Below are 57671 nucleotides of genomic sequence, written 5' to 3' on the forward strand. Positions count from 1 at the left end.
ATAGAGGAAATGAAAAGAGAAAAAATAGCCGGGTAAAAAGTCAGTTTTGCTGACTTTTTTTATTTTTGTAGGAAAGGAGTTTCTAAAAATATACATTATTTATTAACAAGAGCTGATAGATATTTAATGTGTAAATATGATAAATACCATTAAAGTGGTACATTTATATGAAAGAGAAATAGAATTTGAAGATCATATGGAATTTTTATGAATATTACTGTAAGAAAATAATTTTTTAAAAATTTTCAATAATAATACTTTACAAATTTTAAAAAATTAGTAGAATAAGAAGTAGTAAGAATCGTCTGATAAATATATAGAGAAAAACAGAATTATCAGAAAATTCTTGAATAGCTATCGTTTAGAATTAGGGAGGGTACAGAAAATGAAAAAGAAACAAATGAAAAAACTAACAGCAGTTGTAGCACCGGTTTTAGCAATGAGCATGGCGTTAACAGCATGTTCTACATCAGGTGGAGATAAGAAGACAAGCACAAATTCTAGCTCTGGTGGAGATAGTAAGTCAGGGGAAAAATTAGCAACGAAACAAGTGCTGAATCGAACAGTAACACAAGAAATTCCAACTATGGATTCTTCTAAATCAACTGATACAGTATCTTCACAAATGCTTGGTAATACGATGGAGGGTTTATATCGTCTTGATAAAGACAATAAGCCGATTCCAGCAGCGGCAGAATCTAGTACGAAAAGTGAAGATGGTAAAAAATATACGTTCAAACTACGTAAAGATGCAAAATGGTCAAATGGAGATCCAGTAACTGCAAAGGATTTCGTATATGCTTGGCAACGTCTGTTAGATCCAAAAACGGCTGCTGAGTATGCATTTATTGCATTCCCGATTAAAAATGCAGAAGTAGTAAATAAAGGAGAAAAACCTGTAACTGAATTAGGTGTGAAGGCGGTAGATGATCTTACACTTGAAGTTGAGTTAGAGCAAGCGGTACCGTACTTCTTAAATTTAGTAGCATTCCCATCATATTATCCATTAAACGAAAAGTTCGTTAAAGAAAAGGGCGAGAAGTTCGGTTTAGAGGCTGATACAACTGTCTATAACGGACCGTTCGTTCTTAAAGATTGGAAGCATGAACAAGGATGGCAATTAAAGAAAAATGATCAATATTGGGATAAAAAGACTGTAAAACTTGAAGAAGTTAACTTTAGTGTTGTTAAAGAGGCTGCAACTTTAGTCAATCTATATGATAGCGGTCAAGTTGACTTTGCTTTATTAAATGGAGAGTTCGTTGATAAATATAGAAGCAAGAAAGATGAATTTGGCACATATTCACAAGTGAGTACGTATTTCATTCGTATGAACCAAAAACGTGATGGACAAGACACTCCATTAAAGAGCAAAAAATTACGTGAAGCAATTGCGCTATCAATTGATAAAAAGAATTTAGCAAATGTAATTTTAAATGATGGATCAAAAGAAGCTGACTTCTTAGTACCAAAAGGATTAGCAACGGGACCAGACGGTAAAGATTTCCAAGAAACATTTAAAAACGGTTTGAAACCAAATTCTAAAAAAGCTGCTGCAGCTTGGGAAGAAGCGAAAAAAGAACTTGGAAAAGATCAAGTTACAATCGAATTCTTAAACTACGATACTGGTAATGCGAAAAAAGTTGGCGAATATATTAAAGATCAGATTGAGAAAAACTTAAAAGGTGTAACAGTTAATATTAAACTTCAACCATTTAAGCAAAAACTAAAATTAGAAACTGAACAACAATATGATATTTCGTATGGCGGATGGAATCCGGATTATGCAGATCCAATGACGTTCTTAGATATGTTTGAGACTGGACATTCACATAACCAAATGAGCTTCTCTGACCCTAAATATGACGGCATGGTGAAAAAAGCTGGGACGGAATTAATGAGTGATGCGAAAAAACGTTGGGAAGAGTTAGGAAAAGCTGAAAAAACATTACTTGAAGAAGATGTAGCGATTGTACCTTTATACCAACGTGGAGATTCTTATGTTTTACAACCAAATGTAAAAGGTGTAGTAAAACACAATATCAGTCCAGAATTCAGCTTTAAGTGGGCATATGTAACTGAAAAATAATAGAGTTGAAAAAGCATTTAAAAGTGGCTTAGCTACTTTTAAATGCTTTTTTTGTGAGCTTAAAATACTAATTTTTAGTATGGTTAAATAGAGGAGAATAAGGTGTATAGTATGTACATATAGTAGATAGAAGATAAATCCTACTAAATAAAAAACAGAATATTTAAAATAAACCTATTTGCAATTACGGAAAAAAGAGTAGAATGACATTAGTTGTAATCTTCTAAAAAAAAGTCTTTAGTAAGGGTTCTCTCAAGGGTTGGTAATGTACATATAATTAGGGAGGGTACAAAAATGAAGAGAAAAAAATGAAAAAGTTAACGGCAGTTGTAATACCAGTTTTAGCGATGAGTGTTGCATTGACAGCATGTTCTGGATCAGGTGGGGAAAAGAAAACGACTACTACATCAAATAGTGGGGAAGAAAAAAATCTGATATTAAATATGCAGCGAAACAAGTATTAAATCGTACGGAAAACCAAGAAATTCCGACGATGGATACTTCTAAATCTACTGATACATTAGGTGCGCAAATTTTAGGGAACACGATGGAAGGCCTATATCGCCTTGATAAAGATAATAAGCCAATTCCTGCTGCGGCAGAGTCTAGTACGAAAAGCGAGGATGGCAAAAAATATACATTTAAACTACGTAAAGATGCAAAATGGTCAAACGGTGATCCTGTAACAGCGAAAGATTTCGTATATGGATGGCAACGCTTACTTGATAAAAATACAGCGGCAGAATATGCGTTTATCGCTTTCTATATTAAAAATGCAGAAGCAATTAATAAAGGTGAAAAACCTCTAACAGATTTAGGAGCAAAAGCGGTAGATGATTATACACTAGAAGTAGAATTAGAAAAGCCAGTACCGTATTTCTTGAATTTAATGGCATTCCCATCGTACTATCCTTTAAATGAAAAGTTCGTAAAAGAAAAAGGAGATAAGTTCGGTTTAGAAGCAGATACAACGTTGTATAACGGACCGTTCGTTATGTCTTCATGGAAACATGAACAAGGTTGGCAGCTAAAGAAAAATGATAAGTACTGGGATAAAAAGACTGTGAAATTAGAAGAAATTAACTATAGTGTAGTAAAAGAGGTTGCAACGAAAGTAAACTTATATGATACAGGATCAATTGATTTTACATTACTATCAGGAGAGTTTGTAGATAAATATAAATCGAATAAAGATGAGTACGGTGAGTATGCGGAATCAAGTACATTCTTCTTACGTTTAAATCAAAAACGTAACGGACAAGATACGCCTTTAAAGAGCAAAAAACTTCGTGAAGCAATTGCATTATCAGTTGATAAAAAAGGCTTAGCGAACGTTATTTTAAATAACGGTTCAAAAGCAACAGATCAATTAGTACCAAAAGGGCTTGCGACAGGTCCTTTTGGTAAAGATTACCAAGGTGCATTTAAAAATGGTCTAAAATATGATCCGAAAAAAGGTGCAGCAGCTTGGGAAGCAGCGGAAAAAGAACTTGTAAAAGATCAAGTTACAATTGAATTGCTAAGCTATGATGATGGAACTGCGAAAAAGATTGCTGACTATGTAAAAGATCAAATTGAGAAAAATTTAAAAGGTGTAACAATTAATACAAAAATTCAGCCGTTCAAACAAAAATTAAAATTAGAAACTGCGCAAGATTATGAAATTTCTTATGCAGGTTGGAGTCCAGACTATGCGGATCCAATGACATTTATTGATATGTTTGAATCGAAGAGCCCGTACAACCAAATGAGTTATTCAAATCCAAAATACGATGAAATGGTAGGAAAAGCAGGTAGTGAATTAATGAGTGATGCGAAAAAACGCTGGGAAACGTTAGGGAAAGCTGAGAAATTATTCCTTGAAGAAGATGCAGGGTTAGTTCCTTTATATCAAACAGGAAGATCGTACGTAATGAAACCGAATGTAAAAGGAATTGTGAAACATAACATCAGTTCAGAATATAGCTTTAAGTGGGCGTATGTAACTGAGGATGGCGGAAAAAATAAAGTGAAATGCTTTTTAGTATGTATAAGGGAATAAATCTCGTTAGCCTATTGAGAATCGGATAGGTAATAAAGAAGGTTCTATCCGAGGAAATTAGAGAGGTCAGTAAGTAGTAAGAAAGATGAATGATAGTAAGAGACCTCATGCTAATAAGAAAAATATAGAACGTAGTAATAGAGTGGAATAAGGGAATGGATGTTTACATATAGTAGACGGGGGATAATTCATATAGTAGTTAAAACAACAAGTTACTATCATAAAAAAATAAATTTTTAGAAAATTTACAAAAATACTTTACAAAACTAGAAAAAACAGTAGAATATTAATTAATAAGAATTTTCTGATAACGAAAGTTAGTAGGGAATCTCTAAATGTTAATAGCGTACATATAATTGGGGAGGGTACAAAAATGAAGAGAAAAAAGATGAAAAAATTAACAGCGGTAGTAGCACCAGTTTTAGTAATGAGTATGGCATTAACAGCTTGCTCTGGATCTGGGGAAAAAGATAAAGCAAGCACAACACCAAAAAGCAGTGAAAAAGAAGGCGGAAAGCTAGCGGCGAAGCAAGTGCTTAATTTAACAGAGTCTCAAGAGATTCCATCTATGGACTCTGCTAAAGCGACAGACCAAGTATCGTTTCTCGCTTTAAACAACGTAATGGAAGGTTTGTATAGACTTGATAAAGATAATAAAGCAACACCAGGGGTTGCTGAATCATATAAAAAGAGTGATGACGGTAAAAAATATACATTTAAATTGAATAAAAATGCAAAATGGTCAAATGGAGAGCCTGTAACAGCAAAAGATTTCGTATTCTCTTGGAAACGTGCGGTAGATAAAAATACAGCAGCGGAATATGCATACATTATGTTTGATTTAAAAAATGCACAAGCGATTAATGAAGGAAAAGCTGAGCTAGATACGTTAGGAGTAAAAGCTGTAGATGACTATACGTTAGAAGTAGAATTAGAAAATCCAGTTCCTTACTTTGTAGAATTAACTTCATTTGGAACATTTTATCCATTAAACGAGAAGTTTGTAAAAGAAAAAGGAGAAAAGTACGGTTTAGAAGCAGATACAACGTTATACAACGGACCATTTACATTAACAGACTGGAAACATGAAGAAGGTTGGAAGTTAAAGAAAAATGCACAATACTGGGATAATAAAACAGTTAAGTTGGAAGAAATTAACTTTAATGTGGTAAAAGATAGCGGTACACGTGTCAATTTATATGAAAGTGGACAAATTGATCGCTCAGGACTTACATCTGAATTTGTTGACAAATATAAATCAAGCCCCGATTTCTTTACACAAAAAACACCGTCAACGTACTTCTTACGCTTAAACCAAAAACGTGGTGGGCAAGATACAGTGCTAAAGAGCAAAGATTTACGTTTAGCGATTGCAAAAGCGTATGATAAAAAAGGCTTAACGAATGTAATTTTAAATGATGGTTCTACACCTGCAGATTACTTAGTACCAAAAGAATTTGCTAAGAGCCCAGATGGAAAAGACTTCCGTAAAGAAAATGGAGATATTTTAAAAACAGATGTGAAAAAGGCAAAAGAGCATTGGGAAAAAGCGAAAAAAGAACTTGGAAAAGATGCAATTACAGTAGAACTATTAAACTATGATGGTGATGGTGCGAAAAAAGTAGGAGAGTTCTTAAAAGGAGAACTTGAGAAAAACTTACCAGGCTTAACAGTGAATTTGAAAAACCAGCCATTTAAACAAAAGTTAAAATTAGAATCAGATCTAGATTATGATTTATCTTACGCTGGTTGGGGCCCTGACTACTTAGATCCAATGACGTTCATTGATATGTTCGTTACAAATGGGCCTCATAACCAAACAGGATATTCAAATCCTAAATATGATGAAATTGTAGAAAAAGGTAAAGGTGAGCTATTAACGAAAACGAAAGAGCGTTGGGATAGCTTACTGAAAGCTGAGAAAATGTTACTTGAAGATGCAGCAATTGCACCATTATATCAACGTGGTGATGCAATTGTTCAAAGAGCAAAAGTAAAAGGAATTGTTCACCACCCAGTTGGTGGAGATTACAGCTACAAATGGGCATATATCGGTGAGGAAAAATAAGCTGAGGGGGCGCGTGATGCGCCCTTTTTTTATGCACTTTTCATTCTTCCTTGAATATATAAAATAAAAAAGGGAGAATCCCATGGAACGAAATACTTACATCGATTTCTTAGCTTATTACGGAATAGGAAGTGCTCATCCTGGTGGTTTTACGTTAACAAAACAATTGCTAGCACAACTGCCTCTTAGACAAGGAGCGGATGTCCTTGAGATAGGTTGTGGTACGGGGAAAACAGCGGCTTACATGACAAAAGAATTCGGTTATAAAGTAACAGCGGTTGAAAAGAATGAAATTATGATTCAAAAAGCGAAAGATAGATGGTTGTTTGAAAGATTGAATGTACAATTGATTCAAGGTGATGCAGAGCGATTACCTTGTTTAAATGATTCATTTGAGTTTGTGCTTGGGGAATCGATACTCGCTTTTACAGATAAAGAAAGGGTTATATCAGAGTGCTATCGTGTATTACAGAAGGATGGTAAGCTTGTTGTCATTGAAATGATTATTAATACACATATTGAGAAGAGTGAGGAAGAAAAAATTGCCCAATTATATGGCATGAAAGAATTATTAACTGAGAATGAGTGGGTACAACTATTTCAGAAAGCAAATTTCAAAAGAATTACAATTGCTGGCGGTGGTACAATTGCAGAAACGATATCTAGCTATATAGAAGAGCCGGAATGGAATGTATCAACATATATTCCGAATGAGTTATATGAGGCATGGGTACAGCATGAAAATGTACGGCTTATGTACCAACATATTTTAGGGCATCGTATTTTTATATGTGAAAAATAAAGAAAAAGAGTTGGCTAAAGGTAGTCAACTCTTTACTATGTTAAATGAAAAATAATGCAGCTAAAGTAATTCCGAAGATGAAACCAAATCCAAGTTCAACGCCCCAGCCACAACCGCCACCACAGCCGCCGCCACCACAATTACCGCAACCACGACCGCCACATCCACAGCTACTGAATCCACCACTGCAACCAAATCCGCAACTATCACACCTGCTAATGCCGCCGCAAAGATCACAACCACCGTTTGCATATGCGTCATAGTATCCGAATCCTGTATCAAAAGATGAGCGCTGTTGCATTGGTTCGATCCATACAGATTCATTTGTCACATCGATTATTTTGCCTAAATGAATGCGACCATCGCGATCTTCAATTCGAACAACTTTACCGAAATAACGTCGGCACGTATCATAACATCTTTGTCTATGCATGTTCTGTCCTCCTTCCCCCTTACAGTAATACGATATGTAAGGGGGACAAGTGCGGCTTGTACGAATGACCTACCTATCATAATTGTTATATGAAAGGGGAAATATAGAGAAAGGATATAGTAAGGAGGGAAAGGCAATGAAATCTACAGATCAGTTTCAAACATACGAAGTACCGTGGAAAGAATTTATAGAAGCATTGCGAGATGAAATGAAGAAACAAGTAGGAGCGGATATTATTGATACAGTAGTTTGCAATTTAGAGGATGGATTTGAAGTGTATACATATATACAGGGGGATTTAGAGTTTGAATATAAAGAAGCGCTTGAAAGAAAATACGGAAGTGATGCTAAGACTCCTAATTTGTTAACAATTATGCTATTAGCCAGCATTTATAATACGAGTGAAGCGAATATACGCTTACATGCAGATAACAAAGATAATCCAATTGTTGAAGTATATGTGAAGCAATGAAACACGCTGTGAAAGGCGTGTTTTTTATTTGTATGATAAAATGTTAGAAAATTGAGAAAGAAGGTGGAGGATTGGGAATTAAACATCTTAATTTAACAGTTACAGATGTAACAGCATCTAGAGAGTTTTTAGAGAGGTATTTTGGTTTAATTTGTAGTGGAACAAGGGGGAATGCCTTTGCAGTTATGCGTGATAATGATGGATTTATACTAACTTTAATGAAGGGAAAAGAAGTTCAGTATCCAAAAACATTTCATGTAGGATTTCCACAAGGAAGTGAAGAACAAGTAGATAAGATAAATCAAAGATTGAAGAAAGATGGATTTTTGGTGGAGCCTCCTAAGCATGCCCATGCATATACATTTTACGTTGAAGCACCTGGTGGATTTACAATTGAAGTAATGTGCTAATTAAAAAATCAAACTTTTTGTTGTGTGTTTTTAATATGAAAAGTAGGAAAAGTCTGTTTTAAGTATGAAGCTTAGACAGGCTTTTTTGCTTATATAATTGGATAGAAAATGCTATAAAGAATATTACCAAGTGTATATATATGTTTACATAATAAAGTTATGGTGGGTTAGTTGTCCTAAAATACAAGTCATATATCTTGTTTCCTCTCATAAATTTAAACATAGGAATTTGTCTACAAAGGTGGCGAAGCCTCATCATGAAAATTCGAATTTGTGCCACATTCATGTTGTTTCTATTTATATGGTTACATCCTTATTGGACTTTTGCAAAAGGAGAGGAGGCAAAGGAAAGGGTCGTTTCACTTGTATATGATGATTCGGGCAGCATGAGAAATAACGATCGCTGGAAATATGCCAATTACGCTTTGCAAAGTTTAGTTGCGCTATTAGATGAAAAAGATACATTTTCTTATGTTCCAATGAGCAAGCCGAATAATCCGTTAAACATTTCGTTAACGAAGGATAAAAGGCAAACAGAAATTGAAGGAATTGGAGCGTGGAAAACGTATTTAAATACTCCTTTTAGCGCAGTAGAGACGGCGATGCAATCTATAAAAAAGGAAGCAGATATAGATGGAAAACGTGAATTTTGGCTTATTGTATTAACTGACGGGGCATTTAATGATCTAGAAAAAGATAAAGTTGGCGGAAAAGAACAAATTACAAAGAAACTAACAGACTTTAAGAAAGAAATGGATGTAAAAAAGATATCTCTACATCCTATCTTAATTACGATGGAAGAGGATTTAGGGCAGCAAGAAAAAGAACAATTAAATACGTTTAAAGAAATATGGAAGAAAGAGATAAACGGAGTTACGATGCCGTCAAGCGGAGAGGATGGCATTGTAAAAAGTGTAAATCAAGTGGCAGCATTAGTTGCGAATCGTGATCCATTCTCCTCCGTTGAATCGATTGTAAAAACGAAAGTAGTAGGAAAGAAAGTAGAGATTACAACGCCGTTCCCATTAAAGCGTATGACGCTTGTACGACAATCGCCTTCGCTGTCTAATTATCAGGTCACACAAATTTCGAAACCATTACAGTTACAGTCTTCTTTTTCCATACATGCACCCGGAGAAGCGAAATTATTCGGAAATATAGTTCATATAAGCACGGAAAATCAGGAAGTCATTAAACCAGGAACATATACGATAGAAGTGGATCGGGATATTGAGAAAGAAGGATTGCAAGTACTTGTTGAACCAGCGCTTAACTATACGGTTTCTACTTATGACAAAGATGATAATAGTCAAAAAAATGTTGAACAAATGTACGAAGGTGTTACTGCTGTTATTGAAGCAAAGCCTACTGAGTTACCAATTCAGTCTTCTTACTTTCAAGCAGAAGTAGAAATAGACGGAAAACAATATCCGATGAAGTGGAACGATAAGAGGCATGTGTTTTATTACGAAACGAAGATTGGTAAAGGGTTAGTACGTGGAAAAGTTCATATGAATATAAAGGGATTTTACAGACAGACGAAAGAATTCAAAATTGAAACAACAGAAAAGCCAAAATTATCACTTCAAACTGTTACGAAAGATTATGAAGAAAAAGTAACGAATTTAGAGAATAGTAAACCGTTTATTTTACAACCAAAGTTAGATGGTAAGCCGATGACAGAAGGGGCTGTAAAGAAACTATTAAAATCTACTGGTGTCACATCTAAACAATCAATCAACTATGAAATAAAACAACGTGGTAATCAAATTTACGTTTATCCTCGTCCTTATTACTCCGACACATTCAATTTCACAGATACTGGCACCGTAGAAGCTACCATCGTTATACAAGATGCGAAATTACAAGAAGTAAAGAAGCAAATATCACTCCATATTCAAAGTGCGCCGTTTTATGAAAAGTATGCGCTTATTTTTAAGTTTGTCATTCCTATCACTTTATTGCTGCTAGTAGTAGGCATAATCGTTTTAGGATGGATTGTTCGTCCAAGATTTCACCGGAAAGCGCTATTGTATTACGAATGGGATCAAGAAGTAGCGAAAGATTGGTTATATCAATCTGAACCAGAATTACTTCGAAATAAATGGTGGAAACATTATTTTGGTATCCCATTTCGAGCAGAAAGAAAAACTGTGCAATCCGTTACGTTTATAGCCAAGAAAGGTTCGAAATCTGTCTTTGTAGCGAAAGAGTCACAAGTAGTAGGAATGATTATTGATGGGATGTTTATAACAGAGGAAGAAGTAGGAATGGAGCATAAGACACTATATCCAAATGAACTTTTATTAATTGATAGAGGATATGGTAAGGAGATTTACAAATATGAATGTGAATAGTAGGTAGGGATAAGAGGGGAGTCTTAGCTTTCTTTCCCTTTCTTTTTAAACAAGCAAGAATAGGAAGGTGGTTCACATGACATTACAAGTTCCAACGATATTAATTGGATTAGGTGGAATCGGTAGTACTGTGACGCATCAAATATATGAAAAACTGCCTGAAGAGCGCCGAAAAAAGGTAGCGATGCACGTATTTGATACAGATGTGAATACATTGAGTAAATTTGATCATATTCGAAAGTTTAAGACACAAACGAGTTCAAGTAAAACGCCTAGAGAGTATATTGCAGGAGATCCAACGATTCCAGAGTGGTTTCCAATGGATCCAACTATACTTGATAAACCATTAACAGAAGGAGCAGGACAGTTACGCGTCATTTCACGTTTAGCGTTACGTGCTGCGATGAAAGAAGATAAATTGACGTCCTTTTGGCAAGAAATTGAGAAGATTTTTCCGGTTACAAGTGATCAAACGGAATATGGTGTGCGAGTTATTATTGTAACATCACTAGCAGGTGGAACAGGTTCGGGGATGTTTCTGCAAATTGCATTATATTTACGTGAAATGCTTCGGAAAAAACTGCAGCATCATAACATTTTAATACGCGGTGCATTTTTAATGCCTGATGTGTTAGTGAAGACGAGAACGGTTAGTGCGAAAGAATTTGAAACGGTGCAAGCAAATGGTTATGCGTCTTTAAAAGAATTGCATGCCATTACGCTCGGTTCAACTGGAGAATTATCAAAACGCGGTGGTGTAACGATTGAATTAGAATACCGTCCGGATCAAGTAGATGAGGATGGAAGAACGAATCATACGATTAAACAACATCATTTACCGTACAATTATTGTTTCTTATATGATTACGAAAACTTACATGGACACCATTTACACAATTTATCGGATTATATGGAGCAGATGGCAAATACGATTTATTTACAGTTATTTAGTCCGATGTCCACAAGTCATTTTGCACAGGAAGATAATCAAATTCAGCAATTGGCAGAATCAAGCGGGAAAGGACGATATTGCGGGGCAGGAACAGCAAAGCTCATTTATCCATATGAACATGTGTTAAAATATTGTGCTTTAAAATGGGCTGTGCAAGGTTTAGACGAATCGTGGCTTCATTTGGATCAACTCTTTCAAGAAAAGAAGCAAAGGTACGACCAAGATGTAAAACGTGGGATGCAGCGTGAAAAGCCGGAGAGAGGTAAAAGTTATTTAGAGGACTTGGAACATCTTGCTACCCGTCCAGAGCAAGCTCATATTTTCTATAGACAAATGTACAATGAAACGCGTGAAGGAGCAGAGGGTGGTAAGCTCGGAGTTGCGAAATCAAAACTGTTTTTAGAAGCTGTAGAAAGTTATGTACAACGCACGGTGCAAAAAGATGAGGAATTAAATCGTCTGCAACATGAGTGTAAAATTTCAGCTGCGAAGCTGAAAATGATGGAACAAATGAAAGGTGAAGTGGCAAGAGTGGATCATGCGGTGCGTTTATATGCGTATGCGATTCCGAGCCGTGTACATGAACATGTAACGACACTTTTATATGACATGATTGAATCAGACCGCTTTTCACCAAGTGGTTCTGAAGGGCAGTCCTATCAATTAAATACATGGTTTTTAAAGAAAACAGATCCAGTTCACCCAGTAGCAGCACGTTTTATGTTATATGAAATTCGAAAGCAGTTAGTAGAAAAAATGAATCGACTACATGAAAATAATGAACAAAAGCGTAATGTAATTCAAAACTACGATAAAAAATTTAATGTGGGTAATATCGATGGAACGGTAACGGCTGTACGCCGAGTAGAAATTGCTCAACAACAAGGCTGGTTTGGAAAAATGATTAATAATCAGCAACGTTTATTCAAAAGAGAATTTGAAGACATCGTAACGCAATATGTACACAAATTAAATGAATATCGAAAAGAAATGCTATTAGAACTTGTGTATCAATCGCTATATCAAACAGTTAATAAAATGATTCAATATTGGGAAAGGTTTTTTGATAATTTACATGAAACACGTGAAAATTTATTGTTTGAAATCCAAAAGCGCAGTAAGGAATTTGAAGGGAAAACAAACCCGACGAATGTATATGTATTAGCTGAGGAACAGCTGCAAGAAAAGATATGGCAAGATATGCAGCAACATTTAAATTTAGGTGTACTACCGAAAGATATATCAGCGGAAATTTATATGAGTTTGTACGGGGAATATTGTCGTGATGCGAAAACAGAAGAGATTCAGTCGAAAAAGGTAGAGGATTTCTACCGAGAACATATACTGAGCTATTGTTATGACGAACTGCAAGTACGCTATCGTGATAAATTAGAATTGAATATTATTGAAGCATTGCGAAAAGAAGCAGATTATAAGAAACGTGATCGCAATGAATACGTGCGTGAAAAAATTGAAGACCTGTTCCATTTAGCAAGTCCGTTCATTCCGAAAGTTGCTCATCATAGGGAATTACAATATTGGGGTATACATCCTTCTTTAAAGAAAGAGCTGCAAGAGGAATTAATTCAAGAAATGTTTAAAGAAAAAGATACAGTACATGAAGCCTTTTCGCCATTTGAAGTGATCTGTTATCGAGCACATTACGGCTTATCGCTGCAAGACTTTCCTAAATTATCATCAGGACATATTTCAAACGGATTTATGAATGATAAAGGTGACTATTTCCAATCGTATTATCGCCGTGTAAACAAATTAAATAGTAAAAAATCTAGTTTAACGCCGCATTTAGATAAGTATTGGCACTTACCAGCCTTTATGCCAGATTTAAACGCGACTCAAACAAAATTAGATTATGATAAATGTAATCGTGCATTACTATACGCATATATGTATCGCTGGATTAGTTTAGTTGCTGTTGATGGACAGTTTGTGTATCAATATAACGGTGTGGGACGTAGCTTTTTAATTCAGTCGATGGGGAAAAATATTTCAAGCGAAAGTTATAAATTACACAGAGCATTGCTTCATAATCCGTTTATTTATGAAAACATCTTGTCACGATTTGAAGAAGAGCAAGAAAAGGCGATGATACAAGGTGGACATTTATATACACATCCGTTCGTATTAGGAGCCCAAGATGTAAGATGGCTTAGAAAAGAACATGTCCACAATCTTTTAGACATGATTTTAATGTATGACCGTGAAGCGAAGTATGATCCGACGTTAGAAGAAACATCAGATGAATTATTAAGACTATTCCTTGATGAAATCGAGTTGTATTTCCAGAACTATTACGGTACAGGTGCCGATATGGTGGCAAAGAAAGAGAAAGAAATGTTTATTAAACAATTGTGGGATCGCTCGCATGCAAAAGGATATGTAGATCCAAATAGCGCTCCGTATAAAAAATGGCAAAATTTATTAAGTGTTCAAGATGAAGAAGAAACGCCAAAAACGAATGTATAATGAATGAAAAGGGAATCCTTAAAAGTGGCAATACAACTTTAGAAAAGAGGGATTCTGATGCCGTTTTTAGGAAGTGTATATCAAATATTTGGATTATATCCAGAAATTTATTATGGAATGATTTCAGCTGAACTTGCGGAGCAGCAAAGGTTGGAACAAGCGGAAAACGAAGAACCAGAAACAGAAGCGTAACTGCATAAGCTTCAAAATAAAAAATGATAACACGCTACTTGCTCTTTAAACGTATAAGAGCAAGTAGCGTGTTTTTTCTATTTAATAATCCCATTTTCTAAAATTTTAATAGTTGGTGCTACTTTCACATTAGCTTTTGAAAAGGCACGTGGCCAATCATCTTCAACTTGTTTCCATTCTTTATAGTGAAATGCTCTCGCATAATCACCAAATCCGAATGGATCGAGTTGCTGTTTTTGAATTTTGTAGATTAATTCGTTTAAATCTTTGTTTAGTTGTTTTGTAATAAGAGAAGTTAATTTCTTTCTATCTTTATCTATATCCATGTTGAATGTAAGTTCAGATACGGCAATTTTTAAATCCATTTTAATATTAAATTTGAAGCGGTTATCGCTATAGTCTGTATCGATATCATGATTCATACTAAGAACGTTTATTGTTATGAAATCGTCGCCTTTTGTATCTTTTAGATGGCTATTACTTTCAACTAAATTAGAGGGGATTTTCATTGTAAGTGAAACGGGTATATTAGCTTTCTTTTGCACCATAAGAAGAAGGGCACTTTCATAGCGATTTAAAGACATCTTATAAGTTCCACGAGAAGTTAATAGTGCCGAACCGGTAACAATAACATCTTTCTTCCCTTTTTTTATTTCTGAAATAGCAGGAGTTACGCCTTTATTAAAAGTTTGTCTATGAAATTCATGGAATGTCGTAAACACGGTCCGATTGTATAGTTTGTTCGTATTAATTAAATCTGTTAAATATTCAGGAAGAGCAGGCTTATCTTTGAAATTATTATATATAACAGAAGAAATGGGGCCATCTACTGCAACCATGCGCATATTTCCTGTATTTTTAGGATCGCGATACCAAACATCCAGATAAGGCATAGCTCCTTCTTGTTTTAAAAAATTTGTGCTAAACAATATGAGCTGTAACTTTTCTGTGGACACTAAACCGCTGCTTGAACTGTTAAACGTATCTTTTGCTTCTCGGGGTGTATGTACTTTCGCTTCATGAATTTCGTACTTTTTCTCTACATCTTCATTAAAAATAGGGTTTACGTGATACACAATTAATTTTCCTTTTGGTTTTGCGTCAAAACCGTAAATTAATGAGATGGATTGTTTTTCTAAATCAAGCCGATCTTCACAGCCTACTAAAAAAATTATGAGGAAACAAAATATAATAAAATGAATACAACGTCTCATTTAAATTTTTCTCCTTTTCCAATGCTGATAAAGTGTCATGTATAAGAGAAATACCACTGGGAATAGAAAAACGATAAAATAACTAGCAGTTCCCCAAAATTCCCGCAACGCACTTATCTGATAAGAAGAAGGGATATAAAAGAATAAGATGAAAATACAGCCGAATAATAAAAAATAAATAGGTAATGAACTGCCTTTTTTGTTAAGTAATTGATTAATTCCATCTGAAGCAGTGAAAATATAAGGAATACAGGAATCAAAAATAATAAAGAGATAAAATGACAAAAAGATAATTTCAAATCGCTCAAGAAATGAGAAGTGAAACGGTGTAACAAGAGAAAGTGTCGGCCATAAAAACTTTGTTATACCATCTGGACTAAAATAAATAAAAGAAACGAACGTGATTTGAAGATAAATAAATAACGTAATCAAATTCGCAATAACGATTCCTTTTTTTGCAGATGCTTTGTTAGTTAAATAAGGATAAAGGACAAACGAAAACTCGAATCCGAGAAACGCAATGATAGTTGATTTCACGGTGTTTATAATTGGTAGCCATCCTTCCTTGATAAGAGGAAGTAGATATATAAAATGCCCATCTTTAAGAGGAATAAATAATAATAATGGCATCCAAAGTGTAAAGATGACAGTGAAAACAGCAAAACGACTAATAATAAGTGCTCCTTTACATGCAAGCATAAGCATTGGAATAGATAGCAAAATCATAATTAAAGACATAGGAGATCTAGGTAAAATCCAAATATGAATAACGTATAAGAGGGAAAAAATTAAGGAAACAGCTGCGAGTACAGCATATAAAATCCAAAAAATCATTACTACTCTTCCTAGCCATTTTCCAAGATAGCGTATCAGCACATCAAGTAAAGTATATCCTGGATGTTTTTCCATAATTTTTACAATACATAGACTGACTAAAGTAGTAATGACACATCCGATAATAATAGACATCCAGCCATCTGTATTCGCCCCTTGTGCAACTTCACGCGGGAGTGTAAGTACGCCAAATCCGACTTGAACACCACTAATAGTTAAAATGTATTGAAATAAAGTGATTTCCCTCTTTGCACGTTTTGTCACTTATTCTCCTCCTTTTCCTCAACATCGCTTTGCCGGTTATTTTGTTTTAATTGTAGAGATAGTGGCCGTTTCTTCATGATTTTCCATGGGAAACGTACAAGGGTATCTTTTAAGTCCGAAGCATATGACGGAGAAAAAGGACTACCATATGGCACACCAAGTGATTCCATAGAAAGAATATGGATGATAATGATTGCCATTCCAACCATAATTCCAATGACGCCAAATAAAGAGGCTGCTATCATCATTGGGAATCGAAGAAGCCGAATTCCTGCTGACATTTCTAAGTTAGGAATAATGAAAGAGGCAACCGCAGTAATTGATACGACGATAACCATAACGTTACTAACAATCCCAGCTTGAACCGCAGCTTGTCCAATTACAATTCCTCCTACGACGCCGATTGTTTGTCCAACAGGCCCAGGAAGCCGAATCGCTGCTTCTCGGAGCATTTCGAGAACTAATTCCATTAATAAAGCTTCTAATATGGGGGGGGAAAGGAATTTTGGCTCGAGATTCTCCAATCGTTAACAACAATTTGAGCGGAATTACTTCATAATGGAAGGAAATCATAGCAATATAAAGAGCAGGAGCAAATATTGCAATAAATAGCCCAGTGAAACGAAGAAGTCGTATAAAAGATGGAATCATAGGTCTGAAGCTGTAATCATCTATCGTCTGAAAAAAGGATGAAAAGGTCATAGGTCCTATTAATACGCCTGGTGAGCGATCTACAACAACAGCGATTCGCCCATTCAAAATATGATGTGCCGTTGTGTCAGGACGTTCAGTGATAGACAATTGTGGGAAGAGAGTATAGGAATTATCTTCAACAAATCCTTCTAATTCACCGGTAGTAAGAATAGCATCTACTTTGATTGATTCGATGCGGCATGCCATATCTTGTACAACATCTTCGTTTGCAACATCTGCAAGATAAAGTAAAAAAACTTTAGAGGTTGCTCGTTCGCCAACAGTGAATTCCTTCACTTTTAATTCGCGATTTGGAATATAGCGACGAATAAGTGCGATACTATCACTTGCCACTTCATTAAATCCTTCGTGTGAGCTTTTTATGGAAGTCTCTGTTGTAGGTTCTTCAATACTCCTTTTTGGCGCCGCTTGTGTATCTAGTTCTAAAGCTGATAATTGACCGTTTATAAATAAAATACTTTTGCCATGTAAGAGAGATTGCTCAATGTCTATCCACTTCTGAACTTTTTTAATATTCCCTATAGAAACAGAAGATTTCCAAAAATCGTCTTCATTCCATTCTTTAAATAAGAGAGGCCGAAGAATATCTACATTAATAACAGTTTTATCTACAAGTCCTTCCATATATATAAGAGCAGCTTCTTTTCCGTTTTTTAACGGGAAAGTGCGTGTAATTAATTCTGGAATACCACTAAATAATTTGGATAAGTGTTTAAGATTAAGCGGCATGGAGGAAGAAGTTTCTTTATGTAATACAGTTTCAGATTGCTCGTGTGTAAAGAAAGATTTTTCGCCCCTTATCCATTTTCGAAAAGAACCCATATATTCACCTTATTCCTCGTTGAACTTTATATGGGTTATTATGGATAGTTACATACAGACATATGCGCAGTTTAAAATTTATATTGTATATTTGTACATTTAACGCTATAATTATAGTGTTAAAGATGGAATCGTGATATGACCTGTTATGAATCTATCGTTTTATTTATGAATAAATGGATTGGTATTTTAGCAAGATGTGCTAATAAACTACTCCACCATGATAATAGCGTGCCAAAAATGTGGTGCGTATATTTTCGTGGTGGAGTTTTTTTATTCTAAAAAAGGGGGAAAGACCATGAATGACAACATGGTTCATATTACAATTGACGGAAAAAAGTATGCAGCGGAGCCTGGTTCAACGATATTGGGTGTGATTAATGAGAACGGGATTGAACATCCGCAAATTTGTTACGTGCCAGAAGTAGATCCTATTCAAACATGTGACACTTGTATTGTAGAAGTTGACGGAAAGTTAATGCGTTCTTGTTCGACGATAGCAACGGAAGGTATGGACATTGAACGTGCTTCTGTTCGCGCAAAAGAAGCACAAACAGAGGCGATGGATCGGTTACTAGAAAATCATTTATTATACTGTACAGTATGTGACAATAACAATGGGAACTGTAAACTGCATAATACAGCAGAATTAATGGAAATCGAACATCAAAAATATCCTTATGAACCGAAAGTAGATGTAAGTGAAGTTGATATGACGCATCCGTTTTATCGCTATGACCCTAATCAATGTATTGCATGCGGTCAATGCGTTGAGGTGTGTCAAAACTTACAAGTAAATGAAACGTTATCGATAGACTGGGAAGCGGAACGCCCACGAGTTATTTGGGATGAAGGAGTAAATATTAATGATTCTTCATGCGTTAGCTGTGGTCAATGTGTAACGATTTGCCCTTGTAACGCTTTAATGGAGAAAACGATGCTCGGTGAAGCTGGATTTATGACGGGATTAAATACGGTATCATATATACCTAGGGTTTTAGAGCCCTTGGTGACACTTTGGTAACTTTTTTGCCAAATCGTCTTCTATAAAGGCGAGTGCCTCTGCTTGTTTTGACGGATATAAGTGACTATAAGTATTCAAAGTTGTTGCTACATCAGAATGACCTAGTCGTTGTGCTACTACAAGTGGACTTACACCTTTATTAATTAAATAAGATGCATGTGAATGTCTAAATTCATGAAGTAAAATTTTTTTCACTCCAGCAGTAGCCACATATTTCTTGTATCGTTCATCTAGCGTGGAGGTAGCAATACTATTATAAAACTCACCGAAAACAACATAATCATTCTTTACTGGTGCTGTTAATGTAGCATGTTCTTTTAATTTCTTCAATAAATTAATGATAAGTGTAGGCAATAAGATGATTCTATTCGATGATTTTGTCTTTGGTTTTGTAACTTGACGATTGTATTCAGTTTTGTTGATGTTAATCGTTTTTCCTACAAAATCAACATCCGCCCATGTTAAAGCTAATAATTCACCTTTCCTAGCGCCGCTATAATAAAGTGTCGAAAAAAATGCATTGTAAAGTAGATCATCTACAGTATCGATGAATCTTTGAAATTCATCGAATTCCCAATAACTCATTCGTTTATTTGATTCTAATTCAAAGTTTCCTGCAATACGTGCTGGATTGCTAGTCAATCCATAAAATTTTATCGCAAAATTGAATATAGCGGATAGTATAGTATGAATTTGCTTTAGAGTATCAGCGGAGTAGTTATTTAAGAGTTTATTTTGATAGTTCATTACATGTTTTGCGGTAATGGTATCAATTTTCATTTTACCAAATTCTTTTAGTAAATGATTATAAATTGCATTTTTTATGGCGTTAATCGAAGACTGTTTCCTCCTCTGGCAATACCAATCAAAGTAACTATCCGCCACTTGAGCGAATGTTAAGCTAGAGTTCGTTTCTTTTTCAACTAACATTTTCGCTTCGGCTTCACGCGCTTCCTTTTTTGTTTTAAATCCACGACGTTTTACTTGTTTTTGAGTACCATCAAACTGACGGACTCTGACAACGAAAAAATATGTTCCTCGTTCTTTATCTTTGTAGATCACCATAAGAATCCCTCCTGTATATGTAAAGATTGATAATTCAATTTATTGAGTAGATTATAACTTGTTTGTTACCAAAAGAAAAGACGCTCAACATAAATTGAGCGTCTCACTTTGACTTGAACCACTTTAATTTTAATAACATATTACCTACATGAAAATAAAATTGCCGTTTAAAACATTATAGCATATTTAAATTCGAAAATACTCAAAAAATAAAATTCCCCACTAATGTTAGTGGGGAGATTGGTTAGGGAAACCAATCAGGACGATACCTTAGTAAGGATAAAATCATATTACCATAATAATGTCGTGACTGGTATTGAGAAAGTCCGACATTTGTTTATAATAATATCGTAATGTGTTTTTGGATTGGTTGGGTGTGATTGTAGAAAAATGGCTGGTTTCCACATTGATTTGAGTGGAATAGAATGAAAAATGAACCAATGTTCATTACGAATGTAAAATGTGTGAACCTGTAGTCGAATAATCTCAAGATTTTTCTTTAACGTTATATTGAGAAATAAGTTTTAGAGTGGAATAGAATGCGAGCCCGTGCTAAAATTGGCTCTGTATACAGTATATGGGTTTCTGTCATATTAATAGACAGAATAATCGTAAAAAACAAAATAAACAAAAACATAAAAACTCGCAGAGCGTGTGTAAGAGGTGCCCGAACAAAGCCCCTCACACCGTTCATCCTAGCTACCTTAGGACAAACACTTGCATCATACGAGTTCCTCGTCAGTGTAACACACGACTAGTAATTTTAAAATGTGTCCTGAGTTGAGAAAATTAAGGGTGGGGCTTTTTATGTTATCGGATGGAGGGAAGAATACTTTGAAGCCGCTACATGTTGAAATTTGTGAATTAATTGACAATAGCCCAGAGCTAACATATGGGAGTGTTGCTGAGGCTATTGGAGTAAGCCCCCAATATATGTCTAAGTTCAAAAAAAGTGGGACAGTTAGTTTTTGTAGTCTCTTGAAATTGTCGCAAGTATTAACGTTGCCTGATGAAAACTACAAAACTATAATGCGTGACTTTTGCTTGAAAGTTGATACAACAGAACTAATCAAACAAAGCTTTGAGTACGCTTCAATTACTAGGGATATTGAATTGTTAAAACGTTTGATAGGAAAATATCGAAAAGATAAAGGGAGTATTCAGGAGTTTGTGGATGTGTATGAAATATTGTATCAATATATAGTGAATGAGATTGATGGTAGATCACTAATTGATAAATTGTGTGAATTAAGGCAACCAACGGATTGTTGTTTACGAATATTAATCGATATCATGAAATGTTATAATTATTACTTTTCTAAAGATTTTCCAATGATGATTGGATTGGGTAAAGAAGTAGAACAGAGGCTTAAGCAGTTAAGTGGTGGGCGTAAAGATTTTATTCTACATTGCTATTTCCACAAGGTATATGAGGTTCTAGCACCTGTTCATTTAAGATTAAATAATAAAGAATTAACAAGAAGATATGCTACTATCTTAAAAAGTGTGAATATTAGCGCAAAGACAGTTTCAGATGCAACGTATTTAATGGGTATGTCTTATTTACTTGAAGATAAGCAAAAATGCTTATCACTACTAAAAGAGAGTTATGAGTTATCTAAAGCGATTGGGGAGGAAATTTTAGAAACTGAAGCATTGTATAACTTGAAATTGGTCGAATTGTATTACGAATCAGACAAGAATGAATCCGTTATCGCACTAAGAGAAATTGATAAATTCTCATCAGTATTTTATCAGAAAGAAAATGAAGACTTTATTGTGTTATTTAAGGCAATGCAAGATACTTCTAATAAGAGTTTACATAAATGTCTTCAGCAATTCTTTACTCAAGGTAATTATTTTTTTTCCAGTTTGAGTGCAAGAGAATTGTATAAGCGTGGGGAAGATTCTGTTATACTTGAATGGATGATGGACTATAAACCAGAGGTGGGAGTGAATGAATTTGAAGAAGATAATGTTGATATTTTCAATGATGTTGACTTTAATGATAATACCATTCGTTGCTAATAAAGGATTAGAAGAAAAGGCTTTGGATAAACAGATTAATTATTATATGGATATTAAACCTGGGGGATGAATATGCTGGACCTACTTAATGAAGTTAATTAAGTGGGTCTTTTTTATTTGTCAATATATTTTGCTAAAAAAAAGCATTTTGTTTTTTGGCTAGTCTTGAGACCTCTATCGAAAATAGTAATAAAATTATAAAAAAGGTGCTAATTTACAATGGGTGATGAGACTATTACTTATAGGAGAGATTAGACAAATGAACAAAATAAATGCAAAAAAAATTAAACAGGAAAACACTGAAGATAAAATTAAAAAGATGTTAATTTTAGAACAAATTTTTAGCGAGGATGAAGAATACATACTTGCAGTTAGTAAAATTAAAGCCATGATTAATAATAATTAATCATGGCTTTTTTCGTGTATTTTAAGTAAGTCATCAATTAAATTAATAATGGTTTGTTTTGTTTCTGACGGCATATTATCAAGACGTTTCATAAGTTGAGCAGTTTCAGAATGGATGTTGTCAGTTTGAAAAGAAGGATCTGTTTGTAAACCTAATAAATAATCTATCGATACACCTAATGCGGTAGCTATTTTATAGGTATTTTCTCTCGAAGGGCTTTTTCTATTGGTTTCGTATAAAGATATTGCAGAGCGATTAACATTTAAAATGTCCGCTAATTCTTGTTGTGAGATATTTTTTTTTGTACGAATAAATTTTATACGGTCTCCTAATGTTACCATTACTAACACCCTCCGGTTAACTGGATTAAACATTTCTATGATTATAATAACTAAAATAAGTAAATGAAGCAATGCTTTTTTTAGAAAACCATTAAAGTACATAAAAAAGGTTTACAGAAGACTTTATTTCATTGTATGATGTTAACACAAGTAACTAAGGGGGATAAAGATGAAAAGATTTGATGGTAAGAAACTGTATTTATTAAGGAAAAATAGAGGATTTTCGCAGAGGGAATTAGGAGAGTTATTAAATTGTAGTCACTCTTTAGTTAACCTGATGGAAAATGGTAAGCTTCAACCAACAACTGCCAAGTTATTAGGTATTTCAAGTATCTTTAAAGTTTCTATAGATGAGTTGTTTATAGATTTTTTTTGACCGTTAAGTTAACACAGGTAACTATACGTGCGAAATCTAGAAATTATTAAACAAGGAGCGATACCATGCACAAAAACCTATACATAGCCAGAAAAGAGCGACGTATTACACAAGTGGCTGCTGCGAACCTGATAAACATATCGTCTAGATCTTATCACTCAAAAGAAAACAGAAGAACTGATTTCACCCTAAAAGAAGCTCAAAAACTAGCAAAGTACTTCAAAACAACAGTGGACGAGCTGTTTGAAAAATAATGAAAGGATGGTAAAAGAAAATGACACCTGAAAAGTTGTTCGAAGAGAAAGAGTATTTAGTAATCGCAGCGATCAAACAAAGATTTGGAAGTATCGCAAGAGCAAGACAAATTGCAGAAAGGAACAATATGGAGTTGGACGATTTAATTCAAGTAGGTCGCATGCATTTATGGGCGTGTTGTGTGAAATATGATGCAGAGAGAATAGATACATTCCATGCATACGTGATGAAAGGTATGAAATGGGCCATGAGTGATGAGCTGCATATGAAAGGAATGCCTTTTAAGGTAAGTAGAAAAGTGAGCCATGAGGAAAGGAATCAAATCAATATTCATTCGATTGATTGGCATCGAGATGAGGATTCAGTAAATGAATTTTATGCAGTTTCTCCTATAAATGTGGAAGAAGAAGCGCTGTTATCAGTTGAATTTGAAGAAGTAACGAGTGTGCTGGAAGAAAAAGAGAAATTAATCATTCTGCATGTGGGTGAGGGATACACCGAAAGAGAAATTGCAGTGAAACTTGGGATGGGTAGATCCACAGTAAATACAAAGAAAAATGAAGCATTTTTAAAAATTAACCCTGATTATAAACCGTTAAATGTAAGAACATTTTTCTTGGGCACAAGAAGAAACATGAGAAACCGCCAGTTGGGGCTGACGGTCTAATAAAAACACATGTTGAGGTCATTATAGCATGAAATGACCTCATGTAAAGGAGGGCAAGCATGAAAAACGGTAAAAGGCCAACCAAGAGAGAGAAGATACATATTAATGCATATAATTTAAATTCTGATAACTGGTTGATTTATAAGAAAGCAGATGGGCAACTACATTTAGTGCATCGTCATACGAACTCAACACGAGTCATTCCGAGTGCATAGGGATAAAATTCTCACTCCCCAATTTTGGAGAGGTAATTATTCATACAAGGAGAGAAATAATCATGACCAAATCAGTTCTAACAAAGGACCTCGAAAAGAAACAAATACTCGATGAATTCTTACAGCATTGCGAACAACAACAAGTTAAAGCGCTACAAAAAAATGACCCATATCTATTTTGTATCTGGATTAAAGAAGCCCGATTAGCCCGAAGGGAATTGGCAGCACTCTACCGTGCTAAAGAAAAGCATGATGAGGAACGAGCGCATATTCGTGGGATTGTTCACCGCTTGAAAAGTATCGGTGTGAATGCGGATGTTGTGGAGAGGGTGCACTATATTACGCTTGCTGAGGAGGTCAGTTAGGTGAAAGTTTTAAAAAATCAAACGCTATTCCAATGTGATCATTGCGGGAAGCGCCTTCTCACAAAGTATGGCGCAAAAATTCATGAAGAAAAGTATTGTTCAGTGGTTTTAGAGCAGAAAAAGAAAGAAAAACAAGCTAAATGTAAGCATAAAAACATTGATACACATTACGAATACATTCCAGGTGAAGCAGTTATGCAACCGGCGTACGATTATTGCGTGGATTGCGACAAACAAATTGGATGGGGTGAGAGGAATGATTGAAAACCCAAACGTTACAGGAAACCCACACAATTCACCACGAAAAGATTTCGAACACTATTGTAGTGATTGTGACGGTGAATTGTATTTCGGTATGACGTATTACGTGTTTGAAGGTAGCCTCATTTGCGAGGAATGTAATGAGAAATTTTTAGAGAGACATGGTACGCGTTTTGTGGCAGGAGAATAAAAAAAGAACTCACGGGAATGAGTTCTCAATAAAATTTAAGGTGAAGCTAGTATACCACAGAAGGTGAGTGAAAGAAACATGCATGCAAAGGTGTTGGCAAATACATTACATATGGATCGTAGGGCATGGTTAGAAGCGCGTAAGCAAGGATTAGGTGGTTCTGATGTGGCAGCCATTGCTGGCTTAAGTAAATGGAAGTCGCAAGTACAGGTGTTTCTTGAGAAAACACAAGCTATCGAGCAAGAAGATATACAAAGTGAAGCCGCTTATTTTGGGAATGTATTAGAAGAAGTAGTTGCCCAGGAGTTTGCCAAACGTACGGGACTAAAGGTACAACGTAGAAATGCTATCTTGCAACACCCAGAGTATCCTTGGATGCTTGCAAACGTGGACAGGCTCATTGTAGGAGAACGAGTGGGGCTTGAATGTAAAACAGCTTCAGAATATTTAAAAAAGGACTGGGAAGGTGAAGAAATACCGGTCGCTTACCTTCTCCAGTGTCAACACTATATGGCTGTGACAGGCTATGAAGCATGGTGGATTGCCGTATTAATTGGTGGTAATAAGTTTGTCTATAAGAAGATTGAGCGTGATGAGGATATTATTCAATATCTTGTTAATATGGAACGGGATTTTTGGCTGAATCATGTCGAGAAAGATGTACCGCCTATGTTCGATGGTTCTGAGGCATCTACGCAGCTACTCAAGCAAATGTATCCAGAATCTATTGAGGACAGTTCTATCAGCCTAGGGAAGCAAGAAGAGCTACTCATCGAAGCGAGGGACCAAGTAGATAGAGAAATGAAGGTACTACAAGAACAAAAGGCAGAGTATGAGAACAAGCTGAAAGCGAAACTAGGCTCTCATGAGAAAGGGACAACGGAGAATTACACCATTCATTGGAAGTCCTATACAAGTAATCGTTTTGATAGCAAACGATTCAAAACAGAACATCCTGATTTACATAAAGAATATACAAATGAAACTATATCAAGAAAGTTTTCAGTGAAATAAAAAATAGGGAGTGGATTAGATATGGCTACAAATGAAAAGTTGAAAAACCAGTTAACAAATCGAAAAGAAAGTGCGCCAGTTACACCGGAACAAACAGTAGAAGCATACATGAAGAAAATGGCGCCTAGAATGGCGGAAGTATTACCGAAGCATATGGATATGAACCGTATGAGTCGCATTGCCTTAACAACAATTCGAACGAATCCAAAGCTTCTCGAATGTGCAGTTCCTTCTCTTATGGGGGCTGTGATGCAAGCCGTACAGCTAGGATTGGAACCAGGATTACTAGGACACTGTTACATCTTACCGTATAAGCGTGAAGCGACATTTATCATCGGGTATAAGGGGATGATTGACCTCGCAAGACGGTCTGGTCATATTCAAAGTATTTATGCCCATGCTGTACATGAAAATGACGAATTCGAATATGAGTTGGGGTTACATCCAAAATTGGAGCATAAGCCATCACATGGGGATCGTGGCGCATTTATTGGAGCGTATGCAGTTGCTCATTTTAAAGACGGTGGGTATCAAATGGAGTTTATGCCGAAAAGTGAAATTGAGAAACGCCGAAAACGTTCTGCAGCCGCTAATTCTAGCTATAGCCCTTGGAGTAGCGACTATGAAGAAATGGCGAAGAAAACCGTGGTTCGTTACATGTTTAAATACTTACCGATTAGTATTGAAGTTCAGACACAAGCCCAGCAAGATGAAGTGGTGCGAAAAGATATTACAGAAGAGCCAGAGTTTATTGAAGTGGATCCAATTGAAGGAGAACAGGTAATAACAGAAGATGCTGGACAACAAGAATTCCCGATTGAAGGATGAGCAAATCAAAGGTGCTCCTCTCCCATAAATTATGGGAGAGAGCGCAATCCAAAGAAGAACTAAAGCATTCTATTGCAAGATATATACAGGCTGGGTATCCAGGTTATCACATAGAAAAAGTTATTTTAGAAAATCAATCGTACATTGCGGTTTGCAGAAGGGAGTAAAAAGGGATGGGAATATTTCGAGTAGCTAAAGATACAAATTATTCAATCATACACAATACACCTTTACATGATTCTAACCTCAGTTGGAGAGCAAGGGGCTTACTCGCTTATATGCTTTCTTTGCCAGATGATTGGACATTTCATATCTCAGAACTGAGTGAACATACCAAAGATAGTGAAAAAATAACTGCAAGTATTGTAAAAGAGCTGAAGGAAGCGGGTTACTTAAAGCGGTATCCCGTTCAAAATTCTGAAACGGGGAAAATTTCACGTTGGGAAACAGTGGTGTATGAAGTCCCAACCATAGATACCGAAAACCACCCCCTGGAAAATCCACCTAGTGGTAAAACCATCGAGTGGGAAACCACACAGTGGAAAAAGGGGGACTACTAAATACTAATGATTTACTAAGTACTAATATACCAAGTACTAATCTAACTAAAGATGATGATGTAGATAAGCACCCCTTGATTGACGAAGCATTTCAGAAAAGTTATCAGTATTTACTGCAGAACAATATTCCGCTAAGTGAAACAGCTCTGCAAGATTTGGGAGAGTTTTGTGATGTGCTAGGAAGCGAAATGGTGTTAGAAGCTGTGGATCGAGCGATTGACCAAAATGTAAAGCGCTGGAAATATATCAGCGGTATTTTATCCAATTGGCAGAAAAGCAATGTCAAAACAATGGCGGATGTCATGCAACTGGATGAATCATATAAAAATCAAAAAGGCGGTGGGGAACATGTAACACGTTGGAGACGCAATGGAGGAAATTATCAAACGGGCAGAAGCTATGAGGAAGAAGTTGCAAGCCGAGAACGAAACATGCCAAGTTACATCAAACGAGTATAAATGCTCAACATGCCAGGATACGGAAGTACTGTTTTACGAGGAAGTCAATGAATTTGGAATGAAAGTATCTGTGCAGAAGGATTGTTCGTGTAAAGTGCAACGAGTGATAGAGCGAAGGTTGAAGAATGCAATGATTCCAGAAGAGTTTGCACAAGCGAGATTTGATTCTTACAAACAAAAGACAGAAAACCAAAAAGTGTTGTATGAAACCATCGTAAAATATTTGCGTAATTTTGAAGAAATAAAGGGGACGAAACAAAATAGCTTAGGCTTTATCGCAACGTTTGGTGAGCTCCGCATTAAACAGTTAGAACCATCCAAACGGGCACAGGCAAAGCGGGAACATAACAGTTTTGGTCTTGGGAAAACACATTTGCAAGTGGCTGCAGCAAAATATCTCATGAAGCAAGGATATAGTGTATTACTGATTTCGGACGGGACGTTCATGGATGACCTCATTGCAGCAAAGATGATGAACGATGACAAAAAAGAATTCAATCGCTTATTACATTCTGCAAAGCAAGTAGAAGTTCTAGTGTGGGATGACTTAGGAAAATCCAAATGGTCGGAAGCAAAAGAAAATTTGTACTACCAGATCATTGATTATCGATATCGTCATAATTTACCGATTCTGTATAGTTCAAACGAAGATGACGAGACGTTAGGTGAAAAGATAGGTTTTGCAGCAAATAGTCGTTTAAAGGGTATGAGTAAAGATTATATGGTCGCTGTAGAAGGTGAGGATTATCGCGAGAAGGAGTGAATGATATGAGTAAAGTGTCGGTTGAGAAGAAGTTGGAGTTCATCGAATGGGTAGTTGAGAATCTAGAACGGAAAATCAGAAGAGGGTTTGCTTCCTTGGTCACGTTTAGTGATGAGAGATTTATAAATCGGATTCATTTCGTAGAAAATGCTAGTAAATATCCGTATGGTATTGAGGTTACGGCGGCATGTGTGGAAGGGAAAGCATCTGCATTTTATACACCTCATGGTGTGTTCAATAGCTTGACAGCACCATACGAGCATTTTGTAGAGAATGAGGATCCAATTTATATCCAAATCAATTTCAGAGAGAAATATGAAAATATGCAATACCTAGATGTACTAGAAGACGATGAATGTTCCTTGCAGACGTATTTAGACGGGGAAGATCATGATGAAATCGAAAATCTCCTCACAAAACAACTCATCGATTATGCACTCGACATGAAGGATGAAGCACTATTTAAAAAGCTGGTTATGAAATAAGGGTGAGAGGAATTGAGCAAATACAACAACAAAAAAGTGAACCTCGATGGCTACGTATTTGATTCACAAGCGGAAGCAAATTATTACGAAGGCTTAAAAATACGCAGTGCAAGAGGGGAAATTCAAGGGTTTGAACGGCAGCCAGTATTTAATCTACAACCTGCATTTAAAAAACAGGACAAGAGCTTTCAAGCCATTACATACATAGCGGACTTTCTGGTGTACTTGCCAAATGGTGAGGTGGAGGTCATAGACATAAAAGGCATGATCACCGAAACTTTCAACGTGAAACGAAAGTTATTCGAGTATAAATATCCACACTTACAGCTGATTTTGCTGAAGCATGTGAAGAAATACGGTGGTTTTATCACATTGGATGAGTACAACAAGTTACAACGAGCGGAGAAGCGAGCAAAAAAACAAAATGAAGCAGAATAAAGGGAGCGGATCATAATGGCATATATCGAATTTAAACCAGTGTTAAAGAAAGTGAACTTAAAACCTGATGGGAAGAAAGAGATTGTGTTAGAAGTAACAGATTCCTCGCTACAAGGGAAATTGGATTCTCTGTCTGAAATGATTGATGCAAAAGTATTTGTTTCGCTAGAGTCTATGCAAGTCAACTTTAATGTCACGATTAATGCGAAAACAAATGAGCCGGTTACGCAGTACGAAGTCGATGAGAAAGGAATGGTACAAGAGGTAAAATCAACATTCGAGCAAATAGAAGCGGATCTAGATATGCCAGAAGAAAAGATTCAGACTCGTGAAGAAAAAGAACAAGCGGACCGTGAGATTATCGATGCTTTTATCATCAGCGGTTTAGCACCGAACTTTGAGGGTATGCCAAATAAACTTCCGGACATCGTGAAACGTCGTCTAGAGGGAGAATCGTACTTGAAATTGGCGAATGAGCTGAGCATGTCCTCGGGTCAAATTATTGAGGTAATCGATGAATACCGTAAGCGTGTAGCACCATTAGCGATAAAGTGGCATGAGTGGAAAGAGCAGCAGCCAGAACCAGCAGAGGAGACAAAAGGGGAAGAAAAACCGGAAATGGAGAATCAAGTCTCGGAAGAGTTCGAAATAGCGGATGAGGACAAGCCTTTCGATGAAGCTTGATAAGAAATCCATCCGGATTCAAATATTAGATCTACAAGATGAGAAATGCGCGGGATGTGAAAAAGTGCCAGCATACAGGAAGTCAGGGAATCGTAAGACTTCCTGGTGTGCGGATAACTGTAGGGTTGGGAAGCGAATCAAACAATTAGGCGGCAGCTTACTGGAAGGGAGAAATGAAACGATGGCAGAGCAGATGGCTGAAGAGAGAAATTGGGATGTATTATGTGAGAAGGCGGAGAAGTTACGGGAACAGAAATTATCTTGGGCAAAAATTGCAAATCGTCTTGGTGTGAGTGAAAGCACATTGTATCACAATGTTGCAAAACGACGAGAGAAAAAAGAGGGGGTTAGGAAGTGCGCTAAGAGGTCGGGAACGAAAAAGAGTGCAAAACCATTGGTCCAGGGTGCAAAAGTTATTAGGGAGGAAAATGAACATTCTGAAGAGAGAGATAATGGGATGCATCAAATGGAATTAAAAGCGGAACTTGAAAAGTTAAAAAAACAATTTCAAAATCGTGAGGAAGAATACACAATGTTGCTTGGTGAACGCAACCAATTAAGCGAAAAGAAATGGGAACTGGAAGCTGAATTACGTAAAGTACAAATCAGAATCAGCGCGGCAGAAGAAACAGCAGAAATGGAACGGAAACATCGCTTGGAATTACAAGCAAGAGCGCAAGCATTAGGGATCGCATTAAAAGCAGTATTGTAGGTGAGTAATGTGAAACTCACCAAGGAAGAACGCATACGACTCACCTATCAAATTGGAGATATTATTGAACAGAAATGTAGGCGGTGTTATTACAATCGCTCAGATGATGCGAGCTTCAGTATCAACATTTGTGCAAAATGCCCGACTGGTCAAACATTACGTCAGTTGGGTAGATATTTTGATACAGAGCCGAGAAGTCGCGGAGGGAAGACTGGAAATATGCCGGATGGATTGACACCAGCGCGTGTGAGAGAACTCAATGACCAGGGGATTCCAGATAAAGAAATTAGTATCATGTTTGAGCGAAGTCCATCCTACGTTGGGAAAGTGAAAAATAGATGGAGAAAGCAAGGGTTATGGCAAGGGCCGAATCAGGTGCCGAAGAAGTCAAGTAAGCGGAAAAGGAGAAACAGGCATGATGAAAGCGATTGAAGATGTGAGAGCGATGCCAGATGAGGAGTTTATGAGTAAGTATGAAGATTTGGTACATCACTTTATCTGGAAGAGATATAAGGGCATGTTAGAAATAGTTAAAGCGAATACAGGTTTGGAGATAGAGGACTTAGTGCAGTACGGGATGATTGGTCTCATAAAAGCGAGAAGGGATTTTAATCATGAGCTCGGTTATCAGTTCTCTACGTACGCGATACCAAAAATTCATGGAGAAGTTGGAAAGTTTATTATGAATAGTCACAAGATAAAGGTGCCAAGAGCTTTATATCAACTGAGAGGGAAAATGATGAGGCAAGGATTGATGGAGGAAGATGGAGAGACGATTTGTAAACAATTAGAAGTGGCTCTTCCAGAAGTGAAAGAGGCATTACAATATCAACCCAATACAAAATCTCTACAGGATGTAATGTATACATCGGCGGGTGGTGGTAGTGAAGAAATTCTGTTGGAAGACATGCTGGAAGATACACAAGTAATCGAAGAGACAGAGCAAGTCGAGAATCATATGGTCCTTCAATCATTTTACCAAACACTTGAGCATCCAGAATTAATCGTGTGGGATATGCATTCGAAACATAAAACGCAGCAAGAAATTGGGAATAGAGTGGGGAGATGTCAGGTTCAAGTTAGTCGAATATTAAAACGAATTCAGCAAAGAGCCGCTGAGTTTGGGAAAGAGCAGGGATTAGGGAAATGAAATATACCAATGCATGTCTCTTGATAATGTTAACAAAATAGTTATAGCAGAAAAAATAAAAGAACCCGCTGTTTATAAACGGATTCTTGGTAACAGGAGCACCAGGAACACTAGGAGCTGGTCCGAAGCAACCTGAGTATTCACTTGGATGATAGTACTATATTCGAAGGAGATATAAAGGTGAATGGGAATGAAATAAAATATTTATTCTTACAGAAGTGAGGTAGATGTAATGGAGCCATTTTTATGGATAGCCATCTTTATTTTGCTTGGCCACATTGTTTTTACAAAGTTGGATGTAAAACAGCTAGAAGAACGTTTAGATACTTATAAGGAAACGCTGGATATACAAAATGAAAAGATTGATGACTTATGGAAATATATTAATAAATGTTAACCAAAAATCTATTTTAGCATGAAAATTTAAAAGGACCCACTGGGGATGGGCCCTTTTAAGGAAGCTAAGTATATGGATACTACCTATATATTACCAAAAAAAGAGTCTTTGTTCTATATGCTGGTGTTGAGAAAGTTTTTCATGATAATTTCATTTTGCAGAGAAATGAGGATGAAACGTGGGAAAAGTTGAATTTAATCAAGATAGTTTTGGACAACAGTTAATTATTACAGGTTTAGCAAGATTAGTTGAGGCGGAAGGTTTAACACCGCATGAAGCGTTTGATGTTTTAAGGCTCATTCAAACCAATACATTTCATGCGTTAGCTGATTTACACAAGGAATACAAAAACAACAAATAATAACGTCACTTTTGTAGAAAAGGGGAAATGAAAAATGACAAAAATGCAAACATTCGCACATAATATGTTCGGAAATTTAGAGGTTTTTATCAAGGATGGAAAAGAGTACTTTCCGGCGACAGATGTTGCAAAAGTATTAGGATACACTAATCCGCACAAAGCAATTAGGGATCACTGTAAACAAGAAGGGGTGAACGAAACGTTAGTCCCTACTAATAGTGGCAAACAAATGAAAAAATTCATTAACGAACCCAATTTATATCGTCTAATCGCTAAATCCAAACTCCCACAAGCGGAACAATTTGAAAAATGGGTATTTGAAGAAGTGCTCCCAAGTATTCGAAAACATGGTGCATACATGACACCGCATACGATTAACGCCTTACTACAAGACCCAGATTTACTGATTGGTCTCGCGTCCCAACTGAAACAAGAACAACAGGCAAGGCAAGTGGCAGAACAAAAGAACCTTATGTTGACACAGCAAGTCGCAGAGCATGCATCTAAGATTACATACCTCGATCAAATTCTTCAGTCAAAAGATACCGTAACAGTATCACAAATTGCAGCCGATTATGGTTTATCTGCAGTTCGATTAAATAAAATTTTAAAGGACGAAAAAATACAGTACAAAGTAAACAACCAATGGCTGCTGTATGCCAAACATCAAAACAAAGGGTATACGAAATCGCAAACAATTGATGTGACACATTCGGATGGTAGCAAATCCGTAAAGATGAATACACGCTGGACGCAAAAAGGAAGATTATTTATCCATGATATGTTAACGAAACGAGGTATTATCCCGGAAATGGATAAGGAAGCGGTTTAAATCTTATATTAGAAAAAATGGCTTCATAAAACAGGTTGAATTCGCGTTTGAATCTTTTTAGAATGTCATAGGTATCGGGTGAGTAATAACGTGTTGGAAAGGAGAATAGGAAGCTTAAATTAGAAGTAGGAATTTAAATAAAAAAAGAGGAACCCTTTTGTAAGGGTTCCTAAGGTAGCTGACAAGCTAACAAGAAAAGAAATAATAATGTATATGTAGTATAACGTATTAACGCAAATGTATGCAAAATAAAAACAGCTAATTTTACTTAGCTGTTTTATGGGGAAATTTTCTCATGCTTGCTCACACTTGTAATGGTGTAGAAACAAATCCTATAGATGGCGTATTTATAGTATGAATTAACTTTTTCTTTTTATACGTAAAAAAATAAAACGAGCACTTGTGCCAGAGTGCTCGTTCTTGAAACCTTAAATCATTATTGTTATGTGTGAGTCATGAACAAGTAATGATTGGAAAAGTAAGGATTCAAGATAATATATGTACATGAAGTGAAATGGTGACAACAACAAAAGCGGTTAGTCTTCTAACCGCTTTTTTGCCTGAAAAGAAAGCAAGTAAAATGAGGATTACAGTGTAAAGAGAAAAGCTGATGTCAACAGCTTACAAATAGTATGAACAAAGAAAACTATTTTATGCAGGAGGGATACGATGAATCAATTATCTCTTTTTACATATGTCAACGAGAAAGAAATACGCCCTTTTGTGATAGAAGAACTGAAAAAGTATAAGGTATTACGTGTACGGTTTCAAAATCAGCGAGAACGGATGGAATTAGGAGCAGATCTTTTGTTTCCAGAGTTGAGAAAGTTGAATGTTCATGAACTTAAGTACAGACAATTACAACGAGCGTTTGAGCATGCGCTAGATCAGGATGAACAACGAATATTAGAAATGAAATATATGAGTGCGACAGAGTTAAATGATGATTACATTTATACGGTACTAGGGATGAAGCGAGGTAAGTTCTACCGGAAAAGGAAGTCAGGTATTCTTAACTTTGCCACGGCATTAGAGATGATATAAGAAAAGAATGGAACTTTTGGGGTACTGTTTGAGGTACTAAATCGGGTACTTTTTTATAGGGGAATCAAGGGTACGATATTTTTACAGATACTGTTTGGAAGACAGTGTGCTGTGGGGATAGCGTATCCACCATCATGTGGAGTGATGTGAGTGGGCCCCATTATCAAAACGTTACCGAAGAACGGGCATGGGCGGTAGGAACCCGCGATAGGACGAAAAGACCAATGGAATTTATTTTATATTCATATACCAAGTTGGCTGTGATTCTGTGTAGAAGAGCGGTCAATTTGTTTTTATATTATGATTTGAGGAAAGGAAACTCCTTGTTCTTATCGAATGTAAGCTATAGGAGGATGATAAAATGAAATATTTAGAGATTTGCATGAATGGTGGATATAAACATCAGGTCCATATGCCATTAGAAACATTTGAAAGTTGGATTACAGATAAAGACGGGTTATTACTCAACAGATTACTCCTTGTTGGAGATGTTATGATAAACCCAGCTAATATATCTATGGTCAGGGTAAAAACAAATGATAATTTTGAAGTACCAGAAGTATATAAGCCTAAATAATGTATGAAAGCAAAGCATCCTTAATGGGTGCTTTTCCTATGTCACCTTTTGATACAGACAAGCATATATTAGAGCATGGGACAACCCTCCGTTGTTTCATATTCAATCTCATATTAACTCCTTTTTTAGAGCATCTACTGGCGCAGATGCTCTTTTTTTGTCTGATTGCAAACATATTTTACGCCTGAATAGGAGGTTTGGTACATATGATGTATACAGCTATTTTAAAACGCAATGTTAAGTTTTGACCAATGATGAAATGATTGCGGAAGAGGAGGAATCGTATGGTGAACGTAAAGGATTTAACTACAAAAGATTTAAGTGAGGAATTAGCGAAACGTGAAGGTGTTACAAAAATAGAAGTAAATGTATATGAAAAGATTGAATTTGGCGGAATTGTCGTGGAAGGACCAGCGATTATCTTGGTGAATAAAGATTAGTTAGTTTAGGTTCGGTGGACAACGTAGACATCTAAAAAAGAAAAGTGGTGAGGTGAGAATTTTGCATACCAAAGTTACGTTTTTTATGAAAATGAATGGGGAAAATAAAGATGCGACTGCTTATGTAAACTGTATGACAAAAGTGGCAGCTTTTTTGCTAGCTAACACGGATAGACAGGTAATTGATAAACTGTTAACGCAGGTTGATGAGGAAGAAAAAGTATTTATCAAAGCCAATTTAGCTGGATGGAAGCATCATTCTCAATGAATATAGTGTCTCACAAACTGTTGTTTATGAGACGGTTACACATAGAGCCTAATAGCAACGTTCACTGTGTATCAAAACTATGTATTAAAAACTATTGATTTTGATACATGAAATTGATACAATGAAACCATCAAAGGTAAGGGGATGGTTTTATGATATTTGGATATGCACGTGTTTCAACGAAAAAGCAAAGTTTGGATATGCAATGGGACGAATTAAAGCAGTATGGATGTGAAGAAATAGTCACAGAAAAGGAAAGCGGAGTGAAAAAAGACAGGGTTGAGCTTCAATCCCTTCTTGGAAAGCTTCGAAAAGGTGACACATTGGTTGTCTACAAGTTAGATCGTTTAGGAAGAACGATGCATCAGCTTGTGAACTTGCTCCAAGAATTTCATGAAAAAGGGATTCACTTTGTATCGATTAAAGATGGGATTGACACCTCGACAACAATGGGCAGGTTTTTATTCCATATATTCGGTGCGATGGCTGAAATGGAGCGAGAGGTAATCAATGAACGTGTGGTAAACGGTGTGGCTGCAGCAAAGGCAAGAGGACGTGAAGGCGGTAGAAAGAAAGCTCATACGCCACAACAGATTGAAGGTATGATGGAAATGCTGGAAGCTGGTAAAACAAAAGTGGAAGTATGTGAGATGTTTGATGTAGCAAGAGCCACTTTATACCGTTATATAAGAGAATTCGAAGCGAATAACACGCAGTTAAAGTAGCAAAATATTTGCTGCTTTTTTATTTTTAGTGAGGTGATACATATGGGGAAAGGGAAAGCACACCCTTGGCTGACAAAAGAAGGGTTACTAAAAATAGAAGGATGGGCACGTGATGGACTGGTAGAAGAACAGATTGCCCATAACATGGGTGTGAGTCGTTCTACGCTGAGCAATTGGAAGAATAGACATCCACTGATTATACAAGCGTTAGCAAAAGGAAAAGAAGTATCAGATCGTGAAGTAGAGAATGCATTATTTAAGCGAGCGACAGGTTACACGTATGAAGAAGTCACTGTGGAAAGGGAAAAGGTGGACGGTGAGTTTCAAAGCATAGAAACCAAACGAGTGAAACGACAAGTCCCACCTGATACAACAGCCATTATCTTTTGGCTCAAGAATCGAAAGCCAACTGTGTGGCGTGACCGACGTGAGATTGATCACAGTGGTGAGATGAAACAAACCGTTGTACAAAAGCCAGAACTTAGCAACCTGTCTGTGGAGGAGCTGAAACAAATTGAGTCAATCCTTACCAAACCTACCGACAGTGGAGGAGATACAAAGRGAAATAGCACGTCGTGATTACTATGAGTATGTGTGTTATGTACATGAAGGTAGATATAAGAAAGCACCGCATAGTGAGTTTGTTGGTGGTGTCATTCAATAAAAAGAAACAAATGAATGCAAGCGAGATTCCAACCACGAACCAATACATTGCTATCAATATGCCACCACGTCATAGTAAGTCGATGACCATTACGGAGACGTTACCATCTTATTATTTAGGAAACTTTCCAGAAGATAGAGTAATTGAAATAAGTTATAGTGACACATTTGCTCGCCGTTTTGGTAAGAAGAATAAAGAAAAGGTCAAAATGTATGGTACTGATTTATTCGATATCAAAATATCCAAAGAAAGCTCGGCACATGATGAATGGTTACTGGATAATGAAATAGGTGGCATGATCTCACGTGGTGTGTTATCAGGTATCACTGGTATGGGTGCTGACTTAATGATTATCGATGACCCGATTAAGAACCGTGAGGAAGCTGATAGTGAAACGCATCGAGGTAAGATATGGGATGAGTGGATAGATAGCTTCTCTACTCGTTTACATCCGGGTGCAATTGTCATACTGATTCTAACAAGATGGCATGAAGATGATTTACAGGGTAGGTTGCTAAGTAAGGAATATGGTGAACCATTACCTTGGCAAGTGTACAATCTTCCATTAGAAGCCGAGGAAGATGATGTAATAGGACGAGCAGTAGGCGAACCATTGTGGCCAGAACGATATGGGTTAGAGTTCATACAAGAACGGAAACGATATCCAAGTAGCTTTAACTCATTGTATCAAGGCAGACCAACCGCAGCGGAAGGGAATCTATTAAAGCGTAAATGGTGGCAATATTATGATACGCTGCCGAAGATGGTTCATACGATTATGAGTATCGATGCAACATTTAAGGATGAAGCAGACAGTGACTTTGTGTGTATTCAGGTGTGGGGGAAGAATGGGGCGGATATGTATTTGATTGATAATTTGAAAGCACGTATGAACTTCCCAACTACCCTACAAGCCATTCGCAATATGGTACGAAAATATCCGAAAGCCCATGCCAAACTAGTGGAAGATAAAGCGAATGGCCCGGCAATTATTTCGATGTTAAAGAATGAAATCGGCGGTATGATTCCGGTGAATCCACAAGGTGGTAAGGTTTCGCGTGTGAATGCAGTCTCACCATATATTGAATCAGGTAATGTGTATTTACCAAGGCAAGCACCTTGGGTGCATGATTTTGTGGAAGAGTGCGCATCCTTTCCGCAAGGAAAAAATGATGACCAGGTAGACGCAATGTCACAAGCATTAAACCGATTTATCTATTATCATGCGAATGAAAAATTCATTCCAAAAGAGCCAGTGACATTAGAAGAAAAGGTACATCGCCACATTATTAGACTATCGAGAGGGCGAAGGAAAGGAGGGCAACTACAATGACGTATGTTGTCTTTTTTANCCAGTGACATTAGAAGAAAAGGTACATCGCCACATTATTAGACTATCGAGAGGGCGAAGGAAAGGAGGGCAACTACAATGACGTATGTTGTCTTTTTTGTATTATTTGCAGTCATTGTATTTCTTGGTGTGTTTGCATATGAAATGGAGCGTGTACATCAAGGGGAACGTGATGTGTGGCAACAAGAGCGTAAGGAATTGTATGATCGTATCCAAGCCTCCTCTTTTGCCGAATACAAGCAGGGTGAAGTGAAGATGGTGAAAGCACAGAAAGAAGAACAGCCTGTACCAATATACCATTTAGAATAGGAGTGGCCACGATATGGCTAGAGTGTTTCATTTAACGTTAGGTAGTATTGAAAAATTCGCGGTAGCGGATGATTATGAGGAAATGTATGAAAAGAGAGCTGAAATTGACCCGACATTTGCCTATACACCTGTAGAGATAAAAGAACTGTGTGTGGAAGGATATGAAATCAAAGCGGAAAAGAAAGTGTCGAAGTCGAAAGTAAAGAAATCTTAAAAGGGCTTGCGTATCAAAACGTATAGGCTCTTTTTCATGTAAAGGCGGTGAGAAACATTGTTTGGTCTCAATAAACCAAAGGAACAAAAGCAAGAACAGAAAAGTCCTGATGATTGGGTGTCTCTTGTGGAAGAACGTATTACCCAAGCCGAGGACTGGGAAGAAAAACGTCAAATGATGGCACAAGTAAACTATTATCGCGGTAATCAGTGGCTTGTATGGAATCCAACTAGTAAAAAGATGATCACTGCACCTCTTGAAAATGGAGAACAACGCATTACAGTGAACCAAATTAGACCGCGTATGATGGTCAAGCTCGCGAAACAAATTAAAAATCGCGTGAAATTCGATGTTGTACCTGATAGTAACGATGAAACACGCATTGAAATTGCGAAAGCAGCATCAAAATTTCTTAAATATTGGTGGGAACAAACAGGAATGGATCGTAAAACACGTGATATTTTCCTGAATAACGGTGTAAAAGGCTGGTGTGCCGCAAAAGTATATTTTGATGCGGAAGCTGGTCAAGATATTACGCCAGGGGAAGGCGAAGTTGGTTTTGAGGAAGATATGCAACGTTTATATACGGGTGAAATTCGGTGTCGTATTTGTGACCCGCTCACTGTATACATTGACCCCGCCGCTGAAATGGACGAAGAGATTCGTTGGATTGTGGAAAGAAAGCCACGTGATATTGATTACATTAAAGAGCGCTACGGAAAAGATGTCGCTGCTGATGAGAATGTAGGGTTTGCGGCTGCATTTGATGTGACACCACAAAATGGATTCAACTCGACTAGTAAAAAACGCCCCAACATGGCAATGGTGGATGAAATGTGGGTAAAACCGTGTGGTAAGCATCCAAATGGATTGAAAGTTACGATTGCAGGTGGACAATTGCTGGATATAGACGAAAATGCTAAAAGCGGAAGCATTTATTAAAGATATGTTGCCGATTCAGCGTGAAATCAATATTATGCGCTCTATGTTTGCCACACATGCAAGGAAAATGGGGAATAGTATGTGGCTTGTGCCCATGGGGTCAAGTGTGGATGAAGATGAAATTACAAATGAAGAAGGTGGAATTGTTCACTATACACCGATAGAGGGTGTGAGACCGGAAAGAGTTGGTGCGCCAGATATCCCGTCCTTCTATGATCGTATCTTAAATAATCATGATGCTGATATCGACGATTTATCAGGTGCGCGTGAAATCTCACAAGGACGTTTGCCGTCTGGATTAGATACGTATAGCGGATTGTCTCTCATGGTAGAACAGGAGAATGAGAAGCTTGCCGTTTCTTCTCAAAACTATGAGCATGGGATGAAGCGTTTATTGCAACGTGTACTGTTGCTGATGAAGAAACATTATACAGAGGAACGTATGGCCCGTATTCTTGGTCCGGATAATGATATTGAATTAGTAAGCTTTACTGGGTCTGATTTAAGCGGTGGAGAGGACATTAATATTATTCAAGGTTCTTCTCTCCCTGAAATGAAATCGGCGCAACAAGACCGCATTATGACCATGTGGGATAAAGGGGCAATTGTTAAGAAAGACGGCTCACCAGATACCCAAGGATTTTTAAAATTAATGGGTATGGGAGATAGTAATGAGCTGTTTGAAATGCAGCAGCTTGATGAAAACAAAGCAAAAATGGAAAACAAGCAGTTCGAGGAAATTGCACAGAATCCAGAGTCGTTACAAGCATTGCAACAATACAGCATCCAGCAACAACAGTTTGAGGAGCAAGCCCAAGCGATGCAAGCGCAAGGTGTAGACCCCATGCAGGCTGGCATGCAACCTCCACAACTACCACTGGCGACACCGCAGGTGCGTGATTTTTATGACCATGAAGTGCATGTATATATTCATAATGCATTCCGAAAATCAAGCTTATACGATGAATTACCGCCTGAAGTGCAACAGTTAGTTGATGACCATGTACAGCAACATATGGAGGCACTCAATGCGCCAATGGAAGCGGATAGAAGGCAGCAGATGGAACAAGAACAACACATGCANCAGTTAGTTGATGACCATGTACAGCAACATATGGAGGCACTCAATGCGCCAATGGAAGCGGATAGAAGGCAGCAGATGGAACAAGAACAACACATGCAAGAAGCGCAGAAAGCTATGAAAGAACAAGACTTACAGTTACAACATCGTAAATTAGATATTGAAGAAAAGAAAGTAGAAAAACAAGTGCAGAAGGGTGAGAGATAAATGGATTTAACTATTGGTGATTTTGGTTGGGCATGGCATCGGTTAAAAGAAGGAGAAAGGGTATTTCGTTCCGGATGGAATGGTAAAGGGATGTTTCTGTATCTGGTTAACGGGAACGATTTTTCTACCGCGTTTAGATATGGATATGGAGAGTATGCAGGGGAACCGCGATTTGAGGATTCAATTGCTATTAAAACCGCGCAGAATACAATATCCGTAGGTTGGAAGCCAACCAACTTGGATATGTTCGCAAATGACTGGGAGGTTGTAGAATAATGACTTTTGGCCAAGCGCTTGAAGCATTGAAACAAGGTAAGACAGTGGCTCGTAAAGGTTGGAATGATGTAGGTATGTGGGTAAGACTCGTAAAGCAGGGGGAGTTTGATATCTCTTTTGAGGTGGTAGGTGGTAACAAATGCAAAGGACTCCTCCCCTGGATTGGTATGAAAACAGTTGATGATACATTTGTTCCTTGGTTAGCATCACAAACAGATATGTTAGCAGAAGATTGGGAGGTTGTTGAATGATGAAATTCGGACAAGCAATTGAAGCAGTTAAAAAAGGGAATAAAATTGCACGTAAAGGTTGGAACGGGAAATGTATGTTTGTTTATTATGTGCCTGCTGCATCATATCCACCAGCTACAGATATTATGAAAGAAGCATTTGGCGGAGAAAATGTCCCGTATCGTGCATATCTTGCATTGAAAACAGCCCAAAACGATGTTGCTACATGGTCCCCTAGCACTTCTGATGTGTTAGCAGAGGATTGGATGGTGGTTGAATAATGAAAAATAAAATTACACAAGAAGATATTAACGCTATTTTAGATAAAACACAGTGGACGGTAGAAGAGTTTCACGGTAAATGTACAGTAGTTGTTGCTAAATTACCGAATGGTTTCATTCTGACGGAATCCAGTGCATGTGTTGACCCTACTAATTATGATGTAAACATTGGAATTGAATGTTGCAAAGAACGAATTGTTGATAAGATTTGGCATTTAGAGGGCTACAGATTGCAATGTGAATTAGCTAAGTAAGTCGCTATAAAAAGCGGCTTTTTTATATACAAAAATTCGGGCGTTGAATGTGGACTTGCGCCCACCCACAGGAGGAAAGAAATATGTTAAAACCATTTCGTTTACGTTTAGGTAATTTTCAATAAGCAGTAATTGAAACTGCATCTTCTGGCGTTGAAGGTGGGGAAAGCGCACCTCCACAAGGTGCAGGTGAGGTCACAAATCCACCTGAACAAATTGAGCAACCGCCAATAGAAAATAATCCAGAAGGGCAACCACCAGAAAATATTGAACAATCTCAAGCTTTTGCGAAGAGATTACAAGAACGTACACAAGCGGCTCTTATGGAAGAACGTCAGCGTTGGGAACAAGAAGTTTCTGAACGATATGGTAACTATGACAAGTATGATCGTGCGATTAACTTTTTTCAACAACAAGCAGGGTACAACGATCTTGATAGTATGATGCAAGCAATTGAACAACAAGAYTTATTACAACGTGCTGAAAAGTTTGGTGTGACGCCTGAAATTCAGCAGAAATTAGAGAGTCTGGAAGCAAAGGCACAAAGAGCAGAAGAACTGGAATATCAGCGTGAACAGCACCAATTATCACAACGATTCACTCAAGCGTTAGGGCAATTCGCGCAAGAAAAAGGCGCAGATGCAGCAGCGTTAGAACAATTTATGGTGGAACAAAATGTTCCTAATTTTGAAGTGGCGTATAACGCCATGCGTGCGCAGCAGTTAGAAGAACAGCTTACTTCAGCAAAAGAAACGGCCATTCAAGAATATTTACAAAGTAAGAAAGCGCCGAAGNTTATTACAACGTGCTGAAAAGTTTGGTGTGACGCCTGAAATTCAGCAGAAATTAGAGAGTCTGGAAGCAAAGGCACAAAGAGCAGAAGAACTGGAATATCAGCGTGAACAGCACCAATTATCACAACGATTCACTCAAGCGTTAGGGCAATTCGCRCAAGAAAAAGGCGCAGATGCAGCAGCGTTAGAACAATTTATGGTGGAACAAAATGTTCCTAATTTTGAAGTRGCGTATAACGCCATGCGTGCGCAGCAGTTAGAAGAACAGCTTACTTCAGCAAAAGAAACGGCCATTCAAGAATATTTACAAAGTAAGAAAGCGCCGAAGGTGGAAGGTCCTGGTGTAACAGGACTTGTCTCGGATGAACCAACTACAGATTTTAAAGTGGCGCGTGAAAGAGCATTACAACGATTACGATCAGCAAACCAACAAATTTAAGGAGGTATCCTACTTATGGGTGCTACATTAACGACATTAGCGGATGTTTTAAAAATCGATTACTTGCCAGGGATTAAAGAACAGATTAACAATGCGAACTACATCGTTTCACAGTTAGAAAAGAAAGTGGAAAAGATTAATGGTGATGGTTCGAATTTCTTAATTCCTCACCACTTTGGACGTAACACGGGGGTTGGRGCAGTTGCTGAAAATGGTAACTTACCAACAGCGGGRCAACAAGCGTATAAGAGCTCGACAGGTACAGCACGTATGGTGGCTGGTCGTTTAGAACTTACCGTACAAACCATTGAATCATCGAAGAAAAATGAAACGTCTTATCTTCGTGCAGTAGAATCTGAGGTAAAAGGTTTAACAACGGATATGAAGAACTTCCGTGCACGTGTTACCTTCGGTAATGGTTCAGGACGTATTGCGAATTGTACCGCACAGGCGACGGCTGCGAATGCACTTGTGGTAAGTAGTGTGAAGGGATTCTTCGTTGGACAAAAAGTAGATATTGTCAATGCGACAGGTAGCGTGACAACMAGCAATCGAACTGTTACAGCAATTGATCGTGCAGCGACTACCRTTACGATTGAYGGTGCTGCAGTTGCAACCGCGGCAACAGATGGCATTGTGTCAGCTGGGTCTTCTAATTTAGAGCCAATGGGGTTAAATGGAATTATTGATGATAAGCTCATCTTACAAGGGTTAAATCCTTCCACATATACATGGTGGAAAGCAAATATGTTTGCSAATAATGGAACGGCTCGTCCGATTTCCGATGCGCTACTACGTTTAGTGATGGATGAAACATCTATTGTGAGTGGRAAAGAAACAGACTTYCTTATGGGTTCGCAYGGTGTACGTGCAGCATACGAGGCTGTACTGACTACAAATAAACGCTACACAAATGTAATGCAGTTAGAAGGTGGCTATTCTGCATTAGAGTTTGATGGRAAACCATTCTTAGTAGACCGTTATATGCCGGCAGGTATTGTGTGGGGAGGAAATTATGACGATTTAGGATTATACCGTGTAGCGGACCTTCAGTTCATGGAAGAGGATGGTTCGATGTTCTCGCGTGTACCGAATAAAGCGGCATATGAAGCGACCGCGTATATGTTAGAAACAATGGTATGTCACGCACGTAATGCCTTCTGGCAACTGTCAGACGTGCAAGAAGCAACTGGATATACSAAATAAATTGAGAGGAGCGACTAGCTCCTCTTTTTTAAACTTCACGGAGGTATAGATCATGGGCGTGTATGAACGACGTGGATTTCAGCGAACATTTTTAAATGATATCTATCATGTGGAAGAACAGTTACAATCCTATGATCCCCACTTGTATCTTATGTGGAATCCTAAAAATGGGGAACATGTCATTATGGATGGACTATTAGATATGTCGATTATGAAAATTCCACAAATCGGATTTGANCACTTGTATCTTATGTGGAATCCTAAAAATGGGGAACATGTCATTATGGATGGACTATTAGATATGTCGATTATGAAAATTCCACAAATCGGATTTGAAGAATTAGATTCTCGTACGATAGACCACATCAAGAGAATCCATACAGTGAACGGATTCTCCGCTGTTCAAACTGTGGAAGATACTGAGAAAAAGAGACAAAAAGAAGAAGAAAGAAAACTGAATGATCTAGCGGAAGATTATGCGAGAGAATCAAAAGAAGCATTTTGGAACGCGCATGCATATGGCCGTGTGGATGGCGTACAAAAATATGTACAGGGTGTAAATGTGGGGGGGAATCATAGTGAATCTGCAAGAACTAATCCTGCAAGTGAACCGGGATGTTGACGACATTTTTGAAAATGGAGATATTCAACATTGGCTCAATCGTGCATTAGATGATATCACCCCGATTGCAAGGATAGAAAAGAAAGCCACTTTAACATATCCATACAAATTACCAAATGACGTACAAGATATAGAACGAGTGATGCAAACGAACAAAGTATTTCCGCGTATACCTGTAGGGGAAGAAAATCAGCAAGGGTATTGGGTGTGGGGAAATGAATTGATGTTACAAGGCGGGAGTCAACAACCTATTGAGGTCTATTATTATAAAAAGTTAAGTCATCTAAAAGGAATGGAAGATGTACCTGAAATTGATAGTCCCTATCACGATTTATTAATTTTATACGCTGTTGGACATGGAAGATGTACCTGAAATTGATAGTCCCTATCACGATTTATTAATTTTATACGCTGTTGGACAACTACAGTTTATGGATGGAGATTATGCGGATAGGCCAGATCGTATGCAGCGATATGAACAACGTAGGCAACAATATGCCGTCTTTCGTGAGAAACGGAAAGTAAAGAGGTCAGGTGTGCGAATGAAGACCATCCACGAGTATAGTGATGCTCCTACCTTCCTTGCGGATTGAAAGGGAGTGATGAGGAGTGAAGGATACTGCTGAATTCAAAGATTTTTCAATGGGATTGAATGATACAGTGTATGCAAATGTAATTGGGGATAAAGAACTAAGTAAAATAGAAAATGCAGTGATTGGTGTGGGGGAAATTCGGAAACGAACAGGTTATAAACAAGTTGCTTATGTAGGAGATAAGATAACAGGTGCCTATACATTTCTCAAGTCGGATGGCACAAATGAGCTATTGATGATGGGTGACCGTTTGAGGAGATGGAATGGGAAGTTCTTTGTTGATATCCCAGGTCCGCCCTCTACTGGTGACAGAGCGAATTTTATCACGATGAAAGACCGAAAAGGAAACCGTGTTGTTTTAGTTGCCAATNTTCTTTGTTGATATCCCAGGTCCGCCCTCTACTGGTGACAGAGCGAATTTTATCACGATGAAAGACCGAAAAGGAAACCGTGTTGTTTTAGTTGCCAATAATATTTCTCTAAAAGTGTATGCTGAAAATCAATTGTCATCTGTAACAGCATATGTACCTACGGCGGATGAACAAAGAAATCCAGGATTGAATGATATAGGTTCTTTATTTAACTGCAAATACATGGCTTTCTTTGGCGGGCGGTTATTTGTTGTGGGTCATGACATAAAGAATCGGGTTTCATTCTCCCACATCGATCCCAAACTTGGATACGCTGTATATGATTATTTTCCCGCCATTAATTTTTTTGATGTGGCAAGTAATGAAAATGATGAAATCGTAGGGCTGGTAACGTTTCGAAATAGTTTAATTATCTTCTGCCGGCATTCCATATGGGCTTTATATGGAAAAACAACATATGATTATGAATTAGTAAAGATCAATACACCAACGGGCTGTATGGCACCTGAGAGTATTCAAGTAGTTGGAAATCAAATTTTTTATTTGAGTGATACACATGTATATGGATTATTTGCGAATGACTTTAATATGGTAAGTGCACAAATTATAACCAAGCAAATAGAATCGACAATGCGTGCGATCCCACTTACAGAAAAAAATAAAGCTGTTGCAGGTTATTTTGAAGGGAAGTACTATCTATCTTTTCCAAATGGAAAAACACTTGTCTATGATGAATTGCTGGTGTGTTGGACTGTTTATTCGAATATCAAAGCGGATGTATTCGTAAACTATGATGGGAATTTTTATTTTGGAAGCAATAAAAATGCGTATGTCTTTCATCCTGAATATCATGATGATGGAAAGCCGATTCCTTTTCGTATGGAAACCAAGTATTTTGATTTTGGTTTGATGACACAAGACAAAAAGATTCATCGGATATGGTTGCATAGTAATCAACCCAACGGGTATCGGTTAGGAGTGTTGGACTGTTTATTCGAATATCAAAGCGGATGTATTCGTAAACTATGATGGGAATTTTTATTTTGGAAGCAATAAAAATGCGTATGTCTTTCATCCTGAATATCATGATGATGGAAAGCCGATTCCTTTTCGCATGGAAACCAAGTATTTTGATTTTGGTTTGATGACACAAGACAAAAAGATTCATCGGATATGGTTGCATAGTAATCAACCCAACGGGTATCGGTTAGGAGTGAAATTAGATTTTGAAACCAANGGTTTGATGACACAAGACAAAAAGATTCATCGGATATGGTTGCATAGTAATCAACCCAACGGGTATCGGTTAGGAGTGAAATTAGATTTTGAAACCAAGCAGGTAAATGGTACAAGACCAAATGCTGCGAATGTTTCCAATTGGGATGAAGCGATTTGGGACCAGAATACATTTGATAGAATCGAAATGTATATTAATCGCCTACGGGTAAATAATCGAACGAAAAAAATAGGCATGATTATCGAGGACGTAACTCATATACGTCCTTTTGTTGTATACGGCATCGGGGTTCAGTATGAATTGAAAAGAAGAAAGGAGACGTCCTATGGTACAAATTCAAAGAAAATATAATTTTATGCCAGGTACAACCATTTCATCTGGGCAAGTAAACCAGTATGAATTGAAAAGAAGAAAGGAGACGTCCTATGGTACAAATTCAAAGAAAATATAATTTTATGCCAGGTACAACCATTTCATCTGGGCAAGTAAATGAAGAATTTACGAATTTAATTAATGCYCATAATGACAATGATGGGATTTTACAAAATTTAAATGAGTATGGGTTCTATAAAAATAACATACGAGTGGGAAAGACAGAGTTTATTCAGATAAGTCGTGGGCAAACGTTGCAGAAACAAATCTTATTTACTCCTGCCTTTTCCCAAATTCCGTTTGTTACAGTGACAGCGGCGAATGGAGATATTGGAACAGGAGACATCGTGGTATATCTTTCACAAGTTACGGTAACTTCTTTTACACTTACTTTGCACAATAAGAATACAACAAGAGATACTTCACTGGCTTTTCATTATATGGCTATTTCAATGGGATGAGGTGAGTTTGTATGACGAATTATCCAGTGTTTACAACGCCAGAACGGCGTAATTTAAGTATGCAAGATGCACGCTTACAAGCGAATGACGAGCTRGGTTCTTTATATGAAAGAGCATTGCAAAACATGCAAACGAGTGTAGCGGATAGTCAAACRCAAGCAGCAGAACAAGCAGCYGCAAGAGGGATGGGAAGCTCGGGTTTATCACAAGATGCGATGAATAAAATCGCGATTGCAGGTYTATCACAAAGAGGAAATTTAGAAGCAGAGCGTACACAAAAAGTTGCTTCTTTAGCTCGCCAACTRATGGAACGTGACCAAGACCTTGGTTTCCGTGAACGCCAACAGGCGTTTCAGGAATGGAGTGGAGAACAAGGAATGAAGATGGATCAAGACCGYTTTGCCTATCAACAGAAAAATGATTTACGAAACCATAATTTTGATAAAGAGCGCTTCRATTATCAACAGAAAAATGACACGTTAAATCGTGATTTAGAGCGTGATAAGTTTGATTATACGAAAGACAAAGATTGGAGAGATTATCAATTCGATAATAAACGATTTGACCATCAAGTGAAAAATGATAATCGAAACTATGGTTTAGAACGAGACCGTTTTGATCATACGGTTCGAAATGATGATAGAAACTATGATCTGGATATAAATCGTTTCAACCACACCGTGAAAAATGATGATCGAAATTATGATTTAGANATTATACGATTTTTAATGATGGTAGAAACTATAGTCTTGATAAAAATAGATTTAACTATCAAATGAAAAATGATGATCGGAATTATAATTTAGACCTGARTCGTTTTAATTATGGAAAGGARAAAGACTTRCGTGATTATAAYYTWGATGTGAGCCGATTTAATCAYTCCGTAAATAATGACAATCGAAATTACAATCTCGATTTGAGTCGTTTTAATTATGGGAAACAAAAAGATACACGTGATTATAATTATCAAGTAAGTCGGGACAATGTATCGGATAACCGTTGGCAGCAAGATTATAATTACAGGGCCGGTCGCGACAGTGTAGCCGATAATCATTGGCAACAAGATTATAATTATCGCTCTGGAAGGGATAGCGTATCGGACAATCGCTGGCAACAAGAATTCAATTATCGTTCCGGAAGGGACGGTGTATCTGATAGCCATTGGCAACAGGAGTATAACTTAAAAAAGCAAGCAGCCGCCTCTAGAAATAGTGGTGGAGGTGGCGGTAGTTCTTCTAGCAGTTCACCAAGTATAAGCTCAAAATCTTCATTGAATGATTATACACGCGATCAAATCAATTGGTACAGTAACCCAAATAATGCCCCGTATGCATATGGACAAAAGAAGGAAGAAGTAAAGAAAGCACCATCTTATGTGGAGTCGCTGTTATTGAGGAAACCATGGGAGTCTTCTTCTTTGTTGAAACAGTTTGGGCCGAAAGGATTTTGGTAAGGAGTGTGAAGGATGCCTCGTAAAAAGAAAAGCGATATAGAAAGAGAACAAGCGTCTTCTATGGTGAAGGATTGGGAAAAAGACAATGGTGGTCTAGATGATAATCAGCGTGCTACGCTTCAACGCATGATTGAACTCAATTCCAATACGGCCCAGCAAGATATTCGACGTGTGGATTATTATAGTGGGAATCAAGATAAATATGAAAAAAATACGCAATCCATTCAAGTTCGGAATGAAAATACAGGTAATCTTGTAAAAAATAAAAAAGAAATCTTTGCTTTGAAAGAAGGACAAGAGGAAGAACCTTTAGAGAATGTCTATCAAAGCCTTGCATTTGACAAAAATAATGAGGACCATAGAAAGCCACCAGAGAGAAATCCGTTTTTAGATCAAATAAAAGCAGCGAACAGTATTTCACAATCCACATCCACAGACTGGATGAAACAACAGGAAGAAGCTAGTCGTACCAATCGTATGATGAGTACGATTGATCGTATCGCGAAACAGCCACCTCAGGAAGGTGGTTTTTTTGATGATTTGAAATTCGGTGCTAAAAAGTTTGGTGAAATGATTAAGCCACCTGAAGGTAAGACCAGACAAGAAGTTTGGGATGAGTATATGAAAGATGGTGGGAAAAGCAGAGGAACGAAAGAAGTCAATCGCTTTGCGAATCGTACTATGGATTCTACGTTACTCAATGCGCCAAGTGCGGCCATGAAAAAAGTAAGAGCACAAGATTCGGTAGATTGGCAAGATCACCGTGAAGGTGTAGGAGAAAACATTGCTGACTTTGTATCGACGGGGATTGGCTATGTACTTCCTGGTGCAGGGGCTGCGAATGTAGCGGGGAAACTGGGAATGGCTGCGAAGGTTGGTGAGAATACTTCTAAACTCGGAAAAATCGGACAATACGCAAAAGAGGGCGCAGTAACAGGTGCCCTTATTGCAGGTGCAGAAACACCAGCCAAAGCATATGTGAATCCGGAACAGACGGTAGGAGACCATTTAAAACGGATTGGCGTAGAGACAGCAGCAGGGGCAGCTATTACGCCGCTTGCCCACGGTTTGATGAATGCGGTGCAAAATTTGCGTAAGACGAAGGGGAATACTTCTACTTCTAACGTATCGGATGATGTCATTCAGCAGGAAAGACAACAAAGGGAATTCACCAATCAAGCTGCGGAAGAACAAGCATTACAAGATACACGTATCAAAAACGAACCGGAATCTTTACCAATTCAAGCTGCATCAGAATCCGCACCATCGTTAGAACAAGCAATCGAAAGTGTGGCCAAACAGAAAAAGAAAGCTTCTTCAAATGGAGAACTTCCTGATGACGTACAAGCGATGCGCCATGCACCTCCGGTCATTCAATCCGCTATGGCGCCAGATGGGCGGACCATTACGCAGAAAAAGTTAATGGATAGTTTCCGTGATAATGTGGGTATCACACTTCGTACGGGACGCATGGGATTGGGAGACGATGCTGTTTCGGGTATTTATAAGAATAGTCCCGAAGTCATTCGTACGCGTGATTATGGGGACTTAGAAACGTTAGCGCATGAAACAGGTCATCATTTGGATAAGAAATTTGGATTGAATGACCCAAAATTTGATGACGAATTAATGAAACTTGGTTCCCANCTTAGAAACGTTAGCGCATGAAACAGGTCATCATTTGGATAAGAAATTTGGATTGAATGACCCAAAATTTGATGACGAATTAATGAAACTTGGTTCCCACACCTCCGGTCAAAATTATACGCCTGAACAAATTCGTCAAGAAGGTATGGCGGAATTCATGCGTCGTTATTTACTCAACCCAGCCATGGCAGAACAAGAAGCACCTGCATTTATGAAGCATTTTCAAAATACCATTCCGGAAGATGTACAAAAGGGATTGAAAACAGTACAAGAAGATGCGCAAATATGGGCGAATCAAGGGGATGAAGCGCGTTTCCGCGGAAAAATTAATGTGAATGAAAAAACTAAGGGTCTTGAGCGTGTGAAGCAAGTGCTGCAAAAACTACCAAATTCGAAAGAAGAGTTATATACAGATGTAATGGATAGACTTTATCCGATTTCTAAAGCAGAGAAAGAAATACTTGGTGGAGAATTGGCGGATGCGTCTGTTTCTCCTTATAAGAAGGCAAGGCTTGCAGCGGGAACGCCTAAAAAGGCGCAAATGAAGGTAGAAGAGTTCCGTAATATCTTTGGAGATTCAAAGGTTGATATGGCAGATATACGGGATTATGTGACCGCTACACATGCAAGAGACTTAGAAAAACAAGGCATTAAAACTGGGTTTACTCCGGACGAGATAGAGAAAACAATTGCGAAGTTTGATAATCCTGAAATACAAGCNCATGCAAGAGACTTAGAAAAACAAGGCATTAAAACTGGGTTTACTCCGGACGAGATAGAGAAAACAATTGCGAAGTTTGATAATCCTGAAATACAAGCGGCACACAAAAAGATTAAAGCCTACAATGACTCTTTGCTAGATATGTTGGTTGAAGGGCAAATGTTATCTAAAGACGCTGTTACTGCCATGCGTGAAAAACACCCAAACTACATGCCATTCAATCGTTATTTTGATGAAGAAGGCATGGGTGAAGGTTTCGGCGGAGGAAAAGGATTTGTAGATTTAACCAATCCTGTTAAGCGTATAGAGGGTTCGAGCCGAAATGTCATTGATCCGTTTGAAAGCATTGTGAAAAATACCTTCAAGTCTATGCAAGCAATTGAAAGAAATAAAGTTGGCCTAGCTCTAGCAGATTTAGCGGAAAACGAAGGCGCAGGGAAATGGATTGAAAAGCTTGCTGGTGATGGAAAAGAATCGGTAGCGAAAGAGAACATTGTAACTGTTTTTCGAAATGGGGAAAAACAACAATATCAATTAGCGCCTGAATTATATCGTGCCGTGAAAGCAATGGACAAGGAGGTTACAAATAAATTTATATTGGCCGCATCAAAACCGAGTGATTGGCTACGCGCCGGGGCAACCTTAACTCCTGAATTTGCCTTGAGAAATCCGATTCGTGACCAGTTTGCAGCTTATGTGGTAAGTGATACAGGGTACAATCCTTTCGACTTTGTAAAGGGACTTAAAGAAGTTGGGAAGAAAAAGTTCGGGAAAGGTTCAGAGGTGTATGATGACTGGGTAAATCAGGGTGGTGCATATGGTGGATATTTATCTGCCGATCGTGATTTGTTGAAAGAACAGTTATCAGGATTAGAAAAACAAGAATCTGGACTTCCAAAAGCGATAAAGGCTATTACCGCTCCTGTCAATCCTAAAAATTGGCTGAAAGTATTACAAAATATATCTGAAGTATCGGAAGAAGCAACAAAAGTCGGGGCTTATCATAAAGGATTGAAAAAGGGATTAACGCCAGAAGAATCAGCTTATCAGGCGCGTGATTTAATGGATTTCAACCGTATGGGGAATTCCATGCAATCTGCGAATCGAATTTTTACGTTCTTAAATGCAAACGTACAAGGAAAAGACAAATTAATTCGTGCCATGAAGGAACATCCAGTTCGAACAAGTGCCCGTATTGCAGGTTCAACCTTACCACCAAGTGCACTAGCCATCGCAAGTTATGCAAATGCAAATGATAAACAAAAAGAAATGATGGACAATATGCCGCAACAAGAGAAAGACACGTATTGGTCATATGCCATTCCTGGTACTGATAAAGTGGGACGGATTCCCAAGCCTTTCGATATCTCATTACTAGCTAATACAGTAGAAAGAGCAAATAAATATAGAGAGGGAAATCAGTATGCGTTTGATGGATTTGATAAAACTGTAAATGATGCGGTGAAAGTACCATGGATACCGACTACGTTACAACCAATTGTCGAGAATATGGCAAACTATAGCTTTTTTAGGGATGGTCCAATTGTTCCAAAGCGTGATGAGAAAAATTCACCGAAAGAGCAATATGGTCCAAATACAAGCTTAACAGCTCGTGAAATGGCGAGTGCATTAGATAAGGTTGGAATCGAAGCTTCTCCATACAAAATTGATAATCTATATAAAGGATATACGGCTGGATTAGGTCAGTTTCCATTGAAAGGATTGGATAGTGCGATTTCATTAATATCTAATAAAGGTGTACCTACACCTATTGCACAGGAATGGAATGAATCGACACCAGGTGCAAAAGCATTCTTTGTAAATGGCCAAGGTGGTGGTAAGGTCATGGAGGATTACTACAACATCATGGATGAACAACAAGCGATTCAAGCGGATAGTAAAAAGAATGAAGAAGATGCATCAAATGCCGAAGAAATGAAAGTATTTAATAGAATTGATAGAGATATGGCTAAGTTACGTAAAGAATATTATGTTGTAAAATCGGATACTGAGATGAACCCAGAAGTAAAACGAAGTGAATTAGATCGTCTGGATGAAGAGATGCGTGCACTTGCACGAAAAGGAATTACAGTCTTTAGACCTGATTATAAATAAGGGTTCCACATACTCTGTTTGAATAAGAACATCTTGTCCATTTTTAGAATAATATATCTAGATGCTTCGTAATTTAATTAGAACAAGGGATGTGGAAACATGGAAGACATCAAGAAAAAAATAGAGGAGTTGACTTTGGAGCAAAAAGAAATCATGCGAGAAATAAGAAAGGGATGTGGAAACATGGAAGACATCAAGAAAAAAATAGAGGAGTTGACTTTGGAGCAAAAAGAAATCATGCGAGAAATAAGAAATTTAGAGATGCGTACTACGATAAATGAAAAAGATATTTCTACAGTTAATAAGCAATTAGAAAAAATCAGTTTAAATACAACTTGGATTTTACGAATTGTTATCGGGGGGGTTGTAACAGGGGTTTTAGGTCTAGTAGTTAAAGGAATAATGTGAAAATCGTATCCAAAAGAGCTCCTAACAGGGCTCTTTTTCTATTGCCATGACAAGGGGATGAGAACAATGGAAGAACAAATCTTCAATTCCATGATTCAACAGGGAGCATTCGCAGCGTTATTCGTGTGGATGCTTTTTACGACGCAAAAAAAGAATGAACAGCGTGAAGAACAATATCAAAAGGTCATTGAAAAGAATCAGGACGTTATCACAAAACAAGCAGAAGCTTTTGGGGATTTATCAAAAGATGTTTCTGAAATTAAACAAAAAATCTTAGGAAGTGGAGATGTTCAATAATGGAAATCCGAAAAAAATTAGTTGACCCAAGTAAATATGGTATAAAGTGTCCGTATACAATGAATCCTGAATTCATAACGGTTCATAACACTTACAACGATGCTTCAGCGGAAAATGAAATCGCGTATATGATTCGAAATAATAATGAAGTGTCCTTCCACATCGCAGTAGATGATAAAGAAGCGGTACAAGGAATTCCTTTAGAGCGTAACGCTTGGCATTGCGGTGATGGTGGAGGTAACGGAAATCGTAAATCTATCGGGGTTGAAATTTGCTACTCTTTAAGTGGTGGAGATAGATATTATAAGGCGGAAAATAATGCGGCTATTATTATGGCTCAATTGATGAGACAATATAACATTCCAATCAGTAAAGTTCGTACACATCAATCATGGAGTGGGAAGCACTGTCCACACCGTATGTTGGCAGAAGGACGTTGGGGGTCTTTCATTGAAAGGGTGCAAAACGCATATGACGGTGGCGGCAATACAGCACCATCCACACAACCGTCTAACAATGGTGTAGGTGTCGTTACCATTACAGCGGATGTATTACGCGTTCGTACGGGACCAGGAACGAATTACGACATTGTGAAAAAGGTGTACCGCGGAGAACGCTATCAATCTTGGGGCATTCAAAATGGCTGGTACAACGTTGGTGGAGACCAATGGGTATCAGGGGAGTATGTGCGGTTTGAGGGGTAGGATGGAACGGTTTTGAAGAGTATGCATAGTATGCAATTACCAAAAGGTTTTATATATGCGTAAAATAGGGCAGACAAAAAAGCATTCCTTGTGAGAGGGGAGTGCTTTTTTCTGTATAGATTGGCATGTTGTATGACATAGCCGGAGCAATTTAATATATGCTTCTAAAGTGCTTAACATGCTTTGAAAACAAGAGACACCTTCCTCAGTTGAAGGTGTCTCTCGTGTGGTGATTCTCCAGATGCATAAACAGTATATGCAATAAGAATTAAAGATAGAACAGGTTCTTGACTGTTGTATCTAAATGTATTATATTTTCAATTGAACATTCTATTTACCCCAATACTCAATATATCGAAGAAATCCGTCTCCTTTTGGAGGCGGATTTTTTATTTGTGTACTTTAGAAATAACGATACTGCTTTTATACATCTTATCTACTTGTTCTTTGCTATATCCGTATAGTAGCGTTTCTTTATCATCTACAAATAAGCAGGTCCCCATGTTAAACCCTCGGCAACCAGCCAAAATTTTAGGAAGCTTAGGAATGTAACCTATAGCTTCAATATCCATGAGAATAAATTTAATTGAGTTTGTTTTTTTATTCTGCTGGATATTTTTCAGTAGATGACTCATAAACGAAAACAGTTGCTTCCCCATATGAGGTATAAACTCTTCTTTCTGTTGATCTCGTTCGTTATATGTAAAATAAACAATTATTTTTCGCTTTAACAGTTGTAATAAATCTTGCTTTGAATTTGAATGAATTTCTGTATAAGGAAGCAGTAGTGTTTCGTAACCTTGATCATATTTTTGACCGGATGTTTTTTGATACAAAATTCCTTTGTAATCCAGTACAAATAAAGATTCTTCCTCATGTTCTACAATAAACTTTGCAACCTCAGATAATCCCTTTCCTGGATGATAGTATCCTTCAACGATTTGATTTAGTGTTTTGAATGGTGGTTTTTGCATTGTGTTACTCCTCTTCAAGTATCCATATTTCTTCAATAGGTTTTTTTAGTTCTTTACAAATCATATATGCAGTATCAAATCTTGGCTGAGTTCTATTCCGAACAATGGCACTAAGAGTCGAGCCGTCGATGCCGATTTTTTTAGCAAAGTCACTTTGTTTAATATCCATTTCTGCAAATATGATTTTCAATCTACATTTAAAATTCATACGTGTTCACCTCAAGAAATCAATTTCTACAAGTAATTTCAAATACCTGCAAAAAAAGTACAAGTAATAAGTGGAAAAAATGATGAGGACATGCAAAAAACAATTTCCACGTCATATACCTATATTACTTCCATATGGAAGCCCACGAAGAATTCTACTT

At 37.4% G+C, this 57671-nt stretch carries 58 protein-coding genes and 13 pseudogenes (1 of these 71 running past the window's edge); 63 read left to right on the forward strand and 8 right to left on the reverse strand.

Annotation, left to right across the window (positions count from 1 at the left end; all coding sequences use genetic code 11):
- From ASE54_RS08760 to ASE54_RS08785, 5 genes and pseudogenes are all read left to right on the forward strand, one after another.
- Positions 1–36, forward strand: the 3' portion of a protein-coding gene (locus ASE54_RS08760) for a dicarboxylate/amino acid:cation symporter (RefSeq protein WP_001216969.1). Its footprint begins 1227 nt before the window's first position; only the last 36 of its 1263 coding nucleotides appear in the window; its start codon lies off the left edge, out of view; it ends in the stop codon at positions 34–36.
- Positions 37–385: 349 nt separating this feature from the next.
- Positions 386–2089 (forward strand): peptide ABC transporter substrate-binding protein, encoded by a 1704-nt coding sequence (locus tag ASE54_RS08765; RefSeq protein ID WP_000730156.1) that lies wholly within the window; start codon positions 386–388, stop codon positions 2087–2089.
- Positions 2090–2397: 308 nt separating this feature from the next.
- A pseudogene (locus tag ASE54_RS08775) lies at positions 2398–4130 on the forward strand (peptide ABC transporter substrate-binding protein).
- 373 nt (positions 4131–4503) lie between these two features.
- The gene (locus ASE54_RS08780) at positions 4504–6198 is read left to right on the forward strand and encodes a peptide ABC transporter substrate-binding protein (protein WP_000823459.1); all 1695 of its coding nucleotides are present in this window, start codon (positions 4504–4506) and stop codon (positions 6196–6198) included.
- Between the two features lie 82 nt (positions 6199–6280).
- Positions 6281–7000 carry a class I SAM-dependent methyltransferase gene (locus ASE54_RS08785; protein ID WP_000440865.1) on the forward strand — a complete coding sequence of 240 codons (720 nt, stop codon included), beginning with the start codon at positions 6281–6283 and terminating at the stop codon, positions 6998–7000.
- A 40-nt stretch (positions 7001–7040) separates the two neighbouring features.
- On the opposite strand, the gene ASE54_RS08790 is transcribed toward ASE54_RS08785, so the two are convergent.
- Positions 7041–7433: a hypothetical protein gene (locus ASE54_RS08790; RefSeq protein ID WP_000555011.1), complete on the reverse strand. Its 393-nt coding sequence runs from the start codon at positions 7431–7433 to the stop codon at positions 7041–7043.
- Between the two features lie 136 nt (positions 7434–7569).
- On the opposite strand from ASE54_RS08790, the gene ASE54_RS08795 reads away from it, so the two are divergent.
- The 5 genes from ASE54_RS08795 (at position 7570) to ASE54_RS08815 (ending at position 14303) form a co-directional block, all read left to right on the forward strand.
- Entirely contained in the window at positions 7570–7905 is a 336-nt protein-coding gene (locus tag ASE54_RS08795; RefSeq protein ID WP_000842916.1) for a hypothetical protein, read from the forward strand.
- Between the two features lie 71 nt (positions 7906–7976).
- The gene (locus ASE54_RS08800) at positions 7977–8315 is read left to right on the forward strand and encodes a VOC family protein (RefSeq protein WP_000511531.1); all 339 of its coding nucleotides are present in this window, start codon (positions 7977–7979) and stop codon (positions 8313–8315) included.
- Between the two features lie 257 nt (positions 8316–8572).
- The gene (locus ASE54_RS08805) at positions 8573–10672 is read left to right on the forward strand and encodes a vWA domain-containing protein (protein ID WP_000702105.1); all 2100 of its coding nucleotides are present in this window, start codon (positions 8573–8575) and stop codon (positions 10670–10672) included.
- A gap of 76 nt (positions 10673–10748) precedes the next feature.
- On the forward strand, positions 10749–14111 hold the full coding sequence (locus ASE54_RS08810) for a tubulin-like doman-containing protein (protein ID WP_000175113.1): 3363 nt from the start codon (positions 10749–10751) through the stop codon (positions 14109–14111).
- 57 nt (positions 14112–14168) lie between these two features.
- Positions 14169–14303, forward strand: a complete 135-nt coding sequence (locus tag ASE54_RS08815; protein WP_001116178.1) for a hypothetical protein — start codon at positions 14169–14171, stop codon at positions 14301–14303.
- Positions 14304–14380: 77 nt separating this feature from the next.
- Here the strand turns inward: ASE54_RS08815 and ASE54_RS08820 are convergent, their stop codons facing one another.
- The 3 genes and pseudogenes from ASE54_RS08820 to ASE54_RS08830 form a co-directional block, all read right to left on the reverse strand.
- Positions 14381–15517: a Ger(x)C family spore germination protein gene (locus ASE54_RS08820; protein WP_001250481.1), complete on the reverse strand. Its 1137-nt coding sequence runs from the start codon at positions 15515–15517 to the stop codon at positions 14381–14383.
- On the reverse strand, positions 15518–16615 hold the full coding sequence (locus ASE54_RS08825; protein ID WP_000166526.1) for an endospore germination permease: 1098 nt from the start codon (positions 16613–16615) through the stop codon (positions 15518–15520).
- A pseudogene (locus tag ASE54_RS08830) lies at positions 16612–18151 on the reverse strand (spore germination protein). The gene ASE54_RS08825 and the pseudogene ASE54_RS08830 overlap by 4 nt, the downstream one beginning before the upstream one ends.
- A gap of 298 nt (positions 18152–18449) precedes the next feature.
- Here ASE54_RS08830 and ASE54_RS08835 point away from each other — a divergent pair.
- Positions 18450–19121, forward strand: a pseudogene (locus ASE54_RS08835) (2Fe-2S iron-sulfur cluster-binding protein); the annotation flags it as partial.
- A gap of 27 nt (positions 19122–19148) precedes the next feature.
- Here ASE54_RS08835 and ASE54_RS08840 read toward each other — a convergent pair.
- On the reverse strand, positions 19149–20240 hold the full coding sequence (locus tag ASE54_RS08840; RefSeq protein WP_000237495.1) for a site-specific integrase: 1092 nt from the start codon (positions 20238–20240) through the stop codon (positions 19149–19151).
- A gap of 807 nt (positions 20241–21047) precedes the next feature.
- Between ASE54_RS08840 and ASE54_RS08845 the strand changes: the two genes are divergently transcribed.
- Both ASE54_RS08845 and ASE54_RS36255 read left to right on the forward strand, forming a co-directional pair.
- Complete coding sequence (locus tag ASE54_RS08845) at positions 21048–22268, forward strand: AimR family lysis-lysogeny pheromone receptor (protein ID WP_000947503.1); 1221 nt, start codon at positions 21048–21050, stop codon at positions 22266–22268.
- A 259-nt stretch (positions 22269–22527) separates the two neighbouring features.
- Entirely contained in the window at positions 22528–22674 is a 147-nt protein-coding gene (locus tag ASE54_RS36255; RefSeq protein ID WP_001033745.1) for a hypothetical protein, read from the forward strand.
- Here ASE54_RS36255 and ASE54_RS08850 read toward each other — a convergent pair.
- Positions 22671–23015 (reverse strand): helix-turn-helix transcriptional regulator, encoded by a 345-nt coding sequence (locus ASE54_RS08850; RefSeq protein ID WP_003259427.1) that lies wholly within the window; start codon positions 23013–23015, stop codon positions 22671–22673. The genes ASE54_RS36255 and ASE54_RS08850 overlap by 4 nt on opposite strands.
- A gap of 169 nt (positions 23016–23184) precedes the next feature.
- On the opposite strand from ASE54_RS08850, the gene ASE54_RS08855 reads away from it, so the two are divergent.
- The 50 genes and pseudogenes from ASE54_RS08855 (at position 23185) to ASE54_RS09075 (ending at position 56329) form a co-directional block, all read left to right on the forward strand.
- On the forward strand, positions 23185–23391 hold the full coding sequence (locus tag ASE54_RS08855; protein WP_000819158.1) for a helix-turn-helix transcriptional regulator: 207 nt from the start codon (positions 23185–23187) through the stop codon (positions 23389–23391).
- Between the two features lie 65 nt (positions 23392–23456).
- The gene (locus ASE54_RS08860) at positions 23457–23645 is read left to right on the forward strand and encodes a helix-turn-helix transcriptional regulator (RefSeq protein WP_000549470.1); all 189 of its coding nucleotides are present in this window, start codon (positions 23457–23459) and stop codon (positions 23643–23645) included.
- A 20-nt stretch (positions 23646–23665) separates the two neighbouring features.
- Positions 23666–24313 carry a sigma-70 family RNA polymerase sigma factor gene (locus ASE54_RS08865; protein ID WP_000187073.1) on the forward strand — a complete coding sequence of 216 codons (648 nt, stop codon included), beginning with the start codon at positions 23666–23668 and terminating at the stop codon, positions 24311–24313.
- A 59-nt stretch (positions 24314–24372) separates the two neighbouring features.
- Entirely contained in the window at positions 24373–24528 is a 156-nt protein-coding gene (locus ASE54_RS36260; RefSeq protein WP_000788396.1) for a hypothetical protein, read from the forward strand.
- 62 nt (positions 24529–24590) lie between these two features.
- Entirely contained in the window at positions 24591–24893 is a 303-nt protein-coding gene (locus tag ASE54_RS08870) for a hypothetical protein (protein ID WP_000167563.1), read from the forward strand.
- On the forward strand, positions 24894–25157 hold the full coding sequence (locus ASE54_RS08875) for a hypothetical protein (protein WP_000866208.1): 264 nt from the start codon (positions 24894–24896) through the stop codon (positions 25155–25157).
- Entirely contained in the window at positions 25150–25344 is a 195-nt protein-coding gene (locus ASE54_RS08880; RefSeq protein ID WP_000572113.1) for a hypothetical protein, read from the forward strand. Before ASE54_RS08875 ends, ASE54_RS08880 begins: the two co-directional genes overlap by 8 nt.
- A gap of 78 nt (positions 25345–25422) precedes the next feature.
- On the forward strand, positions 25423–26358 hold the full coding sequence (locus tag ASE54_RS08885; RefSeq protein WP_000543065.1) for a lambda-exonuclease family protein: 936 nt from the start codon (positions 25423–25425) through the stop codon (positions 26356–26358).
- A 21-nt stretch (positions 26359–26379) separates the two neighbouring features.
- Positions 26380–27186 (forward strand): recombination protein RecT, encoded by an 807-nt coding sequence (gene recT / locus ASE54_RS08890; RefSeq protein WP_000224585.1) that lies wholly within the window; start codon positions 26380–26382, stop codon positions 27184–27186.
- Positions 27187–27359: 173 nt separating this feature from the next.
- Complete coding sequence (locus tag ASE54_RS36750; protein WP_226790181.1) at positions 27360–27746, forward strand: helix-turn-helix domain-containing protein; 387 nt, start codon at positions 27360–27362, stop codon at positions 27744–27746.
- Positions 27725–28204, forward strand: coding sequence for a DnaD domain protein (locus tag ASE54_RS36755; RefSeq protein WP_226790180.1), 480 nt, complete (start codon positions 27725–27727; stop codon positions 28202–28204). The genes ASE54_RS36750 and ASE54_RS36755 overlap by 22 nt, the downstream gene beginning before the upstream one ends.
- Entirely contained in the window at positions 28158–28967 is an 810-nt protein-coding gene (locus ASE54_RS08900; protein ID WP_226790187.1) for an ATP-binding protein, read from the forward strand. The genes ASE54_RS36755 and ASE54_RS08900 overlap by 47 nt, the downstream gene beginning before the upstream one ends.
- A gap of 5 nt (positions 28968–28972) precedes the next feature.
- A complete protein-coding gene (locus tag ASE54_RS08905) occupies positions 28973–29452 on the forward strand; it encodes a YpiB family protein (protein ID WP_000049348.1) in 480 nt (159 codons plus the stop codon).
- Between the two features lie 12 nt (positions 29453–29464).
- Entirely contained in the window at positions 29465–29890 is a 426-nt protein-coding gene (locus ASE54_RS08910; protein WP_000049838.1) for a DUF1064 domain-containing protein, read from the forward strand.
- Between the two features lie 15 nt (positions 29891–29905).
- On the forward strand, positions 29906–30574 hold the full coding sequence (locus ASE54_RS08915) for a hypothetical protein (protein WP_000323349.1): 669 nt from the start codon (positions 29906–29908) through the stop codon (positions 30572–30574).
- The gene (locus ASE54_RS08920) at positions 30564–31286 is read left to right on the forward strand and encodes a zinc-finger domain-containing protein (protein WP_000762586.1); all 723 of its coding nucleotides are present in this window, start codon (positions 30564–30566) and stop codon (positions 31284–31286) included. Before ASE54_RS08915 ends, ASE54_RS08920 begins: the two co-directional genes overlap by 11 nt.
- A gap of 9 nt (positions 31287–31295) precedes the next feature.
- Positions 31296–31718, forward strand: coding sequence for a hypothetical protein (locus tag ASE54_RS36265; protein ID WP_000778925.1), 423 nt, complete (start codon positions 31296–31298; stop codon positions 31716–31718).
- Positions 31702–32436, forward strand: a complete 735-nt coding sequence (locus ASE54_RS08930; RefSeq protein ID WP_000973815.1) for a sigma-70 family RNA polymerase sigma factor — start codon at positions 31702–31704, stop codon at positions 32434–32436. Before ASE54_RS36265 ends, ASE54_RS08930 begins: the two co-directional genes overlap by 17 nt.
- A 232-nt stretch (positions 32437–32668) precedes the next feature.
- Positions 32669–32833: a hypothetical protein gene (locus ASE54_RS36270; protein ID WP_000433162.1), complete on the forward strand. Its 165-nt coding sequence runs from the start codon at positions 32669–32671 to the stop codon at positions 32831–32833.
- A 178-nt stretch (positions 32834–33011) separates the two neighbouring features.
- The gene (locus ASE54_RS08940; protein ID WP_000520931.1) at positions 33012–33194 is read left to right on the forward strand and encodes a hypothetical protein; all 183 of its coding nucleotides are present in this window, start codon (positions 33012–33014) and stop codon (positions 33192–33194) included.
- Between the two features lie 34 nt (positions 33195–33228).
- Entirely contained in the window at positions 33229–34026 is a 798-nt protein-coding gene (locus ASE54_RS08945; protein WP_000164426.1) for a phage antirepressor KilAC domain-containing protein, read from the forward strand.
- A 669-nt stretch (positions 34027–34695) separates the two neighbouring features.
- A complete protein-coding gene (locus tag ASE54_RS08950; protein WP_001072816.1) occupies positions 34696–35070 on the forward strand; it encodes an ArpU family phage packaging/lysis transcriptional regulator in 375 nt (124 codons plus the stop codon).
- Positions 35071–35431: 361 nt separating this feature from the next.
- Positions 35432–35647 (forward strand): hypothetical protein, encoded by a 216-nt coding sequence (locus ASE54_RS08955; protein WP_000876114.1) that lies wholly within the window; start codon positions 35432–35434, stop codon positions 35645–35647.
- Between the two features lie 284 nt (positions 35648–35931).
- Positions 35932–36087: a BC1881 family protein gene (locus ASE54_RS33870; protein ID WP_000248554.1), complete on the forward strand. Its 156-nt coding sequence runs from the start codon at positions 35932–35934 to the stop codon at positions 36085–36087.
- 85 nt (positions 36088–36172) lie between these two features.
- A complete protein-coding gene (locus ASE54_RS08960) occupies positions 36173–36355 on the forward strand; it encodes a hypothetical protein (RefSeq protein WP_003309811.1) in 183 nt (60 codons plus the stop codon).
- 152 nt (positions 36356–36507) lie between these two features.
- Positions 36508–37080: a recombinase family protein gene (locus tag ASE54_RS08965; RefSeq protein WP_003259446.1), complete on the forward strand. Its 573-nt coding sequence runs from the start codon at positions 36508–36510 to the stop codon at positions 37078–37080.
- Between the two features lie 42 nt (positions 37081–37122).
- The gene (locus tag ASE54_RS08970) at positions 37123–37659 is read left to right on the forward strand and encodes a hypothetical protein (RefSeq protein WP_057272979.1); all 537 of its coding nucleotides are present in this window, start codon (positions 37123–37125) and stop codon (positions 37657–37659) included.
- Between the two features lie 20 nt (positions 37660–37679).
- Positions 37680–39077: a phage terminase large subunit gene (terL, locus tag ASE54_RS08975; protein WP_235567812.1), complete on the forward strand. Its 1398-nt coding sequence runs from the start codon at positions 37680–37682 to the stop codon at positions 39075–39077.
- A 96-nt stretch (positions 39078–39173) separates the two neighbouring features.
- Positions 39174–39404 carry a hypothetical protein gene (locus ASE54_RS08980; RefSeq protein ID WP_000222862.1) on the forward strand — a complete coding sequence of 77 codons (231 nt, stop codon included), beginning with the start codon at positions 39174–39176 and terminating at the stop codon, positions 39402–39404.
- 13 nt (positions 39405–39417) lie between these two features.
- Positions 39418–39618: a hypothetical protein gene (locus ASE54_RS08985; RefSeq protein WP_000124815.1), complete on the forward strand. Its 201-nt coding sequence runs from the start codon at positions 39418–39420 to the stop codon at positions 39616–39618.
- A gap of 57 nt (positions 39619–39675) precedes the next feature.
- A pseudogene (locus tag ASE54_RS37520) lies at positions 39676–41545 on the forward strand (hypothetical protein); the annotation flags it as partial.
- Positions 41546–41644: 99 nt separating this feature from the next.
- Positions 41645–41848, forward strand: a pseudogene (locus ASE54_RS37525) (hypothetical protein); the annotation flags it as partial.
- Positions 41849–42124: a DUF2829 domain-containing protein gene (locus tag ASE54_RS08995; protein WP_000366285.1), complete on the forward strand. Its 276-nt coding sequence runs from the start codon at positions 41849–41851 to the stop codon at positions 42122–42124. It begins immediately after the preceding pseudogene.
- Positions 42124–42375: a DUF2829 domain-containing protein gene (locus ASE54_RS09000; RefSeq protein ID WP_003269488.1), complete on the forward strand. Its 252-nt coding sequence runs from the start codon at positions 42124–42126 to the stop codon at positions 42373–42375. The genes ASE54_RS08995 and ASE54_RS09000 overlap by 1 nt, the downstream gene beginning before the upstream one ends.
- The gene (locus tag ASE54_RS09005) at positions 42375–42635 is read left to right on the forward strand and encodes a DUF2829 domain-containing protein (protein WP_000668389.1); all 261 of its coding nucleotides are present in this window, start codon (positions 42375–42377) and stop codon (positions 42633–42635) included. Before ASE54_RS09000 ends, ASE54_RS09005 begins: the two co-directional genes overlap by 1 nt.
- On the forward strand, positions 42635–42889 hold the full coding sequence (locus ASE54_RS09010; RefSeq protein ID WP_000791086.1) for a Gp49 family protein: 255 nt from the start codon (positions 42635–42637) through the stop codon (positions 42887–42889). The genes ASE54_RS09005 and ASE54_RS09010 overlap by 1 nt, the downstream gene beginning before the upstream one ends.
- Before the next feature lie 131 nt (positions 42890–43020).
- The coding region (locus ASE54_RS09015) for an MFS transporter (RefSeq protein WP_346503049.1) at positions 43021–43683 on the forward strand (663 nt) is incomplete at its 3' end.
- 454 nt (positions 43684–44137) lie between these two features.
- Positions 44138–45328, forward strand: coding sequence for a phage major capsid protein (locus ASE54_RS09025; protein WP_057187526.1), 1191 nt, complete (start codon positions 44138–44140; stop codon positions 45326–45328).
- 238 nt (positions 45329–45566) lie between these two features.
- Positions 45567–45950: pseudogene (locus ASE54_RS37530) on the forward strand (2,3-dihydroxybenzoate--AMP ligase); the annotation flags it as partial.
- Positions 45907–46543: pseudogene (locus tag ASE54_RS09035) on the forward strand (hypothetical protein). The pseudogenes ASE54_RS37530 and ASE54_RS09035, both read left to right, overlap by 44 nt.
- A gap of 16 nt (positions 46544–46559) precedes the next feature.
- Positions 46560–46913, forward strand: a pseudogene (locus ASE54_RS36770) (hypothetical protein); the annotation flags it as partial.
- 1663 nt (positions 46914–48576) lie between these two features.
- Complete coding sequence (locus ASE54_RS09050; protein ID WP_000250065.1) at positions 48577–48984, forward strand: H-type lectin domain-containing protein; 408 nt, start codon at positions 48577–48579, stop codon at positions 48982–48984.
- 11 nt (positions 48985–48995) lie between these two features.
- Positions 48996–49696 (forward strand): annotated as a pseudogene (locus ASE54_RS36775) (hypothetical protein); the annotation flags it as partial.
- 1 nt (position 49697) lies between these two features.
- Positions 49698–50437 (forward strand): annotated as a pseudogene (locus ASE54_RS36780) (hypothetical protein); the annotation flags it as partial.
- Positions 50438–50449: 12 nt separating this feature from the next.
- A pseudogene (locus ASE54_RS36785) lies at positions 50450–52083 on the forward strand (4'-phosphopantetheinyl transferase); the annotation flags it as partial.
- 1 nt (position 52084) lies between these two features.
- A pseudogene (locus ASE54_RS36790) lies at positions 52085–52804 on the forward strand (4'-phosphopantetheinyl transferase); the annotation flags it as partial.
- 1 nt (position 52805) lies between these two features.
- Positions 52806–54920, forward strand: a pseudogene (locus ASE54_RS36795) (LPD38 domain-containing protein); the annotation flags it as partial.
- Positions 54921–55103: 183 nt separating this feature from the next.
- Complete coding sequence (locus ASE54_RS09065) at positions 55104–55328, forward strand: hemolysin XhlA family protein (RefSeq protein WP_003261708.1); 225 nt, start codon at positions 55104–55106, stop codon at positions 55326–55328.
- 66 nt (positions 55329–55394) lie between these two features.
- Positions 55395–55625 carry a BhlA/UviB family holin-like peptide gene (locus tag ASE54_RS09070; RefSeq protein WP_000392441.1) on the forward strand — a complete coding sequence of 77 codons (231 nt, stop codon included), beginning with the start codon at positions 55395–55397 and terminating at the stop codon, positions 55623–55625.
- Positions 55625–56329, forward strand: coding sequence for an N-acetylmuramoyl-L-alanine amidase (locus ASE54_RS09075; RefSeq protein WP_000405770.1), 705 nt, complete (start codon positions 55625–55627; stop codon positions 56327–56329). Before ASE54_RS09070 ends, ASE54_RS09075 begins: the two co-directional genes overlap by 1 nt.
- A gap of 389 nt (positions 56330–56718) precedes the next feature.
- On the opposite strand, the gene ASE54_RS09080 is transcribed toward ASE54_RS09075, so the two are convergent.
- Together ASE54_RS09080 and ASE54_RS09085 are read right to left on the reverse strand one after the other, a co-directional pair.
- Positions 56719–57303 carry a type IV secretory system conjugative DNA transfer family protein gene (locus ASE54_RS09080; RefSeq protein ID WP_001171598.1) on the reverse strand — a complete coding sequence of 195 codons (585 nt, stop codon included), beginning with the start codon at positions 57301–57303 and terminating at the stop codon, positions 56719–56721.
- A 4-nt stretch (positions 57304–57307) separates the two neighbouring features.
- Positions 57308–57511: a helix-turn-helix transcriptional regulator gene (locus ASE54_RS09085; protein ID WP_001009469.1), complete on the reverse strand. Its 204-nt coding sequence runs from the start codon at positions 57509–57511 to the stop codon at positions 57308–57310.
- Between the last annotated feature and the right edge of the window lie 160 nt (positions 57512–57671).

It is taken from the genome of Bacillus sp. Root131, assembly GCF_001429475.1.
In the GTDB taxonomy this organism is placed as follows: Bacteria; Bacillota; Bacilli; order Bacillales; family Bacillaceae_G; genus Bacillus_A; species Bacillus_A thuringiensis_S.

What these genes read in the sequence shown, in the direction of transcription:
- ASE54_RS08820 (WP_001250481.1), bottom strand. Translation starts at nt 15,517, where the DNA reads ATGAGACGTTGTATTCATTTTATTATATTTTGTTTCCTCATAATTTTT.
- ASE54_RS08905 (WP_000049348.1), top strand. Translation starts at nt 28,973, where the DNA reads ATGAGTAAAGTGTCGGTTGAGAAGAAGTTGGAGTTCATCGAATGGGTA.
- terL (WP_235567812.1), top strand. Translation starts at nt 37,680, where the DNA reads ATGTACATGAAGGTAGATATAAGAAAGCACCGCATAGTGAGTTTGTTG.
- ASE54_RS09075 (WP_000405770.1), top strand. Translation starts at nt 55,625, where the DNA reads ATGGAAATCCGAAAAAAATTAGTTGACCCAAGTAAATATGGTATAAAG.
- ASE54_RS08865 (WP_000187073.1), top strand. Translation starts at nt 23,666, where the DNA reads ATGACACCTGAAAAGTTGTTCGAAGAGAAAGAGTATTTAGTAATCGCA.
- ASE54_RS08840 (WP_000237495.1), bottom strand. Translation starts at nt 20,240, where the DNA reads ATGGTGATCTACAAAGATAAAGAACGAGGAACATATTTTTTCGTTGTC.
- ASE54_RS09000 (WP_003269488.1), top strand. Translation starts at nt 42,124, where the DNA reads ATGACTTTTGGCCAAGCGCTTGAAGCATTGAAACAAGGTAAGACAGTG.
- ASE54_RS08945 (WP_000164426.1), top strand. Translation starts at nt 33,229, where the DNA reads ATGACAAAAATGCAAACATTCGCACATAATATGTTCGGAAATTTAGAG.
- ASE54_RS33870 (WP_000248554.1), top strand. Translation starts at nt 35,932, where the DNA reads ATGGTGAACGTAAAGGATTTAACTACAAAAGATTTAAGTGAGGAATTA.
- ASE54_RS09005 (WP_000668389.1), top strand. Translation starts at nt 42,375, where the DNA reads ATGAAATTCGGACAAGCAATTGAAGCAGTTAAAAAAGGGAATAAAATT.
- ASE54_RS08785 (WP_000440865.1), top strand. Translation starts at nt 6,281, where the DNA reads ATGGAACGAAATACTTACATCGATTTCTTAGCTTATTACGGAATAGGA.
- ASE54_RS08985 (WP_000124815.1), top strand. Translation starts at nt 39,418, where the DNA reads ATGGCTAGAGTGTTTCATTTAACGTTAGGTAGTATTGAAAAATTCGCG.
- ASE54_RS08765 (WP_000730156.1), top strand. Translation starts at nt 386, where the DNA reads ATGAAAAAGAAACAAATGAAAAAACTAACAGCAGTTGTAGCACCGGTT.
- ASE54_RS08965 (WP_003259446.1), top strand. Translation starts at nt 36,508, where the DNA reads ATGATATTTGGATATGCACGTGTTTCAACGAAAAAGCAAAGTTTGGAT.
- ASE54_RS08795 (WP_000842916.1), top strand. Translation starts at nt 7,570, where the DNA reads ATGAAATCTACAGATCAGTTTCAAACATACGAAGTACCGTGGAAAGAA.
- ASE54_RS08845 (WP_000947503.1), top strand. Translation starts at nt 21,048, where the DNA reads ATGTTATCGGATGGAGGGAAGAATACTTTGAAGCCGCTACATGTTGAA.
- ASE54_RS36260 (WP_000788396.1), top strand. Translation starts at nt 24,373, where the DNA reads ATGAAAAACGGTAAAAGGCCAACCAAGAGAGAGAAGATACATATTAAT.
- ASE54_RS08995 (WP_000366285.1), top strand. Translation starts at nt 41,849, where the DNA reads ATGGATTTAACTATTGGTGATTTTGGTTGGGCATGGCATCGGTTAAAA.
- ASE54_RS08815 (WP_001116178.1), top strand. Translation starts at nt 14,169, where the DNA reads ATGCCGTTTTTAGGAAGTGTATATCAAATATTTGGATTATATCCAGAA.
- ASE54_RS08805 (WP_000702105.1), top strand. Translation starts at nt 8,573, where the DNA reads ATGAAAATTCGAATTTGTGCCACATTCATGTTGTTTCTATTTATATGG.
- ASE54_RS08850 (WP_003259427.1), bottom strand. Translation starts at nt 23,015, where the DNA reads ATGGTAACATTAGGAGACCGTATAAAATTTATTCGTACAAAAAAAAAT.
- recT (WP_000224585.1), top strand. Translation starts at nt 26,380, where the DNA reads ATGGCTACAAATGAAAAGTTGAAAAACCAGTTAACAAATCGAAAAGAA.
- ASE54_RS36270 (WP_000433162.1), top strand. Translation starts at nt 32,669, where the DNA reads ATGGAGCCATTTTTATGGATAGCCATCTTTATTTTGCTTGGCCACATT.
- ASE54_RS08930 (WP_000973815.1), top strand. Translation starts at nt 31,702, where the DNA reads ATGATGAAAGCGATTGAAGATGTGAGAGCGATGCCAGATGAGGAGTTT.
- ASE54_RS09080 (WP_001171598.1), bottom strand. Translation starts at nt 57,303, where the DNA reads ATGCAAAAACCACCATTCAAAACACTAAATCAAATCGTTGAAGGATAC.
- ASE54_RS08870 (WP_000167563.1), top strand. Translation starts at nt 24,591, where the DNA reads ATGACCAAATCAGTTCTAACAAAGGACCTCGAAAAGAAACAAATACTC.
- ASE54_RS08810 (WP_000175113.1), top strand. Translation starts at nt 10,749, where the DNA reads ATGACATTACAAGTTCCAACGATATTAATTGGATTAGGTGGAATCGGT.
- ASE54_RS08880 (WP_000572113.1), top strand. Translation starts at nt 25,150, where the DNA reads ATGATTGAAAACCCAAACGTTACAGGAAACCCACACAATTCACCACGA.
- ASE54_RS36255 (WP_001033745.1), top strand. Translation starts at nt 22,528, where the DNA reads ATGAACAAAATAAATGCAAAAAAAATTAAACAGGAAAACACTGAAGAT.
- ASE54_RS08790 (WP_000555011.1), bottom strand. Translation starts at nt 7,433, where the DNA reads ATGCATAGACAAAGATGTTATGATACGTGCCGACGTTATTTCGGTAAA.
- ASE54_RS08950 (WP_001072816.1), top strand. Translation starts at nt 34,696, where the DNA reads ATGAATCAATTATCTCTTTTTACATATGTCAACGAGAAAGAAATACGC.
- ASE54_RS08780 (WP_000823459.1), top strand. Translation starts at nt 4,504, where the DNA reads ATGAAGAGAAAAAAGATGAAAAAATTAACAGCGGTAGTAGCACCAGTT.
- ASE54_RS08860 (WP_000549470.1), top strand. Translation starts at nt 23,457, where the DNA reads ATGCACAAAAACCTATACATAGCCAGAAAAGAGCGACGTATTACACAA.
- ASE54_RS08915 (WP_000323349.1), top strand. Translation starts at nt 29,906, where the DNA reads ATGGCATATATCGAATTTAAACCAGTGTTAAAGAAAGTGAACTTAAAA.
- ASE54_RS09085 (WP_001009469.1), bottom strand. Translation starts at nt 57,511, where the DNA reads ATGAATTTTAAATGTAGATTGAAAATCATATTTGCAGAAATGGATATT.
- ASE54_RS08980 (WP_000222862.1), top strand. Translation starts at nt 39,174, where the DNA reads ATGACGTATGTTGTCTTTTTTGTATTATTTGCAGTCATTGTATTTCTT.
- ASE54_RS08960 (WP_003309811.1), top strand. Translation starts at nt 36,173, where the DNA reads ATGAAAATGAATGGGGAAAATAAAGATGCGACTGCTTATGTAAACTGT.
- ASE54_RS08920 (WP_000762586.1), top strand. Translation starts at nt 30,564, where the DNA reads ATGAAGCTTGATAAGAAATCCATCCGGATTCAAATATTAGATCTACAA.
- ASE54_RS08855 (WP_000819158.1), top strand. Translation starts at nt 23,185, where the DNA reads ATGAAAAGATTTGATGGTAAGAAACTGTATTTATTAAGGAAAAATAGA.
- ASE54_RS09065 (WP_003261708.1), top strand. Translation starts at nt 55,104, where the DNA reads ATGGAAGACATCAAGAAAAAAATAGAGGAGTTGACTTTGGAGCAAAAA.
- ASE54_RS09070 (WP_000392441.1), top strand. Translation starts at nt 55,395, where the DNA reads ATGGAAGAACAAATCTTCAATTCCATGATTCAACAGGGAGCATTCGCA.
- ASE54_RS09010 (WP_000791086.1), top strand. Translation starts at nt 42,635, where the DNA reads ATGAAAAATAAAATTACACAAGAAGATATTAACGCTATTTTAGATAAA.
- ASE54_RS08885 (WP_000543065.1), top strand. Translation starts at nt 25,423, where the DNA reads ATGCATGCAAAGGTGTTGGCAAATACATTACATATGGATCGTAGGGCA.
- ASE54_RS08955 (WP_000876114.1), top strand. Translation starts at nt 35,432, where the DNA reads ATGAAATATTTAGAGATTTGCATGAATGGTGGATATAAACATCAGGTC.
- ASE54_RS36750 (WP_226790181.1), top strand. Translation starts at nt 27,360, where the DNA reads ATGGGAATATTTCGAGTAGCTAAAGATACAAATTATTCAATCATACAC.